General features: G+C 34.6%; 32 protein-coding genes and 6 tRNA genes. 24 read left to right on the plus strand and 14 right to left on the minus strand.

Annotated elements, in window-relative coordinates:
* Positions 1-90: 90 nt before the first annotated feature.
* Positions 91-163, minus strand: a tRNA-Phe gene (locus AABL85_RS15495).
* Between the two features lie 128 nt (positions 164-291).
* On the opposite strand from AABL85_RS15495, the gene AABL85_RS15500 reads away from it, so the two are divergent.
* The 7 genes from AABL85_RS15500 to AABL85_RS15530 all read left to right on the plus strand — a co-directional run bounded on the left by AABL85_RS15500 (position 292) and on the right by AABL85_RS15530 (position 7,648).
* Positions 292-1,041 (plus strand): type III pantothenate kinase, encoded by a 750-nt coding sequence (locus tag AABL85_RS15500; protein ID WP_286436709.1) that lies wholly within the window; start codon positions 292-294, stop codon positions 1,039-1,041.
* Positions 1,019-2,284 carry a hypothetical protein gene (locus tag AABL85_RS15505; protein ID WP_286436710.1) on the plus strand — a complete coding sequence of 422 codons (1,266 nt, stop codon included), beginning with the start codon at positions 1,019-1,021 and terminating at the stop codon, positions 2,282-2,284. Before AABL85_RS15500 ends, AABL85_RS15505 begins: the two co-directional genes overlap by 23 nt.
* Before the next feature lie 18 nt (positions 2,285-2,302).
* Positions 2,303-2,860, plus strand: a complete 558-nt coding sequence (lptC, locus tag AABL85_RS15510) for an LPS export ABC transporter periplasmic protein LptC (RefSeq protein ID WP_286413556.1) — start codon at positions 2,303-2,305, stop codon at positions 2,858-2,860.
* A gap of 1 nt (position 2,861) precedes the next feature.
* Complete coding sequence (locus AABL85_RS15515; protein ID WP_286413555.1) at positions 2,862-3,053, plus strand: hypothetical protein; 192 nt, start codon at positions 2,862-2,864, stop codon at positions 3,051-3,053.
* A 238-nt stretch (positions 3,054-3,291) separates the two neighbouring features.
* A complete protein-coding gene (locus AABL85_RS15520) occupies positions 3,292-5,397 on the plus strand; it encodes a peptidylprolyl isomerase (protein WP_341310737.1) in 2,106 nt (701 codons plus the stop codon).
* Between the two features lie 114 nt (positions 5,398-5,511).
* Complete coding sequence (fabD, locus tag AABL85_RS15525; protein ID WP_006257278.1) at positions 5,512-6,384, plus strand: ACP S-malonyltransferase; 873 nt, start codon at positions 5,512-5,514, stop codon at positions 6,382-6,384.
* 85 nt (positions 6,385-6,469) lie between these two features.
* On the plus strand, positions 6,470-7,648 hold the full coding sequence (locus AABL85_RS15530; protein ID WP_341310738.1) for a multidrug effflux MFS transporter: 1,179 nt from the start codon (positions 6,470-6,472) through the stop codon (positions 7,646-7,648).
* A gap of 61 nt (positions 7,649-7,709) precedes the next feature.
* On the opposite strand, the gene AABL85_RS15535 is transcribed toward AABL85_RS15530, so the two are convergent.
* The gene (locus tag AABL85_RS15535) at positions 7,710-8,840 is read right to left on the minus strand and encodes a DegT/DnrJ/EryC1/StrS family aminotransferase (protein WP_341310739.1); all 1,131 of its coding nucleotides are present in this window, start codon (positions 8,838-8,840) and stop codon (positions 7,710-7,712) included.
* 170 nt (positions 8,841-9,010) lie between these two features.
* On the opposite strand from AABL85_RS15535, the gene AABL85_RS15540 reads away from it, so the two are divergent.
* The 3 genes from AABL85_RS15540 (at position 9,011) to AABL85_RS15550 (ending at position 13,440) form a co-directional block, all read left to right on the plus strand.
* The gene (locus AABL85_RS15540) at positions 9,011-10,246 is read left to right on the plus strand and encodes a 3-deoxy-D-manno-octulosonic acid transferase (protein ID WP_425355302.1); all 1,236 of its coding nucleotides are present in this window, start codon (positions 9,011-9,013) and stop codon (positions 10,244-10,246) included.
* 687 nt (positions 10,247-10,933) lie between these two features.
* The gene (locus AABL85_RS15545; protein WP_341310741.1) at positions 10,934-13,087 is read left to right on the plus strand and encodes a S46 family peptidase; all 2,154 of its coding nucleotides are present in this window, start codon (positions 10,934-10,936) and stop codon (positions 13,085-13,087) included.
* 119 nt (positions 13,088-13,206) lie between these two features.
* Entirely contained in the window at positions 13,207-13,440 is a 234-nt protein-coding gene (locus tag AABL85_RS15550; RefSeq protein ID WP_286413550.1) for a hypothetical protein, read from the plus strand.
* Positions 13,441-13,643: 203 nt separating this feature from the next.
* Here AABL85_RS15550 and AABL85_RS15555 read toward each other — a convergent pair whose 3' ends face one another.
* Positions 13,644-15,167: a GH3 auxin-responsive promoter family protein gene (locus AABL85_RS15555; RefSeq protein ID WP_341310742.1), complete on the minus strand. Its 1,524-nt coding sequence runs from the start codon at positions 15,165-15,167 to the stop codon at positions 13,644-13,646.
* Positions 15,168-15,278: 111 nt separating this feature from the next.
* On the opposite strand from AABL85_RS15555, the gene AABL85_RS15560 reads away from it, so the two are divergent.
* Positions 15,279-16,076 (plus strand): DUF2797 domain-containing protein, encoded by a 798-nt coding sequence (locus tag AABL85_RS15560; protein ID WP_286436716.1) that lies wholly within the window; start codon positions 15,279-15,281, stop codon positions 16,074-16,076.
* Positions 16,077-16,125: 49 nt separating this feature from the next.
* Here the strand turns inward: AABL85_RS15560 and AABL85_RS15565 are convergent, their stop codons facing one another.
* Together AABL85_RS15565 and sppA are read right to left on the minus strand one after the other, a co-directional pair.
* On the minus strand, positions 16,126-18,756 hold the full coding sequence (locus AABL85_RS15565; protein ID WP_341310743.1) for an AsmA-like C-terminal region-containing protein: 2,631 nt from the start codon (positions 18,754-18,756) through the stop codon (positions 16,126-16,128).
* A 134-nt stretch (positions 18,757-18,890) separates the two neighbouring features.
* Complete coding sequence (gene sppA, locus AABL85_RS15570) at positions 18,891-20,657, minus strand: signal peptide peptidase SppA (RefSeq protein WP_341310744.1); 1,767 nt, start codon at positions 20,655-20,657, stop codon at positions 18,891-18,893.
* Between the two features lie 126 nt (positions 20,658-20,783).
* On the opposite strand from sppA, the gene folK reads away from it, so the two are divergent.
* On the plus strand, positions 20,784-21,932 hold the full coding sequence (gene folK, locus AABL85_RS15575; RefSeq protein WP_341310745.1) for a 2-amino-4-hydroxy-6-hydroxymethyldihydropteridine diphosphokinase: 1,149 nt from the start codon (positions 20,784-20,786) through the stop codon (positions 21,930-21,932).
* Complete coding sequence (locus AABL85_RS15580; RefSeq protein WP_341310746.1) at positions 21,922-22,482, plus strand: DUF1543 domain-containing protein; 561 nt, start codon at positions 21,922-21,924, stop codon at positions 22,480-22,482. The genes folK and AABL85_RS15580 overlap by 11 nt, the downstream gene beginning before the upstream one ends.
* 79 nt (positions 22,483-22,561) lie before the next feature.
* Here AABL85_RS15580 and AABL85_RS15585 read toward each other — a convergent pair whose 3' ends face one another.
* The 5 genes from AABL85_RS15585 to AABL85_RS15605 all read right to left on the minus strand — a co-directional run bounded on the left by AABL85_RS15585 (position 22,562) and on the right by AABL85_RS15605 (position 27,186).
* Positions 22,562-23,092 carry a YceI family protein gene (locus AABL85_RS15585; RefSeq protein ID WP_286413542.1) on the minus strand — a complete coding sequence of 177 codons (531 nt, stop codon included), beginning with the start codon at positions 23,090-23,092 and terminating at the stop codon, positions 22,562-22,564.
* Positions 23,093-23,213: 121 nt separating this feature from the next.
* Positions 23,214-24,059 (minus strand): DUF3806 domain-containing protein, encoded by an 846-nt coding sequence (locus tag AABL85_RS15590; RefSeq protein WP_341310747.1) that lies wholly within the window; start codon positions 24,057-24,059, stop codon positions 23,214-23,216.
* Between the two features lie 106 nt (positions 24,060-24,165).
* Complete coding sequence (locus tag AABL85_RS15595; RefSeq protein ID WP_341310748.1) at positions 24,166-25,218, minus strand: serine hydrolase domain-containing protein; 1,053 nt, start codon at positions 25,216-25,218, stop codon at positions 24,166-24,168.
* 104 nt (positions 25,219-25,322) lie between these two features.
* Positions 25,323-26,276, minus strand: a complete 954-nt coding sequence (locus AABL85_RS15600) for a DUF3806 domain-containing protein (protein ID WP_341310749.1) — start codon at positions 26,274-26,276, stop codon at positions 25,323-25,325.
* Between the two features lie 385 nt (positions 26,277-26,661).
* The gene (locus AABL85_RS15605) at positions 26,662-27,186 is read right to left on the minus strand and encodes an RNA methyltransferase (RefSeq protein ID WP_341310750.1); all 525 of its coding nucleotides are present in this window, start codon (positions 27,184-27,186) and stop codon (positions 26,662-26,664) included.
* A 232-nt stretch (positions 27,187-27,418) separates the two neighbouring features.
* Here AABL85_RS15605 and AABL85_RS15610 point away from each other — a divergent pair, with 232 nt between their 5' ends.
* From AABL85_RS15610 to AABL85_RS15650, 9 genes are all read left to right on the plus strand, one after another.
* Positions 27,419-27,706, plus strand: coding sequence for a hypothetical protein (locus tag AABL85_RS15610; RefSeq protein WP_286413537.1), 288 nt, complete (start codon positions 27,419-27,421; stop codon positions 27,704-27,706).
* Positions 27,707-27,869: 163 nt separating this feature from the next.
* A complete protein-coding gene (locus AABL85_RS15615; RefSeq protein ID WP_286413536.1) occupies positions 27,870-28,388 on the plus strand; it encodes an FUSC family protein in 519 nt (172 codons plus the stop codon).
* A 71-nt stretch (positions 28,389-28,459) separates the two neighbouring features.
* Positions 28,460-31,057 carry a DNA mismatch repair protein MutS gene (gene mutS, locus AABL85_RS15620; RefSeq protein ID WP_341310751.1) on the plus strand — a complete coding sequence of 866 codons (2,598 nt, stop codon included), beginning with the start codon at positions 28,460-28,462 and terminating at the stop codon, positions 31,055-31,057.
* Positions 31,058-31,258: 201 nt separating this feature from the next.
* Positions 31,259-31,331: transfer RNA gene (locus AABL85_RS15625), tRNA-Gly, on the plus strand.
* A 9-nt stretch (positions 31,332-31,340) separates the two neighbouring features.
* Positions 31,341-31,426: transfer RNA gene (locus AABL85_RS15630), tRNA-Leu, on the plus strand.
* A gap of 108 nt (positions 31,427-31,534) precedes the next feature.
* Entirely contained in the window at positions 31,535-31,906 is a 372-nt protein-coding gene (locus AABL85_RS15635) for a hypothetical protein (RefSeq protein ID WP_041888959.1), read from the plus strand.
* Positions 31,907-32,053: 147 nt separating this feature from the next.
* Positions 32,054-32,139 (plus strand) — tRNA-Leu (locus AABL85_RS15640).
* Between the two features lie 387 nt (positions 32,140-32,526).
* Positions 32,527-32,612, plus strand: a tRNA-Leu gene (locus tag AABL85_RS15645).
* A 341-nt stretch (positions 32,613-32,953) separates the two neighbouring features.
* A tRNA-Leu gene (locus AABL85_RS15650) sits at positions 32,954-33,039 on the plus strand.
* Between the two features lie 102 nt (positions 33,040-33,141).
* Here AABL85_RS15650 and AABL85_RS15655 read toward each other — a convergent pair.
* The 3 genes from AABL85_RS15655 to AABL85_RS15665 are packed head-to-tail and all read right to left on the minus strand — an operon-like array spanning position 33,142 to position 37,137.
* Entirely contained in the window at positions 33,142-34,737 is a 1,596-nt protein-coding gene (locus tag AABL85_RS15655; protein WP_341310752.1) for a beta-carotene 15,15'-monooxygenase, read from the minus strand.
* Complete coding sequence (locus tag AABL85_RS15660) at positions 34,727-35,800, minus strand: HlyD family secretion protein (protein WP_286436726.1); 1,074 nt, start codon at positions 35,798-35,800, stop codon at positions 34,727-34,729. The genes AABL85_RS15655 and AABL85_RS15660 overlap by 11 nt, the downstream gene beginning before the upstream one ends.
* Positions 35,800-37,137 (minus strand): TolC family protein, encoded by a 1,338-nt coding sequence (locus tag AABL85_RS15665; RefSeq protein WP_341310753.1) that lies wholly within the window; start codon positions 37,135-37,137, stop codon positions 35,800-35,802. Before AABL85_RS15665 ends, AABL85_RS15660 begins: the two co-directional genes overlap by 1 nt.
* A 130-nt stretch (positions 37,138-37,267) precedes the next feature.
* On the opposite strand from AABL85_RS15665, the gene AABL85_RS15670 reads away from it, so the two are divergent.
* Positions 37,268-38,056 (plus strand): helix-turn-helix domain-containing protein, encoded by a 789-nt coding sequence (locus tag AABL85_RS15670; protein WP_286413522.1) that lies wholly within the window; start codon positions 37,268-37,270, stop codon positions 38,054-38,056.
* Between the two features lie 55 nt (positions 38,057-38,111).
* Complete coding sequence (locus AABL85_RS15675) at positions 38,112-38,852, plus strand: YARHG domain-containing protein (RefSeq protein WP_341310754.1); 741 nt, start codon at positions 38,112-38,114, stop codon at positions 38,850-38,852.
* A 520-nt stretch (positions 38,853-39,372) separates the two neighbouring features.
* Here AABL85_RS15675 and AABL85_RS15680 read toward each other — a convergent pair.
* Positions 39,373-40,308, minus strand: coding sequence for a hypothetical protein (locus tag AABL85_RS15680; RefSeq protein WP_341310755.1), 936 nt, complete (start codon positions 40,306-40,308; stop codon positions 39,373-39,375).
* Positions 40,309-40,648 lie beyond the last annotated feature (340 nt).

The following is a 40,648-nucleotide window of genomic DNA, read 5'->3' on the forward strand; positions in this document are numbered from 1 at the left end:
AACCAGGGACACATGGATTTTCAGTCCATTGCTCTACCAACTGAGCTAAGGCACCTTTTTTTAAACTATAACAACTAAAAGCTAAATTAGTGGTGCCTCCAGGAATCGAACCAGGGACACATGGATTTTCAGTCCATTGCTCTACCAACTGAGCTAAGGCACCAATTGGCTTTTAGTATTGAACAATCTTGTTCTGTTAAGCGGTTGCAAATATAGAACAGATTTTCGTTCTTCCAAAACTTTTTAGAAAAAAAATCATTTACTACCTTTGTCTCACACAAGAAACACACTATGATTCTAGCAATTGATATAGGTAACACAAGAACCAAATTAGCTATCTTTGAAAAAGATACGATTTTAGAAACTCAAATTTTTGAAATAAATTTACTAGAAGAAAAAATAAAAAATATTTTAAAAAAAGATCAGCCTAAGCCTAAAGTTATACTCTCTTCTGTAGGAAAATTAGAATCTACAGCTTATAAATGGTTAATAGAAAATACAGAAGTAATAGAAATTAGTCATAAGAGCCCCTTCCCTTTTATAAATAAATATGCAACTCCTACTACTCTAGGTATAGATAGAATGGTACTTGCCGCAGGAGCTACTATACTATATCCAAATTCTAATCGTTTAGTTATTGATACAGGTACTTGTATCACATACGAATTTATAAATAACAAAGATGAATATCTAGGTGGAGCTATTTCTCCAGGTTTAAGTATGCGCTATAAAGCTTTAAATCATTATACCGCAAAGCTTCCATTATTAGAGCCAGTTACTATAGATTATCTAATCGGAAACCAAACTGATCAATCTATTCATTCTGGTGTAATTAATGGTATAACACTCGAAATAGAAGGCATCATAAATCAGTATAAATCCTTATATCCTGATTTAAAAATAATTTTGACTGGTGGAGATACACTTTTTTTGGTCAAAAGATTAAAAAATGTCATATTTGCTAATTCAAACTTTCTACTAGAGAGTCTGAACAATTTATATCAATACACAATTGAAAATGATAAAAAAAATCTTCTTTAGCCTGAGTTTACTATGCGGTACAGCTGCTCTAGCTCAACAAGGCAATGCGTCTCCTTACTCTTATTATGGCGTAGGTAATGTTAATTACAATGGTACGAATGAATACAAAGCTATGGGGGGAACAAATGTTTACGCAGATAGTATTCATATAAATTTAAAAAACCCTGCTTCATTTGGCAAGCTTAAGCTTACTACATTCTCACTAGGTGCGACAGGTACTTCTTATAATTTTAAGACTGATGCTGGTTCAGAAAATGCAAATAGACAGACAATAGACTACGTTGCTGTAGGATTACCTATCGCTAAGAAATTCGGTGTTGTTTTCGGTTTATTACCTTACTCTAATGTTGGTTATAAAATCAATGGTGAAAGAACCAATCCGCAAGGACAAAAGATAAACTCTAGATATGAAGGTGATGGTGGAGTAAACAGAGTATTTTTAGGTGCTGGATATGAAATCAACAAGAACTTTGCTGTTGGATTTGATGCTGGATACCACTTTGGTCATACTAACAATGATTTATACGAAAACATCACAGATATCGGAGATGGAACATCTCTTCAGAATATTACCAGAGAATTAAGAAGATTAGACTACAAGGGATTCTCTTTTAATTTCTCAGCACAATATACAGGTAAGTTTAAAGGTTACGACTGGCAAGCTAACGTGACTTATAGTCCTGAAACTAAATGGACAAATGATAACCTTACGAAACTACAAGTTCTTAAAGGAAGTCAAATAGCTGATCAAAAAACAGTTATTGATGATTCTAAAAACATTACTAATCCTCAAGCTCTTTCCATGGGTCTAGGTTTTGGTAAAGAATTTAAATGGTTCATAGGAGGTCAATATACATTTACACAAACAAGTAAGTTAACTGACTCTTGGAATAAAACGAGTATCTCTAACTTTGAAAACTCTAACCGTTTCTCTCTTGGGGGATTCTATATTCCTAAATACAACTCATTTAGCAGTTACCTAGATCGCGTCGTATATAGAGCTGGTTTCAGATACGAAAATACTGGACTTATCTTACATGACAAGGCTATCAACGATATGGCTGTTAATCTTGGTGTAGGACTACCTATTGGAGAACGCCGTAAATTCACTAACCTTAATATTGGTTTTGAATATGGTAGTAGAGGAACTAAAAACAACGGATTAGTTAAGGAAAACTATTTCAGTGTTTATGTAGGATTCTCATTAAATGACCTTTGGTTCCAAAAACGTCGTTTTGATTAATTTGTAGCAAGCTAACAAATGAAATTACTTTCTAAATTATTAGGTACATTATTCTTCTTTTCAATCGCGATAAGTCTCTTTTCTTGTGAAAGTAACTTTAAGGAAATACAAAACTTCAACAAAGTAAGTTTCTTTCCAGCCAGTGAAGTAGAGAATATGCGCGGTCAATACATAGATTCAGGAAGAGTCAAAGCTATTTTAGTAAGTCCAAAAATGCTAGATTACAGCAATGTCAAATATCCCTTTACCGAATTTCCTGATGGAATTCACTTAACGATATATGACAAGGATAAAAATAAAAATACTGTAATAGCCGATTACGCTATCCGTTATACTAAGACAGACCTAATAGACCTACAAGGAAATGTGGTAATAACAACACATGATGGTAAGAAGCTTGTTTCTGATCAACTTTACTACGATCAAAAAAACGAATGGTTCTTTACAGAAGGCAAATACAGAGCCTCTACTGATAGCGAAAACTTCACTAGAGGAATAGGAATAGACTTTGACAGTAAAATGAGCAAAGTAAAAGCAACTAACAGTTACGCCGAAAGCGTAAAAAACAACGAATAAAATGAAAGCATTACGCATAATACCTTTCCTCTACTTATTTATCGCAGTATTATTTATATACGATGGTGTATCTAAAATAGTAGCTGGTGACACAGGATCTTGGTTGAATTTCTTAATAGCGGCAGTAGCAATATTCATGTTCTTCTTCCGAAGAAAATTCTTAAAAAAGATGGACGGATATAATAAAAAATAATATACTAGAAAAGGTGAGATATTAATAATCTCGCCTTTCTTTTTTTTTACTAGGCCTACACTAATAATCCTCTCTTATCTACTCTATTTCAACAATTATTATAAAAAAACAAATTAATTATTCTGAAATCTAAATAAAAACTTAACGAAAGCACTAAAATAATAGCACTACCCCTTTTATTATTAAATAGATAATTGTATTTTCGCTCACTGAAAAAAATTACACATAACAAAAAAGCATGGCAGTTTTATCAAAAATTAGACAAAAATCCGCTCTGTTAATTGCCGTAATTGGTATTGCTTTATTAGCATTCGTTATTGGCGACGTAGTAAGAAGCACGGGAGGTGGACTATCTAGAAACATTGGTAGCGTAGATGGTGAAGAAATTAATACTCAAGAATTCCTACATAAAGTAGCTCAGGCTGAGAAACAAGGTCAGATGAGTAATACTCAAGCAGGAGTAATGGTGTGGAACAGCGAGGTAAATAATATTTTACTTACTAACGAATTTGAAAAGTTAGGTTTAAGACTTGGTAAAGACCAATTAGTAAACGTTGTTAAAAACAACCCTACATTCGCTAACAATCCAGAATTCCAAAATGAAGTAGGACAATTCGACATCAACAAATTCAACCAATTTGTTGCTATGATGAAGAACGCTGGACAGGAACAATGGAACCAGTGGTTAGCTTATGAAAAAGAATTAGAGAAAGTTGGTTTAGAGCAAATGTATTTCTCATTAGTTCAAGGAGGTATTTATACTACTAATCTTGATGCTAAAGCTGCATACTCTAACGAGAATGACAAAGTATCTTTTGACTATGTTACTGTTCCTTATTCTACTGTGAATAATGAAGAGGCTGCTGTTTCTAATACAGAAATATTAGACTACATGAAAAAACATGCTAACAGATTTAAATCTGAGCCTACTCGTGTATTACAATATGCTTTCCTTCCTAGTCAGCCATCTGCTGCTGATAAAGAAGCTGTAAAAGAAGTAATAGAAGGTTATTTAAAACCTACTGTACAATACAATGCTACAACTAAAAAGAATGATACTATCCCTGGTTTTAAAACTGTAAAAGATATTGAAACGTTTGTAAATACAAATTCAGATATCAAATTTGACAGTTTATACTACGCGAAGAAAGATCTTCCTTTAGAATACCAAGAAGAATTGTTCAACTTACAACCTGGTCAAACTTTCGGTCCATATATTATGGGAGATTACTACTGTATCTCTAGAATGATTGATAAAAAAGCAGGTCAGAGAGTTGATGCTTCTCATATCTTAATCGGTTTTGCAGGTTCTGCAGCACCTGGTGCAACAAGAACTAAAGAAGAGGCTAAAGCAAAAGCAGAAGAAATTTTAGCTAAAGTAAAAGCTAACCCTTCTTCATTCGCTATGGAAGCAATGATGCAAACAGAAGACCCAGGTTCTAAAAACAACGGTGGTAAATACGAAGATATCCCAAGAGGACAAATGGTTAAACCTTTTGACAACTTTATCTTTAACAATGCTGCTGGAACTATCGGTTTAGTAGAAACTGACTTTGGATACCACATCATCCAAGTAAATGATAAAAAAGAAGGTGCTAAATTAGCAACTGTAGCTCGTAAAATAGAAGTATCAGACGTAACTGCTGATGACTTATTCACTAAAGCTACTCAACTAGAACAAGATGCTCCTACAGCTAAAGACTTTATCGCTACAGCTGAAGGACTAGGTTTCAACGCTCAAAAAGAGGTAACTATTCGTCCATTCGAAGAGTTCTTACCAGGAGTAGGTAACCAAAGAAGTATTATCTCTTGGGCTTTCAATAAAGAGACTAAAGAAAGTGCTATTAAGAGATTTGACAATGCTGATGGACATATCATCGTGAAAGTAACTTCTAAAAATGATACAGGTCTTGCACCAGTAGAAGAAGTGAAATCAATCATTGAACCAATCTTAATGAACGAGAAAAAAGCAGTTGTCATTAGAAAGAAAATGACTGGAAATACTATTCAAGAAGTATCTAACAGTTCTAAAGCATCTATCGCATCAGTAACTGATGTAAGTACAGGAGCTCCACTTATTACTAATATTGGTAATGAACCATTAGTGGTAGGAACAGCTTTCGCTACAGCAGTAAACAAGGATTCTAAATTAATCGACGGTTTGCAAGGTGTATATATGGTACAAACTAAAAATGTAGCTAAAGCTCCTGAATTACCTGCTGGTTATGCTAGCTATAAAGCTAAAATAGAAAACAGCGTTAGAGGTATGGCACAAATGCAAGTACTGAAAGTATTAAAAGACAATGCTAAGATTAAAGATAATCGTGTAGGTGTTATCCAATAATACAAAAACATATCATAACGAAGCCATCTGTATATCAGATGGCTTTTTTTATGTCTATATGGTTTACTAATAAAAATACCTTATTTTTGCCTTACAAAATTTAAAACTAAACTTATGAAAGCATACGTATTTCCAGGTCAAGGAGCTCAATTCACAGGAATGGGGAAAGACTTATACGAAAACTCACCTATAGCTAAAGAGATGTTCGAAAAAGCAAATGAAATCCTTGGATTTAGAATTACAGATATCATGTTCGAAGGTACAGCTGAAGAACTAAAAGAAACTAAAGTAACTCAACCAGCAGTATTCTTACACTCAGTTGTATTAGCTAAAACATTAGAAAACTTTACACCTGAAATGGTAGCTGGGCACTCACTAGGAGAATTTTCAGCATTAGTAGCTAATGGTACTTTAGCTTTTGAAGATGCACTTAAACTAGTTTCTCAAAGAGCGATGGCTATGCAAAAAGCATGTGAAATCACGCCTTCTACTATGGCTGCTGTACTAGGTTTAGAAGATAGCATCGTAGAGCAAGTATGTGCTGGTATAGATGGTGTAGTAGTAGCTGCTAACTATAACTGCCCTGGACAATTAGTAATCTCTGGTGAAACTACAGCTGTAGAAAAAGCTTGTGAAGCACTAAAAGAAGCTGGAGCGAAGAGAGCATTATTACTTCCTGTAGGTGGAGCATTCCATTCTCCTATGATGGAACCTGCTAGAGAAGAACTAGCTGCTGCTATCGAAGCAACTACTTTTAATACTCCTATCTGTCCAGTGTATCAAAACGTAACTGCTAGTGCAGTAAGCAATCCTGAAGAGATTAAGAAGAACCTTATCCTACAGCTAACTGCTCCTGTAAAATGGACTCAGTCTGTAGAACAAATGATTGCAGATGGAGCTTCTTTATTTACAGAAGTTGGACCAGGTAAAGTATTAGTTGGACTAATCAAAAAAATCAATAAAGAGGCAGAAACTCACTCTGCATAACAAATTGGTAAAACATACAACAATTATATCATAACAAAAGTCCTTGGTTGTACGCTTCCAAGGATTTTTTTTTAAAACCTATATAGTGGACAAACTTTCAGCACAAGAATGGATACTTATCTTCACTCTAGTGAGCCTTACTGCATTAGGCCCATTAGCTATAGATATGTACCTTCCTGCATTCCCCAAAATAGCACACGATCTAAATACTGAGATCAATAGAGTACAGATATCACTCTCTACATTCTTAGGAGGATTAGCAATAGGGCAACTCTTTTGGGGACCTGTATCAGATAAGTATGGTAGTAAAAAACCAATTATACTATGTCTGTCTATTTTTATACTTTCATCTCTAGCCGTAGTATTTGTAAAGAACATTGAGGTCATGTGGCTATATCGTTTTTTACAGGCCTTCGGTAGTAGCGGTGGAGTAGTTATCGCAAGAGCCATTGTCAATAAAAGGTTTGATAAAGATCAGACACTTAAGATATTTAGTATACTAGCCGTGATTGGAGGAATAGCTCCCATCATCGCTCCTATATTAGGTAATATAGTCTTAAAGTATCTAGATTGGACTCACGTATTTACTACTATGGCCTTGTTTGCTACACTGAGTATCGGTATGACTGTATTCTGTCTAAAAGAAGACTATACTAATAGAATACCTACTCTAAATGTAGGAGGAATACTAACGAATTATTTTAAGCTCTTTAAAAACAAACTGTTTATAAGATATACTATTATCGGAAGTATAGCCTATAGCTGTCTAATGATCTACATCTCTAACTCTCCTGTGCTAGTAATGGAAGTAGGGGGACTATCGAGTACACACTTTAGCTTTGTATTCATGGCTAACTCATGTGGTCTAATGTTAGGGTCGTTCTTAACCTCTTCTATTTTGAGAAAAAGGCTGTCTCCTAAAAATATTATTAAGCTAGGAGCGAGTACACAGTTTATAGCTGCTTCCCTACTATGGTTATTCATAGAGTTAGATTTGAGCATATATATACAGTTAGTACCTCTTTTCTTCTTTGTGATGCCATTAGGGCTACTATTCCCTACTACGACTACTCTAGCATTAGCACCCTATAAAGCAGAGTCAGGTATAGCGTCAGCTCTTTTCGGAGCTTCTCAACTAGCCTTTACCTTTATGACATCTATTTTACTAAACAGCTTGAATAATGGCTCTATGAGCATCGTAGCACTCTCATTAGTAGCATGTGCACTTGTTTCGTTCACGCTAATATCTACGACAAAAGAATAACATCTATACATAAAAAAAGCAGACCCTATCGGGTCTGCTTTCGTTTTATAGTACTATAAGACTATCCTAAGAATGCCTTAATCTCATCTGTTATAAACTTGATTTGCTCTTCGTCTAACTCAGTGTGCATAGGTAGAGAAAGAACTTCTTTTACCAACTGATTAGTCACTGGGAAATCAGCCTCATTATAACGAGGATCTAAATATGCTTTCTGATTGTGTAATGGTATTGGGTAATAGATAGCACATGGGATACCTTTGCCTTGTAAGTGTGCTAATAATGCATTTCTATCAGCATTCACGATACGCAATGTATACTGGTGGAACACGTGGCTATTCTCATCTCCTACTACTACAGGAGTAACGATATTAGGATGATTAGCTAAAGCAGCAGAGTACATCTGAGCAGCAGTACGTCTAGCTACGTTATAAGCATCTAGATTAGGTAACTTAGCATTTAACACAGCAGCTTGGATACTATCTAGACGAGAGTTTACTCCTACTACATCGTGGTGATAACGCTCATACATACCGTGATTCACTATTCCTCTTAACGTATGTGCTAATGCATCATCGTTAGTGAAGATAGCTCCACCATCACCATAACATCCTAAGTTTTTAGATGGGAAGAATGAAGTAGCAGCTATATGTCCGATAGCACCTGTTTTTACCACTTTTCCATCAGGATAAGTATAATCTGCTCCGATACCTTGTGCGTTATCTTCGATCACATATAAGTTATGTTTCTCAGCTAACTTCATGATAGCATCCATATCAGCAGACTGTCCGAATAAGTGTACTGGTACGATAGCTTTAGTTTTAGGAGTAATAGCTTTCTCGATTGCTTCTATAGAAATATTGAATGTATCAGGACATACATCTACTAATACAGGAGTTAATTGTAATAAAGCGATTACCTCTACAGTAGCTGCAAAAGTAAAGTCAGCTGTGATTACTTCATCACCTGGTTTTAAACCTAATCCCATCATAGCGATCTGAAGAGCATCAGTTCCGTTAGCACATGGTATCACGTGTTTAACTCCTAAATATTGCTCTAAGTTTGCCTGAAATGCGTGTACTTGTGGTCCGTTGATAAAAGCAGAAGATTCTAATATTTCTTGAATCGATTGATTCACTTCTTCTTTAATTCCTTCATATTGACCTTTCAAGTCAACCATTTGAATTTTTTTCATTCTAATTGTCTTTTATATCTTTTGAACTATTCATATAATTACCAACAAGTTACCTATATAAATAGCACTTAATTTCGATATTAGTTATCACTACAAAAATAATAAATTCTTTGTGCCAAAGCTCAAACTTTATCAAAAGAAACGTAATTTCGCTCAATAAAGATTTACCTATGTTTTTCCTATATAATATACTGACCTATATTTCTATATTCTTCATCCGTATTATCGCTCTATTCAACAAAAAGTTAGGCTTATTCGTTGCAGGGAGAAAACAATCTTTTCGAATCTTAAAAGACAATATACTTCCTACTGATAAAGTGTTTTGGATACATGTAGCTTCGTTAGGCGAATACGAACAAGGGCTTCCTGTCATGGAGCAGCTAAAACAGAAGTACCCTACGCATAAGATAGTACTTACCTTCTTCTCTCCTTCTGGATATGAAGTGAAGAAAAACAATACTATCGCTGACGCCACATTATACTTACCTATGGACACACTAGCGAATGCTAAAAAGTTCTTAGCCTTGTGCCACCCAGAACAAGTATTCTTTGTGAAATATGAATATTGGCCTAATTATTTAAACCAATTGCGCCAACAGAACATCCCTACCTATTTAGTGTCAGGGATACTAAGACCAGATCAAGTGTTCTTTAAATGGTATGGAGGATTCTACAGAACAGCATTAAAGGCATTTACATACTTCTTTGTTCAGAATGAAGTATCTAAGACACTTCTAAATCAATTGCAGTATAACAATGTAGAGATAGTAGGTGATACGAGATTCGATAGAGTATCTCAGATATTAGAACAGCACAATGAATTGGCATTTCTAGAAGCCTTTACCTTAAATAAAATGGCGAAGACTATCGTCATTGGTAGTTCATGGCCAGAAGATGAAAAGATTCTAACCAATTATATCAACAATACACAAGATAGTTCTATCAAGTTTATCTTTGCGCCACATAATATCAAAAAGGATCAGATAAATAATCTCGTTCAAAGCTTAAAGAAACCAACTGTACTGCATAGCCAACATCAAGAGAAAGATCTTAGCCAGTACACTGTCTATATTATAGATGCCTACTCTATATTGACTAAAGCTTATAGTTATGCAGATATTGCCTATATAGGAGGAGGTTTTGGGGCAGGTATACATAATATCCTAGAGGCCGCTACCTATGGAGTGCCTGTTATTATAGGTCCAAATTATAAAAAGTTCCAAGAAGCTAAGGATTTGATAACATTAGGTAGCTGTATAGTAGTAAATTCACAATCAGAATTAGACCAAATCTTTGATGAATTATTATATAATGATGCTAAAAGAATCGAATTAGGTAAAACAAGCAATCATTTTATCCTTAAAAATAAGAATGCTACAGAAAAAATAATGAAGCATATACACTAAAAGTAAAAAGGTAAGTAATCAAAGTGGTTACTTACCTTTTTTATATGAATTAATAATTATACTAGTCGTGAACTTTTATATAAAAAGTCTACTTGATCGGATTTTAATCCCGATGTACCAATATAAGACAAAATATTGATTACTGCAACACCACAATCACTAATTATGATTTTTTCAATACACTAATTCTCTTTTTTGCGTTCTCGCACACCTTTTTTTCGCATTAGAAACTACTTTTTTGAAAAGATAACACCTAACACAGGACAGGGTACAGCCTCATGCCAAAATGGTGCTATATAGACATAATTCCAGCAACACTTAGATACATCACTACACATTCTACTCCTTATATATACATAGTAGTATAGTTATCTTACCTATCCCTCTAAACACACCTCTCTATCTATAAGATAAGGTAACTCCACTCCTTACTTACATTCTATCACATAGGTGCTTATAATGAGTTTCAATAGGAATGAGTCCATAGTGAGTCTGTTATGAGTGCGTAGTAAGTCCGCTATCTAGGCTGAATAAACGGAATCGGTACAGACAGATTACTTTCTTATAAAACTAAAACTACGAATCATTATACTCCAACAGTACTATCACGTATTAACATATTTCGATTTTAGCGTTCCCATGTAATATTGTATCTTGCCAGCGAATTCAATTCTAACTAACACTTTTATGAATAAAAAGATTAAAAATCTATTTAAGGCACTTGTAGTATTGGTAGCTTTACCTATCTATGCACAACAAGGTGGGATGTGGATTCCTTCTCTGCTAAAGGGAATGAATGAAACAGAAATGAAAAGCCTTGGAATGAAGATGTCTATCGAAGATATCTACGATGTGAACCAGTCTAGTATGAAAGATGCAGTACCTCACTTCAATGGTGGGTGTACTTCTGAAGTTATTTCTTCTCAAGGTCTTTTACTAACTAATCACCACTGTGGATATGGACAGATCCAAGCACACTCTTCTGTAGAGAATGATTACTTAGCTAACGGGTTCTGGGCTAAATCTATGGCTCAAGAGCTACCTAACGAAAACTTAGAAGTTACTTTCATCGTTCGCATAGAGGATGTTACTAAAGAAGTAATGGCTGGTATCGTAGCTAAAGATTCTGAAATAGAAAAACAAGCTAAGATCCAAAAGAACATTACTACAACTGTAGCTAAATTCCCTAAAGAAAAATGGCAAGACAATAAGATTAAATCTTTTTATGAAGGAAATCAATATATCTTATTCGTAACAGAGACTTTTAAAGATGTACGTCTAGTAGGTGCACCACCATCATCTATTGGTAAATTTGGTTCTGATACAGATAACTGGGTATGGCCACGTCACACAGGTGACTTCGCACTATTCAGAATATATGCTGACAAAGACAATAAACCAGCTGCATACTCAAAAGATAATGTACCTTACCGTCCTAAGCACTTCTTCCCTATCTCTCTTAGTGGTGTAGAAGAAGGTGACTTCACTATGGTATTTGGTTACCCAGGTAGAACACAGGAGTACTTACCATCTTATGCAGTAGAACAAATCGTAAACGATCTAAACCCTGTAAGAATCGGTATCCGTGATAAAGCACTTAAGATCACTGATGAGTTTATGCGTGCAAACCCAGCAATCAAGATTCAATATGCTTCTAAATATGCTAGCACAGCTAACTATTGGAAAAAATGGATCGGAGAAAGCCAAGGTCTAAAAAAGACTAACGCTGTACAAGCGAAACAAGACTTCGAAAAAGACTTCATCGCAAGAGCTAAGAAAAATAAAAACACTAAAGCTTATGCTGATATCCCTGCTAAGTTTGAGAAACTTTATGGAGATATAAAACCTTATGCTATTAGTAAAGATTACTTCGCTGAAGTAGTACAACGCAATGCTGAACTTCTAGCTGCGGCTTGGAGAGTATATGCTTTAGAGACTTATGCGTCTAACGAACAAGCATTCAACAGCAGACGTGAGAACTTAATCAAAGGGCAAGACAAGTTCTACAAAAACTACAGCAAAGCAGTTGACGAGAAAGTATTCGAGGCTATCGTAGAAATGTATGCAAAAGATGCACCTAAACAATTCTTACCTAAAGAATTAAATGGAGCTAACATCTCAGCTATCACTAAAGATATCTATGCGAATAGTAAATTAACTACTTATGCAGGATTACAAGAATTATTAAAAGGTAATGCTGATCAAGTAGTAAAAAATATCAATAACGATAAAGGATACGCTTTTGCTAAAGCACTAATCGAAAACTATATTCAAAATGTATTACCTAAATACGAAGAATTAGAAAGAGAAATAGCAGCTTTACAACGTACGTTTATGAAAGCTCAGTTAGACTTATATCCTGATGCTAGAATATTCCCTGATGCTAATAGTACACTACGTGTTACTTATGGTAAAGTAGATGGGTACTTCCCTAAAGACGCTACGTACTACGAACCTGTAACTCATTTAGAAGGTATTATGGAGAAATATGTACCTGGTGACTATGAATTCGACGTACCTGCAAAATTAGTAGATCTATATAATAAGAAAGACTACGGACAGTATGCAGATAATGGTAAATTACCTGTGAACTTCATCGCTACTAACCATACAACTGGAGGAAACTCTGGAAGTCCAGCTATCGATGCAGAGGGTAATCTAATAGGGTTAAACTTTGACCGTGTTTGGGAAGGAACGATGAGTGATATTTACTATGATCCATCTATTTGTCGTAACATTATGGTAGATGCTAGATACATTTTATTCATTATAGATAAGTTTGCGGATGCAAAACATCTAATTGAGGAGATGAAATTAGTAGAACCTAAGAAAAACAAGTAATTAAAACATTGGTTTACAATTACTTATTGAATAAAAAAAAATATTCAAAAAAAGTTTTGCGAACCAAAAAATTCATATATTTGTCACGAATTAATAATTAACTTTTATAATTTAGTAAGATGAAAAAAATCGCATTAAGCATCGCTTTAGTAGCAATGATGGGAGTATCTTTCGTTTCTTGTAAAGAAACTGCAAAAGAACCAGCTGTAGAAGAAACAACAACTGAAGAAGTAGTAACTGAGGAAGCTCCAGCTACTGAAGAAGTTGCTCCAGAAGCTACAGAAGAGGCTCCAGCTACAGAAGAAGCTCCAGCTACTGAGGAAGCTCCAGCTACAGAAGAAGCTGCTAAATAATTTTAGCAAAACTGTTCATAAAAAAGACCCTGCTAGGCAGGGTTTTTTTATATCCATACTTTTCTAACCCAATATTTACCTCAACTTAAATACAATACTGTATTACAGTTAATTACAATCAATTCTTTTAAAGCACTAATAACTAGATATAAAAAAAGCATCCATTAAAATGAATGCTTTGATATAGATTTAATTCTAGTAGATTATACTAATATACGTTGCATTGATAGCAGTTCTTCTAATAATATACGTTCATTAGATAAACGTGGTACCTTATGTTGTCCTCCAAGTTTATTGTTATTCTTTAGCCAATCATAGAATAGATTTTTACGAGCACTGTGTAACACTAATGGATTTAAAGTCATATTATTCGTACGCTTCGCCTCATAATCTGAGTTGAGAGCTTGTAGATTCTTATCTAGTACTTCACTGAACAATTGTAAATTATCAGGAGCTTTACTGAACTCTACTACCCATTCGTGAGCACCTTTCTCTTTTCCTTCCATAAATATAGGTGCTACCGTGTACTCAGCTACCTCAGCATTAAATTCAACACAGGTCTTTGCTAGCGCTCGGTCTGTATTCTCTATCATCAGTTCTTCACCGAATACATTGATAAAATGTTTAGTACGTCCTGTTATTTTAATACGGTAAGGTAATAGACTAGTAAAGCGCACTGTATCTCCGATTAAGTATCTTACTAATCCTGCATTAGTAGTGATCACTAGTGCATAATTCTTACCTATCTCTACTTCTGATAATGGAATTATCTTTTGATTAGAAGTTCCGAAAGTATCCATCGGAATAAACTCATAGAATATTCCGTAATCTAACATTAATAATAGTTCATTACAGTCATTCTGATCTTGAATAGCAAAGAAACCTTCAGAAGCATTATAGATCTCATAATATCTAAATCGATCACTAGGTAGTAGCTTTTTATATTGATCCTTATAAGGCTCAAAACTAACTCCTCCGTGGAAATACACCTCAGCATTAGGCCATAGTTCTAATAAATCTCCCCTACCTGTCTCTTGTATAATGCGGTTTAACAACACTAACATCCATGAAGGTACTCCTGCAAAACTAGTTACATTCTCATTCCTTACTTCCTTAATAATCGCATTCATCTTACTCTCCCATTCAGACATCAGTGATGTCTTATTACTAGGAGTACTACTTAACTCTGCCCAAAAAGGCATATTATCAATTAAGATAGCCGATAGATCTCCAAAGAAAGTATTCTTATCTTCATAAAGTTGTTTACTTCCTCCTAACCTTAAACTCTTCCCAGTAAATAACTGGGAATCTTCATTGTTATTTAAATATAAACACAGTAAGTCTTTTGCTGCTTTATAATGACAATTCTCTAATGCTTCATTACTCACAGGTATAAACTTACTCTTTGCATTGGTAGTTCCACTTGACTTAGCAAACCAACGGATAGGCTCTGGCCAAAAGATATTATTCTCTCCTTGGCGTGCACGTTCTATATAAGGTTCGAACTCCTCGTACTTAAATAAAGGCACTCTCTCTGCGAAATCTCCATAGCTCTTAATACTATCGTAGCCAAACTGCTTTCCTAAGATTGTCTTTTCATTTGTCTTCATTAAATTCAAAAACAAGTCATTTTGTACTTCATTTGGGTATTTTCTAAATAGATCTATCTGGTGAATTCTCTTCTTCAATATCCAAGAAGCGATAGAATTAATAATTGTGAATGCCATATCTTATTAATTAGTCAAGTATCTAATCTTTTCATTATGAAAAGTTAGTAATTACAGTCGTAAATGTTTTTTCGTACTTTTACAACTTACCCAAAAATAACAATTTTATCTATGCAATACGAAGGAGTTTTAAACAAAATGCAGACGGAATTTAACACCCCTATTGAATACTATTTAGTATTTAAAAGTAACTTCATCAATATAAATCAGATTCTTGACAGAAACATAAAGATTGAGTTTACAGGATATGAATGTTTAAACTGTGGACAGCACAAAAAGATATTTAGACAAGGTTTTTGTTATGAGTGTTTTTACTCTAGTGCACAAGTAGGTGATTGGATCATGAGGCCTGAGTTAAGTACAGCTCACCTAGGGATAGAAGATAGAGACCTAGAGTATGAAACAAAGGTACAGATACAGCCTCATATCGTATATCTAGCTGTAGCTAGTGATGTAAAAGTAGGGGTAACTAGAAAAACACAAGTACCTACTAGGTGGATAGATCAGGGGGCTTCTAAAGCAATAGAGATAGTAGAAGTGCCTAATAGATACTTAGCAGGAATCACTGAGGTAGCTCTAAAAGATATGTTTACAGACAAAACGAATTGGAGAAAGATGCTACAGAATGAAGTACTAGAAACAAACTTAGAAGAAATAAGAAATTCTCTAAAAGAGAAACTACCAGAAGAAGTAAGACCTTACTTTGATCAAACTGACTCTTCTATCTTTAATCTAGATTACCCTGTCATACAATTCCCTACAAAGATAAAAAGTCTTAACCTCGACAAAACTCCTTCTTATGAAGGTAAGTTAAAAGGTGTCAAAGGACAATATTTACTATTCGAAGATGGTACTGTATTTAATATTCGTACTTATGAAGGATATATGGTTAATATCGAAATCATTTAATACATACATAAAATAAACGAGCTCCATAATGGAGCTCGTTTATTTTATGCTATTCTGTTTCTTCGGTCTTTTTCTTTTTACCGAACAGCCCTTTTAAGCCTTCGCAAATTTTATTGACTGTTTCTTCAGTTTCCTTTTTCTTTGTTGAATCCTCTTCATTTGAAGTATTGTTTTCCTTTTTACCTCCTAAGATATCTAGTAGTGCATCTTTACCTTTTCCTACTAATTGATTCTTCTGTTCTTCTAAGATTTCATTTGTAATATTCTTTACTACATCAGCCATATTAGCAGACACCTTTGGGTTGGTAAAGTCACCGGTCACTCCTACTTTCACAGGTATTGCATCAAACTTATTACTAGATTTAGGTCCTAAAGCTGTTAGTGCATTAGCGACATCATTACCTAACAATTTAGCTGGTAATTTAAAGTCCAAAGCATAATTAAGACTTTGATCAAAACCATGCTCTCCTGATACAGTCACTGCTAAGTCTTTTGTTTTTATATCAAAAGGTTTAAACTGTACACGTCCATTATTAAAAACAATATGCATCTTTTTATTACTCAAATCTAGATTCTTCAAATCAATGAAGTTCAACGCTCCATCTAATGAAGATAATAGTTTAGAATTCTGAGCATTAATACTAGCATTCGCTAAATCACCTTTTATATCACCTGACATTGTATTTAAATCTGGTGATAAATCTGCAGCATTTAACTTCCCTTTCATCACTACAGCTGCATTTACTTTTCCTAACATTACATTAGCAATAGGTGCTACAGCCTTTAAAAATCCTAGATCAGTAAAAGTCTGTTTGATATCTAAACTTTGCAGTCCTAAGTTCATATCAAAAGTTGGTACAGCTTCTTTTGTAGATACATTCCCTCCGAATGCTATTTTTCCACCAAAAAGATCTGTTGACATATTCTGAAGACGTGCAGCTTCATCTTTAATCACTAATGTTCCTTTTACATTCTTAAGTGTTAGGTCATCGTATACTACCGTCTTTGCATTTGCATTAATTGTACAATCTAAGAACCCTGGAATCTTTAATGGATCAGATGCTTTTGTCGTAGTTGATTTCTCTTTCTTATCTTCTACTTTAGAAGTGTCTTCTTTTAATAAATCAGCTAATACAAAATTATTAGAGTTTAAATTAAAGTTCCCTTTTAAGGTCTGTTTCTTAAATAAGAAACCATATAGGTTATCTAATCTTCCGTCTGCATTTAAATCTGAAGTACCCGTTTTTATAGCAAGCTTATTTAGCGTAACATTACTTGTATTAAAAGTAAGAGCTGCCTCTTGTATCTGCATTGGCTTAGCCATCGCATCTGTACTAAAATTAAAGCCTGTCAAAGATACACTACCACTGTTTTTTATGTTTTGATATTGTTCTTTCTCTACAGAGTTCATATCAAAATTAGTAGCTACTTTCGCTTTTAATATCCCTGTCAGTGGTGTATCTAGTTTCACAGGATATGCTTTAGATACATTTGCTAAATTAATAATCCCATCAAAATTTGCATCTACTAACGCATTCTCACTAATGTTCTTAATCTTCGCTTTCGCATTGAATACATCTTGATCTATCTTAAATGACAATTGGTTAATATCTACATACAGATCTTTCATTATCCCTGTCTCATTCATCACATTAACATCTAATAGAATATTTTGTACTGTTTTAGGAAGATCTGGGTACTTAAAAGAAGCATTTTTTGCATTCATGTGAATAGCTAGTGTAGGAATAGTCGTTTCTGTCATTTTACCTTTTACCTTTCCTTCTACTTTAAAATCACCTGATGTAGTCACCCCTTTTAGATTACCCGCATAAGCTTCTGGTATTAATCCTAAGAAGTTTTTAAAGTCCGAATCAGGAGTAGCAAAACTCAAGTCAAACTGCTGTCCTTCATCTAATAACTGAACTGAACCATCAAATGCTAATGGCAACTGATTAATCAATGCTTTATTCTCTTTAAACGAATACAATTGTTTCGTCATATCCATTCCGATTAAAGCTTTCAATGATAAGTTGACCTCATTCAAAAACTTTGTACCATCCATTACAAACGAAACTTTTGCTTTAGATTCTGTATCTAAATCTAGTACATCATCTGATAGATTACCTGTCCCTTGGTGATAGAACTCGTTAATAGTAAACATCATCTTACTCCCTAAATCTTTATACGTTAGGCTTAGATTGTCTATCTTATAATGATTTAAAGCTAAAGAGAACGGATCTTTATCTGAAGAATCCTCTTTCTCTTCTTCCTCCTTTTTTAATGCTATATCATAGTTAGCTACTCCTTGTTCATTCACTATCACGTTAACTTTAGCATTCTCTACCAAGATATCTTCTATACTCATAGGCTTATCAGCTCCATTGAACAACTCCATAATAGACATCTTTAGTCCTATCATTTTTGCAGATACTAAGGTATCTCCTGCAAATGGTTCTTTATTCACAACAGCCAAATCCTTAATCACTACTGTTGCCTTAGGAAAGTTACGTATAAAGCTCAGGTCTACTTTCTCGAATGTCACCTTCGCATTTAAATTGTCATTAATCGTTTTAAGTACTAAATCCTGTATTTTTCCCTTAAACAAAATAGGCGTTAGCATTAGTAAGATAAACAATCCCAACACTAAACCTCCTGTCCACTTTAAAACCTTTTTATTCATAACTTTTCATTTTATTACAAAATAACAAAAAAAAAGAGTTATCCCTAGTTTAAAAGGATAACTCTTTATTCGATATTAATCAATTTATGCCTTCTTTAACTAAAGCATAAATCTGACTAAACATTCTCTTATAACTATTCTATTTTTACTTCAAAAGGCAATATTGCTTGTACACCTCTCATATTGTTGAAATAGTTAAGTCTCTCTATCATTTCATAGTTAGCTTCACCTATCTTTTCTTTGATTAACTCTTCTTCTGATTTAAACACAGAAGCACCTAAATACCCTCTAAGCATATCTTCGAACTTCATTTTATACTCTGGGTAGTTTACTACTTTATAGTCGTCTATCTCTACCTTTTTAGCAGCATAAGCGATAGCTGTATCTAATCCACCTAATTCATCTACTAGTTTATTTTCTAGTGCATCCTTTCCAGTCCACACTCTACCTTGAGCTAATTCATTTACCTGTTCTACTGTCATCTTTCTTCCATCAGCTACTCTCTGAACGAATGTAGTGTATATATCCTCTATCCCTTCTGTCACCATCATTCTAAAGCCTGGATCAACATCTCTAAACGGACTATAGTTAGCCGCATTATCATGTGTCTTCACTTGTTCTGCATTTACTCCATACTTTGTAGCTAATGCTTTAAAGTTCGGAACCATACCGAATACCCCTATAGAACCTGTAATCGTGCCTGGATCTGCAAAGATTCTATCTGCATTACTAGAGATATAATACCCTCCAGATGCAGCTACATCTCCCATAGAAACAATCACTGGCTTCACTTTTTTAGTCAACTCTATCTCTCTCCAGATTAACTCAGAAGTCAGAGCACTACCACCAGGGCTATTTACTCTTAGTACGATAGCTTTTATTTTATCATCTTTTCTTGCTGCTTTTAAAGCACGATTGATAGATCCTTCACCGATATAGCTTACGCTACCTTCTCCATCTCTAATCTCCCCTTGTGCATAGATTACCGCAATACGGTCCTTAGCTGTCTTTGCACTATTTTTTACAATCACATCTTTAACGTAATCTAAGATATCTACGCTATTATAATCTTTATCTCCTTCTACACCTAATTCATGTTTGATAGCTGCATGATACTCATCCTCATAAGCTACTTTATCCACTAATCTTGTTTTTAAAGCTAATTTAGGTGTTCTAGCTCCTAGATTATTTGCTATCATATTTAAGCTATCTACAGATATCTTTCTGCTCTTAGAGATATCGTTAACTAATGTTTCCCAAATAGACTTTAAGAACACTGTTGTCTGCTCTCTATTCGCCTCACTCATATGTTCTTGTAAGAATGGTTCTACAGCACTTTTATATTTACCGTGTCTCATTACTTCCATTTGTACTCCCGTTTTGTCTTGTAATCCTTTTAAGTAAAGAATCTCTGTAGACAATCCCTTAAAGTCTAACCCTCCTACCGGGTTAACATAAATAGTATCTGCGATAGAGTTTAAATAATATTCTCCTTGTGAATATACATTAGCATAAGCCAATACGAACTTACCTGTTGCTTTAAACTCTTCCAGTTTATTTCTAATCTCGCGTTTCTGTACTACTCCTAGCATAGAGTTATTATTCAGAATAGAGATTCCTTTAATACGATCATCTGTCTTTGCATACTCTATAGCCGCTAGTACGTCAGACACACCATCTTTCCCAGCTTCTCTAAAGCCGAATTCTTTCATATTATATTTACCTGCATAGTCATATTTCACACTAGATAAATCTAAATTAATAACTGAACTATCTTTTACCGTAACAGTATCAGAACTACTTCCCATAGCTACGCCAATGATCATCAGTCCAAAAAATAATATTCCGAAGAATATAAACAGACCTACTATCGTAGCTAAAACATTTCTTAAAAACCTCATATTAAAAACAATTTATCTTATTAGTATTCAAATTATAAAAAAAGTTACAGATTATACCCGTAAATTTGCATTATTAACTGATACAAAAGTAACGATTATTCAATTTTCTTTTATTTACTTTGCCCCATGTTTACGCAAAATCAAATAGTATTATCAATAGGTTCTAATCAAGGAGATAAATTATCTAACATAGAGAAATCTATCGAGCTGATTAACAAGCATATTGGTACAGTCATTAAAATATCACCTATTTACGAATTTCCTGCTTGGGGTTTTGAGAGCGATCCTTTCTTTAATTGTGCTGTATTATTACACAGTACGCTAAAGGCTGAAACAGTCATTCTAAAGGTACTCGAAATAGAACAAATACTAGGCAGAATACGTCCACAGCACACAGTAGGGTATAGTGCTAGACTGATAGATATCGATATTATCTCTTTTAACCAAGAAGTGTATAATACTGACAATCTATCTGTACCTCATCCCTTGATGCAAGACAGACAGTTCGTACTACAGCCATGCGCAGATCTAAACTTAGAATGGGCACACCCTATACTAAAACAAAGTTTCAAAGAATTATTGAATAACTGTAAAGATAAAACATCTTTTAAGATTGTAGGAGAGATAAAAAGTCCTATTCTTCAATATGGCTTTACTCATGTAAACTTTATCGCCATAGAAGGAAATATAGGTGCTGGTAAGACTACCTTAACTAATCGTATATCAGAAGACTTTAATGCAAAGAATATTCTAGAAGGTTTTGCGGACAACCCTTTCTTGCCTAAGTTTTATAAAGATGCTACTAGATATGCATTTCCATTAGAGATGTCATTCTTAGCAGACAGATACTCACAGCTATCGGATGACTTAGCACAGTTTGACCTTTTTAAAGAGTTTATCATTGCTGATTATTATATCTACAAGTCTATCATCTTTGCTCAGATTACTTTAGAAGAAGACGAGTTCAAGCTGTATCAGCAGATATTTGAGATTATGTATAAAGAGACTCCTAAGCCTGATCTATATGTATACCTATACCAGAACACAGATCGCTTATTAGAAAATATACAGAAACGTGGTCGTTCTTACGAAAGTGAAATACCAGGTACTTACTTAGATCAAGTGAACCAAGGCTATTTTAACTATATCAAGACAATGCCTGCAGACAAAGTATTGATCATCGATATATCAGACTTAGACTTCGTAGCTAATCAAGAAGACTATATCTACATCTTAGATAAGATCCAACATAAATTAGTGAAACATGACGAATAAACTATTTATGACCATGCTAGGAGTCACTCCTCCAGGACGTCATATAGAACAGCATGATATCTACTTCGGCATAGGTACACAGATGAAAGACCTCATCCCACAGATAGTTGACTTTTGGCCAGAAGCAGGGCCTAAACTACACGTAGATGCATGGAGAGAAGTAACATCTGTACAACGTCATCGCATAGAAGTAGTCTCTAGAGAAACGTACCAACCTAATGGTCTAAAGCTATTCTTTATCAACCTAGGTGGATATAAACCAGGTATTTTTGACGAATTCCACCAGACGTGTCTAGTAGTCGCTAATAGTCAGAAAGAAGCCATCCAGTATGTAAAGAGTACAGACTTCTATGAAGAGTATAACCTGCCTCCGAGAGGATATAGTCACGTAGATAATAAGTATGGTCTAGATGTAGATGATATCTATGAGATGGACGAAATCTTAAATGAAGATTTAAAACAGCAGTACGCTATCAAAATAACTCCTTCTATAGAACCTCTAACAGAAGATCACATAGAACTAGGATATATGAAACTAAGCAGTTTCTAACTATAAAAAAAGCCTTCAAAGGGATCCTTTGAAGGCTTTCGCGCTTGTATATTAAAAATTTACATCTATGAAGACATCATTAAGCCTTAGCGAACTGCACTTCAGCGAATAACTTAATATCCTCTCCTACTAACACTCCACCTGTTTCTAAACCAGCATTCCAAGTCAGTCCAAACTCTTTACGGTTAATCTTAGACTCTAGAGACAGTCCTATCTTAGTATTTCCCCATGGGTCTACTAGTACTCCACTATATTCTGTATTAAATGCTACCTCTTTCGTCACTCCTTTTATTGTTAGCATACCAGTTACTACATAGTAGTTGTCTGTTTTTTTCTGAATAGAAGTAGAAGTAAACACGATATCTTGATAAAGCTCTGTTTCGAAGAAATCCGCACTTTTTAGGTGAGTATCTCTATCTGCATTATTTGTATCTATAGAAGCTACCTTCGCTGTAAATGATATTTCTGAAGTTTCGAATGCTGCATCTACATTCTTAATTGTCGATGTGAAGTCATTAAACTTACCTGATACATTCGTAAACATCATGTGTTTTACTTTAAATCCTATTTCTGAATGTGTAGGGTCGATATTCCAAACTGTATTTGTCATAATAATTCTATTTTTTAAGGTTATAACCACTGTCTTATCAGTAGCGTTTTGTATGAGACAAATTTATAACCTCTAACACCCTCATACACTTAACCTAAATTAAGAACGTATCTAGCTACATTTATTCATTCTCGAACTGATCTTCTACAGATTGAAATATTTTATCTAATAAACGTGCTATTTGGATATGTTCTCCTGCTTCTAATCGAGAGACTACTAGACTAATCGGAAAAATAATAACCTCTGTATCCTTATACTGTAAAGCGTACTCGTAGCCAAGATCACCTTCTACACCTACCCATTCAAAATCGATATAATAATAGCGAAGTAATGCCCCAAATAACAACCCTAACTTACCTAGATATTCTTTATCCTTTAGATCAAAGCACTGCTCATCGAATAACCACTGCAGGATGTCTAACGCTTTACCAGAATCAAATACTGGTTTTAGCTCATATTTATTTGCTCCTAAGAGTGTGCTTACGCTAGACTCTATAAACTCGAGTTCTTCAGGAGTCAGTGTTTGACTACTGTGTTCTTCATTAAGGACTATCCCTACGTACTCTATCATCTGTACTACCTCTTCTAGATAATCTCTTTCTAACTCAGAATTTACATCTGACTGGCTGATGAATAATTGTAGCTCAAAGCGTACATTGTTATACAGTACAGAATACTCATAGATATATAGATCTTCTATCTCTAGCTCTGTCATATAATAGAACTTATCTCCCACCTCCTTTACCTCCACTTCTATATGACTCGCTTCAGTAGTAAAGTCCTCTAACACCTGCTCGAAGTCAAAGTCGTCTCCCCCTACTGTTTTTATATCATACACAGAGATATAAGGCAGATAACTCACTCCATCTTTCGTCAAGATAAACCCTCCATAATCTGCTAACTCTACATCATACTCATCAGGTATTACTAATACTAACTTCTCTACTCCTAAATCTATATATTGCATACACGTTACTTATGATCCTTAGATAAATATACCTTTTTTATTGTAGTCATAAAAGTTATATTACCATCTTATAAAAAAAGCTAACCATTGCGTTAGCTTGTCTATTTTAGTCCTTTTCTTTCAGAAGTTTATACTCTTTATGATACAGCATATTCACAATACTAAGAAACACCTCATTAGGTACCTGCTGAGCGTTACTACTATAAGCTATAGATACTTCGTCATCAGGATTGTATACTAGCATCGTATGCGTCCCTAGTGTATCTCCACCATGTCCATAGAAGCTTACATCGTCATAGACTAAATGCATTATACCTCTCCCATATTTACCTTCTATCTTTTTGGGCAACATTGATTCTAAAGATGCTGATGTAATTACTTTGCCTTGAAATAAATTATAAATAAAGATATTCAACTCTTTAGTAGTCGTAGTCAAGTCTCCCACACCTATAATGTTCATCGGGTTAATATCTACCATATCTACCCATCTCCCATGTTCAAACTGATATGGCTTATGCACATAGATAGGCATAGATTTAGCAGAGTATGTACTTTTTAACTGCAATGGATTCACGATGTACTGATTGATTAACAAATGATATGGCTTATCAGTCACCTTCTCTATTATTTTAGTCAATAGATAATAAGCCGAATTAGAATATGCTCTATCTGTATCAGGAGCAAACTTCACTCCTTGTTCTTTAATCAGATTAAGTATCTCCTGCTCTATCACTTTCTCTGTTACCCACACTTCACCATTTTTAACTACATAGCTACCTAGTCCACTACTGTGATCTAATAGATTCTTGATCGTGATACGATCAGCATTAGGCATATCAGAGTAGAAGTCAGATAACTTAGTGGTCAATTCTAATTTGCCCTCTTCTATTAACTTAAATATAATCACAGCAGTATAAAGCTTAGTCACAGAGCCTATCTGATACATCTTATTCTCATCAGACGAGGTATCAGGTAAATTATCATGTCCAAAGTCTTTATGATAGACTTCTTCTCCTTTTTTAAAAATAGAGAGACTACCTGCTTCTGTATTATTTTTAGAAACCTCGTCTAAATAATGATCTAACTTATACTTCTGTATCTCTTGTCCAAATACAACAGAAGATAGCATCAGCACGAGCAATAATATCTTGGTGTTCATCCTAATCGTTTTAATGTATTAAAATTAATGATTAGCCATTACGCTAAAAATGTTACAGTTATACATAGGTAAAAAGAGAATCAATCTCTTGACCATTATTCTTATTAATAATTATACTCTAGTCGTGTATACCCTTTATCACGCTCTATTCCAATCTCTATATGCTGTACCACATCCTCCATTAAGGCTATTACATCGATGTCTACCTCATCTTCTATTCGCTTAGTAATCATCGAAATCGGAAAACATTGCAAAGCATAATCTTGATATTGCAACGCCAACTCTCTACCATACTGATCATGTACCACTATCCAATGAAAATCACTGTACTGATACTGAAAACATGCTCCGAACAAGATACCTAGTGCCTGATGGTATTCATAATCATTCACCGCATACTCTCTTAGATTCAGTATTTCCTGTAACTTCGTTATAGAATCACCACTCTCGTGATAAGTCTGAAGGTCTTCTGCCGCTATCCCTAATATTTTAGCCGATGCTGTCTCTAGACGTACTACATCATCATACTTAGGCTCTAGTAATGGAAACTGTAGAGATGATAGACTATCTATACTTCTGATCATTTCCTCTATTTCTTTTAGATAGACTGCTAACTCATCACTCCCACTATCCTCCTTATTTACAGTCAACGAAACAATAATAATATCATCACCATACATCACTTCGAATATGTGCATATATAGCTCCTCTTCATCCTCATTAGCATAAGAGAAATAACTTTTTCCTTTATACGTCACAGCCTCTGCATTCTTCTGACGGGCTTTATCCTTAAAGTCTTGAAGAAGCACTTTCTGTGTCACTCCCTCAGCTCTCTTAAAAGAGATGACACTAAATCTAATCAGAGGTTCATCATCATGCTCGCCTCTGTATAGTATCACAGTACTATCCCCATCATTACAGCTATAATAATGACTTGGTCCTTTTATGACAGTCTGTCCATTTCCTATTTCGAATATCTTCATTACTTCTCTTTTATTTATCTCAAAGATATTATTTAGTCCATTACTATAACGTGATAATATCATTAAATTATACATGTTACCTTGCCTTATTTTGATTATTTTGGTTGCTTATGACCATGCTGTATCTCACTCATAAACGTTATAAAGTCAATGAAATGCAATATTTGTACAGATGTTGTTCGGATACAGTTTTGCTATTCTTCGGTAAAAAGGTCTTTATCCGAGCAAAACCAAAGCTTCACCCAAGTACTACCCGAACGATCCTAGTCAAAACCAAAGCAAACAACTATATATCAACAAGTTAATAAACAGTATATTCTCCATACGAGGCCAATAACTCCATGATAGCTCATTATCTCCACTAGAGGGCATTATAGATCAATACAAGCTGCTATATAGACATAAAAAAAAGCTACTCCTGTATGAAGTAGCTCTTCGCTATATAATTGTTGTCTCAGTATTACATCTGTTGGAATAAGTCCCAAATCACAATCCCTGCACTTACAGAGATATTTAAAGAATGCTTCGTACCTAGCTGTGGTATCTCGATCACTCCATCACTTAAGTTTACCACCTCTTGATTAACTCCTTTTACTTCATTACCGAATACTAATGCATATTTTGTTCCTTCTGATATCTTAAAGTCATTTAGCATCACGCTATTCTCTACCTGCTCTACAGACTGTACAGATACACCACTATCTTTTAATGACTTCACTACCTCTACTACATCCTTAGCATATTCCCACTCTACAGTTTCGGTTGCCCCTAGAGCTGTTTTGTGTATTTCTTTATTTGGAGGGGTAGCCGTGATACCACATAGATATACTTTCTCAACTAAAAAAGCATCGCACGTTCTGAACACAGACCCAATATTATGTAAACTTCTTACATCATCTAAAACTACAATAATAGGTGTTTTCTCAGAAGCTTTAAACTCTTCTACATTTTTACGATCCAATTCGCTATTGGCTAATTTACGCATGACTTAAAAATTTTAGCAAAAATACTATTTATCAAATGGATTACTCTCATCTAGATTTTATTTTTAACTAATTATCCATTAATCAATAGAATTACACATCATAAAAAGGTAACACTATTCAAATACAACAACCTCATTATTATACTTTTAAAACAATAACTACTCTCTCCTTCCTTACATTTTTCTCATACATTGACTAACTTTGTTATAAACCAACAAAGCCACCACCACCATGACTAAGAAAGTATTAAACCAACTGGCTCTGCTCACCGTATTAAACAATCTAGTTTTTGTGGTTATACTTCAGGGCTCACTTATTTCGGACTTTGTTCAAAGCCCTAAGTATGTACATCTGATAGAATTAGCTTGGATATTGTCTCTGACAGGGCTGATTATCTTTCCGACGATTATCTGTACCTTACTAGAATCTAAACAAATCTGTGTTCAGAAATTCCCAATACTAGCCATCTTACTATCCATTATCTCTATTATATTTTTTGCATGTACTAGTATTTCGTAATTTCTAGCTTGAGACAGACCTAAATTGTCATAAGTCTTCTTTATCTTGTTTTTTACTATTTTTTAACATTATTTCATACTTTTCAGCTATATAAAAAACAGAAATAAGATATTATTGCAATATCGAATGAGAGTTCCTACCTTTGCACACTCAAAAAAAATCTATGGTAAGAACTCTCATAACTAGAATTATAACATCCCCAGTCATTATCTATACAACCAGATGCTTTATCGGGTTTTATATCGGATATCTACTATTCTTAAAATATCCTAACTATGAAATCCTGTGGACTTTAATCTCTATTATGCTAGTTATCTCACCAGAAGGTCAGAATTCTAAAAAGCTATCTGTAGAACGATTTAAGTCAAATCTAGTAGGGTCTGCTGTCGGCTTAGTCTGTTTAGAGATTCATCCTAATCCTGATTTTCTCATCAGTCTATTAGGTGTATTTCTGACTATTATGACTTGTTATTTATTCAAGATATTAAATATGGCTCGCGTAGCCTTAGTAGCCCTTATCATTATACTCGTACAGCCACATACTGCTAGCTCAGTAGAGGCTACTCCCCTGTTTAGATGCTTAGCAGTAACCTTAGGGTGTGTGATAGGTCTGACTATAACGGTGCTTACTTCTATGATCATACGCAGACTAAAAAGGTATTATGGAATACCACTCTCTTAGAAGTTCATTAAGCAAATAGCGTTTATAAAATGTATCTGTTATATTTGTAATTTGAAACACAAAACTACATTATGACTGCTAAAGCGAAAGCACCTAAGGAAACTCCATTAATGAAACAATACAACGATATAAAAGCCAAGTATCCTGATGCTTGTCTATTATTTCGCGTAGGAGATTTTTACGAGACATTCGGTGAAGACGCTGTCAGAGCATCTAAAATATTAGGCATTACACTAACCAAACGAAGTGCAGGTACAGCTAGTGAAACAGAATTAGCAGGTTTTCCTCATCACTCGATTAATGTATACCTGCCTAAGTTAGTCAAAGCTGGACTAAGAGTAGCTATCTGTGACCAGCTAGAAGACCCTAAAACAACTAAAACTATTGTCAAAAGAGGAGTTACTGAATTAGTAACACCTGGTGTTGCCCTAAATGATGAAGTATTACATTCTAAATCTAACAACTTCTTATGTGCAATACACTTTGCTAAAAAGACAATCGGTATATCATTCTTAGATGTTTCTACAGGAGAATTTTTGACTACTGAAGGAGATCAAGATTATATAGATAAACTATTACAGAACTTTGCTCCTAGTGAGATCCTTGTACAGAAGAGTAATAAGACACACTTCTTACAGAACTACGGGACTACTTATAATCTATTCTTACTAGATGACTGGGTATTCAAGACAGACTTTGCCTTTGAGTCTTTGACCACTCATTTTAAAACTAATTCCCTAAAAGGTTTTGGGGTAGAAGATTTAGTAGAAGGAACGATAGCCTGTGGAGCGATACTATATTACCTGTCAGAGACACAGCATACTAGACTAGAACATATCTCTAATATACAGCGTATCGCTGAAGATGCGTATGTGTGGATGGATCGTTTTACGATCAGAAACTTAGAGCTATACAACAGTGCTAACCTAAATGCGATAACGCTATTAGACGTGATAGATAAGACCTTATCTCCTATGGGAGGTCGTCTACTGAAGCGTTGGCTAGCGTTACCTCTTAAGGACACTAAAAAGATTACGGATAGACATAATATCGTAGAGATACTAAAAGAGAACAGTGAACTCCTGACACTCTTCCAAACCCAAATAAAGAAGATATCAGACCTAGAACGATTAATCTCTAAGATCGCTACTGGTAAGGTATCTCCTAGAGAGCTAATCTACCTAAATGATTCGTTAGATGCTATTATTCCAATCAAGGAGACTGCCCAAAAAAGTAGTAATGATTCTCTAAAACAAATGGGGAATACACTACATGGGTGTGAGCTACTAAGAGAAAAGATTAGAACTACCATAAGTGCAGATGCTCCTGTAGCTATAGCAAAAGGAAATGCTATAGCAGAAGGTGTACACACAGAGTTAGACGAACTGCGCAAAATATCTACTTCTGGTAAAGAATTACTAGAAGCTATGGAGGTTAGAGAGAGTGAGAAAACAGGTATTCCATCGCTTAAAATATCGTTTAACAACGTGTTCGGCTACTATATCGAAGTGCGTAATACGCATAAAAACAAAGTACCTGCTGAGTGGATTAGGAAGCAGACACTCGTGAATGCAGAGCGTTACATCACAGAAGAATTAAAAGAATACGAGACTAAAATACTAGGTGCAGAAGAGAAAATCTATAAGCTAGAGAACGAATTATTCGAACAGTTCGTAGCTTGGTGCGCTCAATATATCAAACCTGTACAGCTAAATGCTAATCTTATCGCACAGCTAGACTGTCTGAGCTCTTTCGCACAGCAGGCTATTGAGAATAACTATGTAAGACCACTGATAGACGACTCTTATGAACTAGATATAAAAGATGGCCGTCACCCTGTGATCGAGAAACAGCTAGCGTATGACACACCTTATATCACGAATGATGTCTATCTGAACAATAAGGAACAACAGATCATCATGATCACTGGGCCTAATATGTCTGGTAAGTCTGCTATCCTTAGACAGACAGCACTTATCGTACTGTTAGCTCAGATGGGTAGTTTTGTCCCTGCTAGAGAAGTACGCATGGGACCAGTAGATAAGATATTCACACGTGTGGGGGCATCTGATAATATCTCGATGGGAGAATCTACCTTCATGGTGGAGATGAATGAGACAGCCTCTATCCTAAATAATATATCAGATAGAAGTTTAGTCCTTTTAGACGAAATCGGACGAGGTACAAGTACCTACGATGGTATCTCTATAGCCTGGGCTATCGCAGAGTATCTACATCAGCATCCTGGTAAGCCTAAGACACTATTCGCTACTCACTATCACGAGCTGAATGATATGTCTCAAAACTTCGACGGAATAAAGAACTATAATGTCTCTGTCAAAGAGCTTAAAGACAATGTGCTATTCTTGAGAAAACTAGTACCTGGTGGTAGTGCACACAGTTTTGGTATCCATGTAGCTAAGATGGCAGGTATGCCTAACACAGTGCTAAAACGTGCAGAAAAGATGTTAAAGCAACTAGAGAAAGGACATGCTAAAGATCAGCAACCGCTGAAAGCAGTAGAAAATGATCTACAACTAAGTTTCTTTAATCTAGATGATCCTCTATTAGAAGAATTAAAAGAAGATATCCTTGCTATAGACGTCAATAATATCACACCAATAGAAGCGATTATGAAGATAAATGAGTTAAAGAAAAAACTAAAGTAATATAGAGAAGGAAGCTCGAATGAGCTTCCTTTCACTTTTTAAACAAAAACCTTTGTAAAAAGGCATGAACACAGGCTTTGTAAATCAATGAGTTAAAAAATATCTTTCTTTTTTAGTCATTTTTTATTTGGATAAACAAAAAAACGTTCTATATTTGCACTCGCAATACAGAAGTAAAGCGAAGTTCTTAAAAAACATTATGCGAAAATAGCTCAGTTGGTAGAGCGCAACCTTGCCAAGGTTGAGGTCGCGGGTTCGAACCCCGTTTTTCGCTCTACATCATGCTCGAGTGGTGGAAGTGGTAGACACGCTGGACTTAAAATCCAGTGGGTAGTAATGCCCGTGCGGGTTCAAGTCCCGCCTCGAGTACAAAATCCCAAGTTAACGCTTGGGATTTTTTTTTGTCCCCTTTAGAAATGTCATCCCCTTAGATATTTCTGTAAAAGTAAATTTCTTTAATTTTGTTTCTTAATTGATATGAGTGCATTCGTAATTAGTTTAAAAGATAACGGAAAGTATAAGTACACTTTTGAACACAGAAGAGGTAAAACATTAATGACTAGTGTAGAGTATCCTAGTGTAGAAGCTATTCATTCTACTATAGAATTTCTAAGAACTAACTATGATTCTCTAAACTTCATTAAGTTTAAAACTCCATCAGGCAAGTCTTACTTCAGACTAGCAATAGATAAAAAGATCTATGCTAATAGTAGAAGATTCAATACCGAACTAAGATTTGAAAAGGCAATGGACGAGATTAAATCAAACTTTGCTAACGCTGAGATACTTGATTTATCTTTAGATATCTTTGGAAGTTTCCCTTCAGAAGATATATTTGATGCGGAGTAAGTATAATCTAGCTCTTATAAAAAACTGATTTACAGGACTCCATAGAATCGTTTTAAAAAAATAAAAAAAGTCTTTTTATTTAATAGAAAAACATTCTATATTTGCCCTCGCAATCACGAAAAAACGTGTGCAGTCAATGCCAATTGAGCTCGAGTGGTGGAAGTGGTAGACACGCTGGACTTAAAATCCAGTGGGTAGTAATGCCCGTGCGGGTTCAAGTCCCGCCTCGAGTACAGAGAATCCCAAGCTAATGCTTGGGATTTTTTTTGTTTATAAAAGTTATATTCGCCAACTAGATCATCCTATGACCTTCCCTTCTATTAGCATCAATCTAATAGTCGTTACTCTGTTCATGTGAAATATAATTTTCCAATATTTTAATGATAAAGAACAAATTCTATATAATGCTTAAAATCAAAATAGGCATTGTACTAGTAAAAGGCATTAGTAAAGTACATGTATTCAAAACTCATTAAACTAACAATAAATGAGTTAGAAGAATGGAAAAACAAAACAGAATAATTCTCAGTAAAAAACACTCTGTTTTTCTTGCACACTAAAAAACAATACTCTATTTTTGCACTCGCAATACAGAAATAGTATCGCAGTCTACAGAAGACGCTCGAGTGGTGGAAGTGGTAGACACGCTGGACTTAAAATCCAGTGGGTAGTAATGCCCGTGCGGGTTCAAGTCCCGCCTCGAGTACAAAGAATCCCAAGCTAACGCTTGGGATTTTTTATTTTATATACCCAGATCTCAATATCGACATCCGATAGAAAACGCAATACTACAATAGTGTTGATTTCATAGAGCGAACACTCTTTCGCCTTACTAATTCCAATACATCACTAATCATTCTTAGATGCCTATTACTATTTATTAAATTATTTTCAAAAAAAACACTCAATAACCACCTATTAATCAACAAACAAGAATATTCTAATCTTTTTTATTTATAAAAACATATTTTATTAGTTGTATAGTAAAAAATAATATTCTACATTTGCACTCGCAATACAGAAGTAGTATTGCAGTCTACAGAAGACGCTCGAGTGGTGGAAGTGGTAGACACGCTGGACTTAAAATCCAGTGGGTAGTAATGCCCGTGCGGGTTCAAGTCCCGCCTCGAGTACAAGAAAATCCTAAGTTAACGCTTAGGATTTTTTTTTGACCTTAACTAAAAAGCAGAAGAGCACTAGACGACTCTCCTACTTTTTTGAAAAAAAATATAAAACTAAAAGGGTGAAACACTTTTTGATTTTAAGTAAACCCATGTTTTACTTAAATAAGGTGTGAAGAGTACTAAGATGATAATCACTAATAAAAGTAAACTAAGTATCTCGAAGTAATCCATTGCATACCTCAACTCTATTTGTTTGCTAAGATCAGATAACATTATCTTTTCACTTGCTTTCTCAGCTATAGAACTGGGCATACCTCTACTTTTTAACTTCATAGTATTCTGAGTAAGCTTAGTCTCTAGTATAGGATTAGCTATATTCAAATAATCTGAGAAACGACTTAAATGACGATTAGAACTGTACAAACTATAATAATTCATAATCGCTATACTACATGTATAACCAAAGTAGCGCACACCTAAACATACAACAGCCGCAGAAGCACTAAGTGATACAGGTACTGAAGTAACACAATAAACTATAATAGGCACCATTAAAACTCCTACTCCTAAACCTTGACAAAACAAAAGAAGATAATAATCATCTGGATTAGCACTAGGGGCAAACTGCATATACATCCCCACGTGAAACAAAAACAGCGCAATAAATCCTAGACTCCATATAAAGCGCATAGGACGACGATTAATCAACCAAACACATGCAAGTATCACACCTGTCACAAGTCCTATTAAATTAAAGCTATTTAGATAAGAAAGATGCCTAGGGTCTAAATGAAGTGAGTTAATAAAATGTGTATTTGTAATCCCTGATGCAAAACGACAGATATAAAGAATAAACAATAAGAACAATCCTATCTTAAAGTTGCGATACTTCCATACATGCCAATTAATATAAGGTCTCTTCAAATGCTTTTGTCTCCATACAAAGAAGAATAAGGTAATCAAGATCGTCAATCCTATTAAACGAATATCGCGATCTTCAAACCAATAATACTGTTGCCCATAAATAGTAAGATATCCAAATAGTACTACCACTACTGAAAATAACACAAAGCTCTCCCAATCTAGACTATACAATGGCAGTTTACGCTGGAGACGTACAAAGCGCATAGTCAGCATAATTAATATTAACCCTGGTATAAAAGAAAAAGAAGCTATCTTATACAAAAAGGAATAGTCGTACTGATCTACTAAATCTGAAGTAATTAATTGATTAAAGGGTGTTGCACAAATCAAAATACCGTAGAAGCACGAGAAGCTAATCTCCCTAGCTTTAGAACTATCTAAACGGACATATAATGTAGAAATAGATAGATTAACTGTACTAGCAAATAACATTCCTTGTAAAAAGCGAACAGGAAAAACAATGCATAGCGCTTGTACATTATACAGTACTATACAGCCTACTATCTGTAAGACATTAAATAGAATAAAGTATTCTTTAGTCGCTAAATACGTAAAGAAACGTCGTTCTAAACTATAAAAAGAGACAAAACCTGCATACAATAGAGACACAGAAAACTGAATGTCTCGTGAATCACATCCAAAGTATCCTGCAGCTGCTGTAGCATTAGCAGCTGGCAGGAAAAACAAGACAATACTCGGCATTAAAAGTACAAAAAGAATGACGTGTATCATCCACTCTGGAATCCAATCAACGAATAACTGAGACGCTTCGTTATTTTGCATTAGATTGTTTTTTAGCTATAAAAACATTGACATTCATACCCGCTTTTAATAATTCTTCCGAATCAGTAGGTGATATTATTTCTATGCGTACAGGAATACGCTGTACAATCTTTACAAAGTTACCTGTGGCATTATCTGGTGGTAATAAAGAAAAACTAGAGCCAGTAGCTGGAGCTATAGAAATAACCTTTCCTATAAACTGTCTATCAGGATAAGCATCTGCGACTACCTCTACCTGATGACCTATCTGTATATTGCGTATTTGTGTTTCTTTAAAATTAGCAATAATCCACTTCGGTGTTTCGTCATTAACGATATAGGTAAGCACCTGACCTACAGAAATCATCTGACCTAAGTCAATGCTCCTCTTCCCCATTCTCCCTCTATAAGGTGCAGTGATAACGGTATAACCTACAGTCAGATTCTTATACTTCTCAAGTTCTTGTAATCGAGTAATCTCTTTTAACAAAACTTGTTTCTGTGCTTCAATATCTGCTATACTAGCTGTAGCAGCTCGAGCGTGCTCTACACTAGTATTATAATCACTCTGTCCTATATTTAATTGTGCCTGTTTCTCCTCTAGCATTTGTGCAGTAGCTGCATCTTCTTCATAGAGTTTCTTATATCGCTGATAATCCAACTCCTGTTGATGATATTTAGATTCTCTCCCTTGGATTTGGCTTTTTGCGGCGGCGGCTGTTTGAGACAATGTATATTGACGAGCGTCTAATTCCTTTATCAATGCATACTGTTTCGCTATCTCAGCAGAAGTAGTCGCTTGATCATAAGTGTACTCTCGATTATCCACCACTAATAGTGTATCTCCTTTATTCACTATTTGATTCTCCTCAAAGCGCACTTCTGTTAAGAAACCTCCTACTCTAGAAATAACAGGATTAATATACTCTTGTACTTGAGCATCATTGGTTTGTTCATATTTCCAATACATCCATAGTGTGTGAATTCCCCAAAGACTTCCTATCAAAATAATAATAGAAGCTAGATAGCGCGTAATACGTGTGATTAGGCGATCTGTAATTTTAATACGAGTTTTAATATCCATTATAATAAGCCTTTAGCGAATTGAAGAGTATAGTATTTATAAATGCTGTCTAACTTGGCAGCTTCTAGTTCAAATTGTGTTTGTAAATGTTGTACATCAGCATCTAATAAATCTGTAAGCAAAGAGATTTTATTAAAATAAGTACTCTTAGTAATACGTGCATTCTCTGCCGCATGTTCTTTATTCTTCATACACACCTCTATCTGTACCAATGATTCTTGATATCTTAAATATGCTTGTTGTACCTCTTCTTTTATTTGATCTTGTACATATTGATGTTGTAACTCCTCTTTCTCATGTTCTAAAGCACGACTGCGAACCTTGTGTACATTCTGATATAAATTAGAAATAGGAAATGATACCTGTACTCCGATAGTCCCTAAACTGTACCAACTAGGATTATACGGATACAAGAATATTTGTGGATTAGCCATAGTGAAGTTCCCTATTAAGCCAATACTAGGTTTAGTATTAGCTTTCACCTTTTTCTGTTCGATATCACTTAATACCAAGCTCTCCTCTGACAGCAAATGTTTAAACCCGCGTTCTAAGGCAATATCTAAAGCCTCATCATAAGATTCTAAGAATAGTTCTTCATTGAAGGAATCTTGTGGTTTAATAAAATCTGTATCCTTACGTCCTGTCAATATAACCAACTTTTGGTTTTCTATAGAGAGATCATTTTGGAGTTGTACTAAGGTCATTTCTCTCTTCGAGATTTCCATAGTCGCACGAAGAACATCACTCTTTAGCACTACTCCATTCTTATATAAATGTTCTATTTCGATTAACTGCTCTTTATGTTCGGCAATATCTTGTGTAATCACTTTTTTAAAACGAGATAGTTTCGCTAAAGCCAAATAACTCTTGATTGCCTCTAACCGAACTTCTGATTTAGTCATATCTACCTCAATATTCGCTTTAGCTTCTAAAGTTTTTCGCTCTTCTATTTCTAGATTTTGTCTATTGCCACTATATAGATTTAAGTACATAGACACTCCTGTATTATAGAGCGTATGTATCACATCATGTTGTTCGGGTTTATTAAATATTCCATTTGTATAGACAGGGATATTACTTGCCTTTTCTGCTTTACCGAAGGCATTAAACACTGGATATCTACCGATGCGTGCATCATCCGTATTCTCTTTTCTGATCTGTAGATCTTTGGCTTGAATCAAGCTTCTTTTACTACTAAGATCTGTTTGTTCCCAAATCTCTTGAATACTGAGTTGTATTGTATCCTTGTTGGAAATTGATAGAGTAGTACTCTGACAATACCCCATAGTAACACAGCTGGTGAGTACAGCTAATAAGTGGAAATCCCCAAGTTTCATACGTTGTTTTTAAAATCGGACAAAAGTAAAATGAGTACGATATATCTTGTATTTCTTAAATAGTCATTTTTTTATTCAAAACAGACAAAATCATTATATACTTTTGCGCTCATTAAAAAGAAACACTACAATGAAGATCATCGATTCCTTAGAGTTTATCGATAGTATAGAAGAAGGCGTATTTATCAATCATGAGAAATCGACAAAAAGATATCCTTTACATCAACATCAAAAAGGACAACTCACATATGTAGAAGGAGGAATAACTTATGTGACTGTAGACAATGTCACTTATGTTGTACCCGCGAAGTACTTCTTTTGGATCCCTGAGGGCGTACCACATATTTTGAGATTAAGTAACTCTGCTACTGTGCTTCACTCCTTGTATTTTTATACCCATGATGATGATAATGATCCTTTTTATACTACACTAGGGATATACGCGGCTTCAGATCTATTAATAGAGATGATAGCATATACAGTGTGTTGGCATGATAAGATGGTCAATCAAGACACGCCTAATTTTGTTTTTCTACAAGCTTTAAAAAATATTCTACCCACTTTTATCAATAAGAATATACAGTTACAACTTCCTTTTAGTGATAATCCACGCATTACTAAGATAACAGACTATCTAGACAGTAGTTTTGGACTTCCATTAACGCTGACGGATATCAGCAACAAGTTTAATATGAGTGAACGCTCTGTATCACGCCTCTTCCAAGCTGAATTACAAATCTCCTTCTTACAATACTTAAAAGCATTGCGTATCGTGAAAGCCATAGAACTACTGATGAAGACTGAGCACTCTGTCAGCGAAATAGCCAATACAGTAGGATATGTTACGCTAGGAGCATTTAGCAATGCGTTCTGTGAGTTTACAGGAACACGTCCATTAGAGATGAGAAAGAATAAATAGTGATTCTACTATACTATGTTTTTACTTACTTTAGAGTATTCAATTTAAAATAACTATGAAACGAACTTATCTAATAAAACATACCTTAATCAGTTGTTGTACTGTTATCCTATTACTAGCTACAACATCAATAGAAGCCCAGACCAAACCAAGTTCTACTAAATACACAGAGAAAGAGCTCACTAACCTATCAGTAGAAGAACTTGCTTTATTGCGCAATGAAGTATTAGCACAAAAAGGTTATGTATTCTCTAAAGGAATCTATGCTAGTTATTTCGAAATGCAGAACTGGTATAAACCTGCTAAGTCTAATAGTGGTATCGTGCTAAACGATGCTGAAAATGCCCAAGTAACTCTAATCAAAAAGGTAGAGGATCAAAAAAAAGCAATGCGCACAAAGGCTATTAATGATCTGAAAGAAATAAAGAAAGCTGTAAATACTAATAATAGTAGTGAATTAAAAAGGTATTTTAATAATCAAGAAATAAGCAATGGTGATTTAGGAAGGCTCAAGGAAATATTTAGATTATGTAATATAGATGATATTAACTGGGCACAGACGGAAGGTTTGAATCAAGTAAGTATTGACAACGGCCATTCAGTTTATGTCTATTATATCAAGTTTTCCAAAACACAAGTTATTTTATCAGAAGGTCGTATCAAACACAGTGAAATAGTTTCTGACTTCAATGATGGATACTCTTCATATATGTCAGAAGGTGAGAATGTAACTTGGTTTAAATTCAATATCACAGAACAAGGATTAAAATTTGTCAAAATAGATGGAGCAGGGTAACTAGCTATCTCTATTCTATTAAAAATACTTTTGACATTGTTCTATAGTAATATTATTTGGGAGTAATATCAATATAGTTGAATACTCTAAAGTACAAGTAGGAGATAAAATCTTTAAATGAATACATTCCTTTTAATTTCGTTATTAATGAATAGGATAAGAGCGTTTCGCTTGCACTTCTTAGGGGATTGCTAGCACATTTCTAGGGGTTTCCTTGCCTAGAAGGTGCTTTTGTCGAAGGAATGTGCAAGAAACCCTCAAGCAATCCCCTAGCAGGTCCAAACAAAACTATCTTTAACTCATCAATAAACACTGATCAGAAATAGAATTTTAAGTACTTTATGTTAAATTCGGTAATGAGAGACTTTATTATTCCGTTGTTTAAAATGCTTTTATTTCACTTCTTCTGTACTTACAAAAAGCCAATTATTAATCAAACTTAGGTGATTATGTATCGGAATAATCGGAATCTACAATAAAAAAGAGGTTAGACAGTCTTTAGTGATGTCTAACCTCTTTCTTATTTACACTTAGAGTAGATGTATTTATTTAGATGATATTGCGTGATTGGTCTTAAAGACTTACCAGAGATAGGATGTACCCCTGTTCCTGGGTTATTAAAATAATCATGTTTTCCCTCTCCAGTCTTGACAAACCATACCTTCGGTTTTCCTTTCCTAAAAAACTCGGTATCACAATCAACACTTATTTGTTTAAAGTTCTTCAGTACGCTTTTATCATACGGTACAGGCTCACTACTTGCACCTGCAAAACTCTTTAATGTAGCCTCACCACAGTCATAAGCCACATATCTATCTCCTTCCCACTTCATACATTGATCATTTGATAACACACTACTCGCTAAACTACCAACACCTAATAAGCCTATTATAATCACTGTGATAATTACTAGATTGCGCTTAAATTTATTCTTCGCTGTAGTAGTAGGCAGAGATTCTGCAAATGATTGAACAGGTGGTAAATTATCTTCAATAGTTTTCTCTTCTACTGCTTCTCTTTTCTGTTCAACAATAATTGAGTCAGCTTGTTCATCAGCTACACTCCCCTCTTCTATCTCTACACTACTTTTTCTAAACTTGCCATACGGTCTAGGTTCATAATCATACATCACGGCAATTAGCTCAACAATAGCAGGAATTTTTGTGCCTTTTGTTTTAGCAATTATAAAGTGTTGTACTGGTTTAAGTTTTTCTACATCTACATTACGGATGATAGCTATTAACTCTTTGAAATCTTTTGCATGGCATTGAAAGAAGGCATTCAATACTTCTAGATCATCTTTAGATAGTGTATTCCCCTCACACAGCATCACACAGTGGTTTCTTATCTGTGCAGGTGATGGAGACATTAGTAAAGTGTACTTAGGAAAATGTTTAACAGCTTCAATATGCTTTCTCAAACATTCTATATAATCATCATTCGTTAGTAAGGTCATAATTATAATTCAATGTAAAACGGAATTATCAGAATCATCGGAATCATCAGATTTACAACACATTGCACTCTAAAAGTCGCCTTTCCTTTGCTGTGTCGAAAATCAGATACGTGTTGTGATGTTTCAAAAGTACGAAACATTTATATGGGTTGTTTACTCGTGATACTAAAATAACAAGGAAGCCATTTTATGTCACTTAAACAACTCGCTTCCCTCAGCACGACATCTCTTTTTCAGGACTTAACTTTTTAATTATTAAACAATGAAAAAAACAGTAAAAGTAGCAATGCTATTAGGCGTAATCACATTATCAATGGTAAGCTGTGATAAAGATGACAAC

The sequence above is a fragment of the Myroides odoratimimus genome (assembly GCF_038039805.1).
In the GTDB taxonomy this organism is placed as follows: domain Bacteria; phylum Bacteroidota; class Bacteroidia; order Flavobacteriales; family Flavobacteriaceae; genus Flavobacterium; species Flavobacterium odoratimimum_B.

Excerpts from the sequence above, each read along its gene's own strand:
- AABL85_RS15670 (WP_286413522.1), top strand. The coding sequence starts at position 37,268 with ATGAAGATCATCGATTCCTTAGAGTTTATCGATAGTATAGAAGAAGGC.
- AABL85_RS15545 (WP_341310741.1), top strand. The coding sequence starts at position 10,934 with ATGAATAAAAAGATTAAAAATCTATTTAAGGCACTTGTAGTATTGGTA.
- AABL85_RS15590 (WP_341310747.1), bottom strand. The coding sequence starts at position 24,059 with ATGCAATATATAGATTTAGGAGTAGAGAAGTTAGTATTAGTAATACCT.
- AABL85_RS15605 (WP_341310750.1), bottom strand. The coding sequence starts at position 27,186 with ATGCGTAAATTAGCCAATAGCGAATTGGATCGTAAAAATGTAGAAGAG.
- AABL85_RS15500 (WP_286436709.1), top strand. The coding sequence starts at position 292 with ATGATTCTAGCAATTGATATAGGTAACACAAGAACCAAATTAGCTATC.
- AABL85_RS15555 (WP_341310742.1), bottom strand. The coding sequence starts at position 15,167 with ATGGCATTCACAATTATTAATTCTATCGCTTCTTGGATATTGAAGAAG.
- AABL85_RS15680 (WP_341310755.1), bottom strand. The coding sequence starts at position 40,308 with ATGACCTTACTAACGAATGATGATTATATAGAATGTTTGAGAAAGCAT.
- AABL85_RS15515 (WP_286413555.1), top strand. The coding sequence starts at position 2,862 with ATGAAAGCATTACGCATAATACCTTTCCTCTACTTATTTATCGCAGTA.
- AABL85_RS15520 (WP_341310737.1), top strand. The coding sequence starts at position 3,292 with ATGGCAGTTTTATCAAAAATTAGACAAAAATCCGCTCTGTTAATTGCC.
- AABL85_RS15535 (WP_341310739.1), bottom strand. The coding sequence starts at position 8,840 with ATGAAAAAAATTCAAATGGTTGACTTGAAAGGTCAATATGAAGGAATT.
- fabD (WP_006257278.1), top strand. The coding sequence starts at position 5,512 with ATGAAAGCATACGTATTTCCAGGTCAAGGAGCTCAATTCACAGGAATG.
- AABL85_RS15505 (WP_286436710.1), top strand. The coding sequence starts at position 1,019 with ATGATAAAAAAAATCTTCTTTAGCCTGAGTTTACTATGCGGTACAGCT.
- AABL85_RS15655 (WP_341310752.1), bottom strand. The coding sequence starts at position 34,737 with ATGCAAAATAACGAAGCGTCTCAGTTATTCGTTGATTGGATTCCAGAG.
- mutS (WP_341310751.1), top strand. The coding sequence starts at position 28,460 with ATGACTGCTAAAGCGAAAGCACCTAAGGAAACTCCATTAATGAAACAA.
- AABL85_RS15615 (WP_286413536.1), top strand. The coding sequence starts at position 27,870 with ATGGTAAGAACTCTCATAACTAGAATTATAACATCCCCAGTCATTATC.
- AABL85_RS15610 (WP_286413537.1), top strand. The coding sequence starts at position 27,419 with ATGACTAAGAAAGTATTAAACCAACTGGCTCTGCTCACCGTATTAAAC.
- AABL85_RS15675 (WP_341310754.1), top strand. The coding sequence starts at position 38,112 with ATGAAACGAACTTATCTAATAAAACATACCTTAATCAGTTGTTGTACT.
- sppA (WP_341310744.1), bottom strand. The coding sequence starts at position 20,657 with ATGAGGTTTTTAAGAAATGTTTTAGCTACGATAGTAGGTCTGTTTATA.
- AABL85_RS15600 (WP_341310749.1), bottom strand. The coding sequence starts at position 26,276 with ATGTATAATTTAATGATATTATCACGTTATAGTAATGGACTAAATAAT.
- AABL85_RS15665 (WP_341310753.1), bottom strand. The coding sequence starts at position 37,137 with ATGAAACTTGGGGATTTCCACTTATTAGCTGTACTCACCAGCTGTGTT.
- AABL85_RS15585 (WP_286413542.1), bottom strand. The coding sequence starts at position 23,092 with ATGACAAATACAGTTTGGAATATCGACCCTACACATTCAGAAATAGGA.
- AABL85_RS15550 (WP_286413550.1), top strand. The coding sequence starts at position 13,207 with ATGAAAAAAATCGCATTAAGCATCGCTTTAGTAGCAATGATGGGAGTA.
- AABL85_RS15560 (WP_286436716.1), top strand. The coding sequence starts at position 15,279 with ATGCAATACGAAGGAGTTTTAAACAAAATGCAGACGGAATTTAACACC.
- AABL85_RS15660 (WP_286436726.1), bottom strand. The coding sequence starts at position 35,800 with ATGGATATTAAAACTCGTATTAAAATTACAGATCGCCTAATCACACGT.
- AABL85_RS15635 (WP_041888959.1), top strand. The coding sequence starts at position 31,535 with ATGAGTGCATTCGTAATTAGTTTAAAAGATAACGGAAAGTATAAGTAC.
- AABL85_RS15540 (WP_425355302.1), top strand. The coding sequence starts at position 9,011 with ATGTTTTTCCTATATAATATACTGACCTATATTTCTATATTCTTCATC.
- AABL85_RS15595 (WP_341310748.1), bottom strand. The coding sequence starts at position 25,218 with ATGAACACCAAGATATTATTGCTCGTGCTGATGCTATCTTCTGTTGTA.
- AABL85_RS15580 (WP_341310746.1), top strand. The coding sequence starts at position 21,922 with ATGACGAATAAACTATTTATGACCATGCTAGGAGTCACTCCTCCAGGA.
- AABL85_RS15565 (WP_341310743.1), bottom strand. The coding sequence starts at position 18,756 with ATGAATAAAAAGGTTTTAAAGTGGACAGGAGGTTTAGTGTTGGGATTG.
- folK (WP_341310745.1), top strand. The coding sequence starts at position 20,784 with ATGTTTACGCAAAATCAAATAGTATTATCAATAGGTTCTAATCAAGGA.
- lptC (WP_286413556.1), top strand. The coding sequence starts at position 2,303 with ATGAAATTACTTTCTAAATTATTAGGTACATTATTCTTCTTTTCAATC.